This window comes from Lonsdalea iberica (assembly GCF_002111585.1).
In the GTDB taxonomy this organism is placed as follows: domain Bacteria; phylum Pseudomonadota; class Gammaproteobacteria; order Enterobacterales; family Enterobacteriaceae; genus Lonsdalea; species Lonsdalea iberica.
In genome coordinates this window covers 1-57,671 of sequence record NZ_LUTP01000024.1, presented here as the reverse complement: position 1 = coordinate 57,671, position 57,671 = coordinate 1, and the positions used below count along the sequence as shown (strand labels likewise).

The following is a 57,671-nucleotide window of genomic DNA, read 5'->3' as shown; positions in this document are numbered from 1 at the left end:
ATGCCAAGTTCGGCAGCACGTTGTATGGCGCTGCCGATATAGCCCACATTTTGACGTGGCATAGGCAGCGCGTGCCCGATATCGTCAGCCTCTCGAAACACCTGGATGTCGAACTCTTTCGTCCAGAAGCTGTCCGGCAACGGAGAGACGCTGTGCCAAAAATCTACGGGAGAATGGAACCATAACCGCGGCTTGTTCACTCCGTCGACCCATAGCCAGCAATTCGGCACCTGCGTCACCGGCAGCCACGCTTTGAAATGCGGATTCACTTTGAACGGATAGTCATGGTCATCCAGGAACAGCGTCATCAGCTCCCCGGCGTGGATCAGCAGTGCGTCCAGGTTGCCGCGTTCAAGCGCAGCTTTCGTGCGTTCTTGCAGCGTCACGACATGTTGATGATACAAAGGGGCCAGCGATTCCATCAATATCTCCACCTACCACAGCGTATTTTTATGTTAACACAGCGCCGGGAAGCCGGCAGTGTCACTCCCTGACGCCAGCAGAACAACGTCCAGTCTTTCCTCACTCTCGCAACACTTTTAATGGCGCCAAGAGCAAAACAAACCGCGGGATGCGCCGGAGAACAGACAATCAGTACCGCACACACCCCAGCAAGCGATAAATAGCAAACCGGCCCCGTCATATACGGAGCCGGATATCGCGAAAGGAATGGCTTAAATGAAAGAGAATGCGTCGCCGAACAGATGTTCTTGCTGCGCGCCACGCTCATTACAGAAGCGTTCCCGCGCGACTTTCGCCATTTCGAAACGACCGGCGATGTAGATGTCGTGGTCCGCCAGCGAGCCGAAGTCTTGCAGCACCGCGCTCAGCACCGTACCGGTACGACCTCGCCAACCGTCTTCCGCCTGTTCAACCACTGGCACAACCTGCAGATTGGGGTGTTGTTCCGTCAACGATTCCAACGCACCTAAATCGTAGAGATGTTGAGGTTCCCGCCCCCCCCAATAGATAGAGACCGGACGCTGCGGCTGATGAGCCAGCACGGTCAGCAAAATCGAACGGACATAGGAAAAACCGGTGCCGCCCGCGACCAAAATCAACGGACGATCGCTGTCGTCTCGCAGCCAGGCCTCGCCGTGTGGCACATCCACTTCCAGAGTGTCTTCTTTCAGGATGCGATCCATGACGGCCATCGCGTAAAGATTCATGTCCGACGCCCCGATATGCAGCTCGATAAAATCGGTATCCATCGGCGTCGATGCGATAGAGAACGGGCGTTTGTCCCGCTCATCCATCACTACCATCAGATACTGGCCGGCACGGAAGGAAAACGGGGCTGAAGGTAATAAACGAACCCGATAAACCGTATCGGTGATCGTTTCTACTGATGTTACTTTACAGCTCAATGTTGTCATGCGTTCCCTCTGTAGGGTCATCAAAGCGAAATGGGGAATGACGGTAACGGTCGATTAGCGCCGTTTTCCGCTGTCATCGAAAATGGCTAACTCGTCCCAGATGGCATCGATACGAGCCACGACCTGCGGATCTTTGGTTATCGGTTGGCCCCACTCTCGTTGGGTCTCGCCCGGCCATTTATTAGTTGCATCCAGCCCCATTTTGGAGCCAAGCCCGGAAACTGGTGAAGCAAAGTCGAGATAGTCGATGGGCGTATTTTCCACTAACAGTGTATCTCGCGCCGGGTCCATCCGCGTCGTGATCGCCCAAATGACATCTTTCCAGTCACGGGCGTTGATATCATCGTCGCAGACAATAACAAATTTGGTGTACATAAATTGGCGCAGAAACGACCACACGCCCATCATCACTCTTTTGGCATGCCCGGCGTACTGCTTCTTCATAGTAACGACCGCCAGACGGTAAGAACACCCCTCAGGCGGTAGATAAAAGTCGACGATCTCCGGAAATTGCTTTTGCAGCAGCGGCACGAAAACTTCGTTCAACGCCACGCCCAATACCGCCGGCTCATCCGGCGGACGGCCGGTGTAAGTTGAATGGTAGATGGCGTTCTGCCGCTGGGTCACGTGCGTCACCGTGAAGACCGGGAACTTATCGACCTCATTATAGTAGCCGGTGTGATCGCCGTAGGGACCTTCCTCCGCCTGCTCTCCCGGTTCGATATACCCTTCCAGCACAATCTCCGCGCTGGCCGGCACTTCCAAATCGCAGGATAGACATTTCACCACCTCGGTTTTGTGGCCGCGCAGCAGTCCGGCAAACGCATATTCGGATAACGAGTCCGGTACCGGCGTCACCGCGCCGAGGATGGTTGCCGGGTCGGCTCCCAGCGCCACTGCGACGGGAAAACGTTCACCAGGATGCTCCTGACACCACTCCTGGAAGTCAAGCGCACCGCCCCGGTGAGACAGCCAGCGCATGATCAGCTTGTTTTTACCCAGTACCTGCTGGCGATAGATCCCCAGATTCTGCCGCTCCTTAAACGGACCCCGGGTGACCGTCAGTCCCCAGGTGATCAACGGCGCTGCATCGCCAGGCCAGCAGTGCATCACGGGAATGCGCGTCAGGTCCACGTCATCGCCCTGCCATACATTTTCCTGACAGGCGGCGGACGACACGCGCTTAGTCGGCATATTCAGTACCTGACGGAAACGGGGAAGTTTGTCCATCAAATCGCGGAATCCGCGCGGCGGTTCGGGTTCTTTCAAAAATGCCAGCAGTCGGCCGACATCACGCAGTGCGCTGACGTCGTCCTGCCCCATCCCTAATGCGACACGTTTCGGCGTACCGAATAAGTTACACAGCACCGGCATGTCGTAGCCGATCGGGTTTTCGAACAGCAGCGCCGGACCTTCGGCTCGCAGAGTGCGATCCGCAATCTCGGTCATTTCAAGATGGGGATCGATGGGCTGGGTAATGCGTTTCAACTCACCCTTATCTTCGAGAAGGGAAAGGAATTCACGTAAATCACGGTATTTCATGCTGTTCATCAGGACGGTCGGTGGTGCAGTTATTATAAAGTTTCTTCTACAAACTGTCGCTTCCTGCAGGCGCTATTTATCCCGAGCGGCTTTTGTTATTCTTGCCGAAAATTGCAATAGATTAGTGAAATTATGGAATCCTGGTATCTACTTTACTGTAAACGCGGGCAGCTATTGCGGGCAAAAGAGCATCTGGAACGTCAGACGGTCAACTGCCTGAGCCCGATGATTACCGTTGAAAAGGTTGTGCGCGGAAAGCGTACCGAGGTCAGCGAACCCCTGTTCCCCAATTATCTGTTCGTCGCTTTCGATCCCGAACACATTCACACCACCACAATTAGCGCGACGCGCGGCGTTAGCCACTTCGTGCGCTTTGGTACGCTACCCGCGACGGTGCCTCAGGGCGTGATTGACGAACTAGCCCTGAACCCGACGCTAGTGGCGACGGACCCGGAGACGCCGCAGCCGGGCGACACCGTGACGATCACGGAAGGGACATTCAACGGGTTGGAAGCCATCTATGCGGAGCCCGATGGCGAGGCGCGTTCCATGCTGCTGCTTAACCTGCTGAATAAACAGGTTAAGCAGAGTATTGATAACCGCCAGTTCAAAAAATGCTGACGGCAATTGCCGTTAGCGCTGCAGAGATTCCTCACGCAACCACTGCGCCACGCGTTTCGCAAAGTACGTCAACACCCCATCCGCTCCGGCGCGTTTGAAGCACATCAGAGACTCCATCACCGCCGGTTGTTCCTGCAGCCAGCCATTCTGAATCGCCGCCATTTGCATCGCATATTCACCGGAGACCTGATAAGCGAACGTCGGCACCCCGAAGGTGTCTTTCACCTGACGGACCACATCGAGATACGGCATCCCCGGCTTCACCATCACCATATCTGCGCCTTCCTGAAGATCCTGGGCGATCTCCTGCAACGCTTCCGCGCCGTTTGCCGGGTCCATCTGATAGGTTTTCTTGTTACCGCCTTTCAGGTTGCCGGAGGAGCCCAACGCATCGCGGAAAGGTCCGTAAAAACAGGAGGCATACTTGGCGGAATACGCTATGATCTGGGTATTAACCAGCCCCTGAGTTTCCAGTTGGTGACGAATCGCGCCGATACGACCGTCCATCATGTCGCTAGGGGCAACGATTTCCGCGCCCGCGTCCGCATGAGACAGCGCCTGGCGAACCAGGATGCTTTTCGTGATGTCGTTCACGACATAGCCGTCGTCGTCGATGATCCCATCCTGGCCATGGGTGGTATAAGGATCCAGCGCCACGTCAGTCAGCAGTCCCAGCTCAGGCACCGCGGCTTTCAACGCTCGCACCGCCCGCTGTACCAACCCGTCCGGATTGTAGGACTCTTCCGCGTGGAGCGACTTCTTATCCGCTTCGATCACGGGAAAGAGCGACAATACTGGAATACCCAGTTTGGCGACAATTTCCGCCTCTTTCACCAGTTCGTCTATCGTCAGACGATACACGCCCGGCATAGATGGCACTTCCTGACGCGTCGCTTTGCCTTCCATGACAAACACAGGGTAGATGAGGTCGTTAACGGTCACCTGATTTTCGGCCACCAGACGGCGGCTGAAGTCGTGACGACGCAGTCGGCGCAGACGTCGTCCAGGGAATGCGCCGGGAAAAGCAGTGCTCATAAAATTATTCTCCAGTCGAAGCCAGCCGGAAAATCCGGCGGGCATTGTCATCCGTCATCGCACCCAGCCAAACGGCGTCTTGCCCGCGCCAGGCGGCTACCTGCCGGACAATATGGGGAAGATGACAGGGCTCATTACGTCGGGAAGCGGGTTTGGGTTCTAAATCCCGCGGTAGCAAGTAAGGCGCATCCGTTTCCAGTAGTAGCCGCTCGTCCGGAATGTGCGGCAATAGTTCGCGCAGCGCCAGACCTCTGCGTTCATCGCAGACCCAGCCGGTGATGCCAACCATCAGTCCGGCATTCAAGCAGTCGCTTAACGCCTGACGATCGCCCGTAAAGCAGTGAACGACGGCGGCGGGGACTTTATCCAGCCACGGTTTAAGCAACGCCATAAAGCGTTCGTGCGCATCACGGCAGTGCAGAAACACCGGCAGAGACAGTTCGGCAGCCAGCGCCAATTGGGCACTAAATGCGTGCTCCTGCTGCTTGGGCGAAGAGAAGTTGCGGTTAAAGTCCAGACCACATTCGCCAATAGCGACGACTTTATCGCGCTGTCCCAATCGGTGAATTTGCTCGGCCACTGTTTCTGTCCAGGTGCTGGCGTCGTGTGGATGAACGCCTGCGGTCGACCAACAGTAATCGGGGATGGCTTCGCTCATAGCCAGCGCCTGTTCGCTTTCCTCGGCGCTGGTACCGGTAATCAGCAGGCCGGTGACGCCAGCCTCGCGGGCGCGTCGCACCACCTGCTCGCGATCTTTATCGAACTGTGAGCTGGTGAGGTTAACTCCAATATCAAACATCGACGTCAGTCCTGCGTTTCACACCTGTTGTCCCGTCTGTCACGAGACGCTCAAAAAACAACACCTCTCGGCGAGAGGTGTCCAATATGACGTTTTGTCCGCGCTGCGGCGGCGCCGTGCTTTCCAGCGATCGCCGCCGTTACGGCGCAGGGTCTTCCTGATTTTCCTCTTCATTCCGACGTCCTTTGCCGACGTAGAAGCGGGCGAAAAACACCCCTATCTCGAATAACAGATACATCGGTATCGCGAGCAGAGTTTGGGAAAACACGTCTGGCGGCGTCAGCAGCATGCCGACAACAAATGCGCCAACCAGTACATAAGGGCGTTTCTGCTTTAGCTCTTGCGGCGTCACCACACCGCTCCAGCACAGCAGCACAATAGCCACCGGCACTTCGAACGACACGCCGAAAGCCATAAACAGCGCCATCACGAAATCCAGATAATTGTTGATATCGGTCGCAATCATCACGCCGGCGGGCGCCGTCTGGGCGAAGAAACTGAACGCCAGCGGAAAGACGATAAAGTAAGCGAACGCCATGCCGAGATAAAATAACAGGCTGCTGGAGAACAAGAGCGGCATCATCAGGCGGCGTTCATGCTTGTATAACGCCGGCGCGACAAAGGCCCAGACCTGATACAGCACCAGCGGCGCAGAAGCGAACACCGAGACAATCAGGGTCAGTTTGATTGGGGTGAAGAACGGCGAGGCGACATCGGTCGCAATCATGCTGGCGCCAGCGGGAAGCTGCTTGATCAACGGTGCGGAGACGATCTGATAGATATCGTTCGCGAAGTAGACCAATACGACAAAGACTGCCAGAACACAAAGAATACTATTCAACAACCGCTTACGCAGCTCGATCAAATGGCTGATCAGCGGCTGGGTTTCATCAACGGCCATAGATTAATGATCATCACGTGGTTGAGAGGGAGACGAGGATGTCGCGGCGGGCGAAGAGGTCTTCACCTTGCCGAACTCGCCGGCGGTGTTATCAACATTCTGGCTTTGGTCCACGGCGGTTTTTTCCATCGCAGTGGGCACCGTCGTCGTTTCGTGCTCGATAACCCCATCGTGGGCGGCTTCGGGGTCGTTCAACGGCTGGCTCGGCATGTCGCCTTTCTTTTCTTCGCCTAGCTGATCCACCGTGTACGTCCGCTTCATGGAGTCCGCCGCTTCCTTTAACTCATCCATGGAGGCTTTTAGCTCGGGCGAAAGATTCTGCAGGTTGCTGGCCTGTTCCACTTTCTTCAGGCTGTCCTGTAACTCTTGCAGCTTCATTTCCTGAACCAGTTCGTTTTGCACCGATGACGCCAGAGAGCGTAAAGCGCGAATCCAGCCCACCACCGTTCTTACCGCCACGGGAAGACGCTCCGGACCTAATACCACCAATCCGATAACCATCACCAACAATAGTTCGCTAAAGCCAATATCAAACACCGATTACACCCGCTCTTTTGACTGACTCTTTTCTTCCTGCTTCGTTTCCGGCTGCTGTTCAGCAACGGTTTTCGTGTTGAAATCCGCATCCTGCTGTTGCGCCTTTTCATCCGAGGCAGACGTTTGATCGTCGCTCATCGCTTTCTTGAAGCCTTTGATGGAAGCGCCCAGATCCGAACCCAGCGTTCTTAATTTGTTGGTCCCGAATAGCAACACCACGATGACTGCGATGATCAATAAATTCCAGAGACTAATACCGCCCATGTCACTACCTCTTATGCAAGGGGATTATCAAACTGCCGTGTTTTATAACGGCAATCATGCTACTGATTACGATCTTATTCAACGCGTACAACGCCATCCTACGATCCAGGCGACAATCCCGGCGGCGATCATACCGGAGGGCACAATGTTCGCTTCGATATGGCTGGCCAGCAACACGGTACCGCTCACCAACAGCGCTGCGCCAACGCCTAACAGATAACGCGACTGGCCTTGCCGAACCCGCTGAACACGCAGCTCATCCGCTAAGTGCTCCATACTTTCTCGCAGCTTTTTGTGCTGGCGCAGTCCGTCGTAGAGCAGTTCAGGAATTTCAGGCAGTTTTTCCGCCCAAAACGGGGCTTTTTGTTTGAAAGCCCGCACCATGGCGGGTATGCCCACCTGGTCTTTCAACCAGGTTTCGAGAAACGGCTTGGCCGTTTTCCATAAATCCAACTGCGGATACAGCTGACGCCCAATGCCTTCGACGTACAGCAGCGTTTTCTGCAGCAAGACCAGCTGCGGCTGAACTTCCATGTTGAAGCGTCGCGCCGTGTTGAAGAGGTTCAATAATACATGACCGAAAGAAATTTCCGCTAACGGCTTTTCAAATATGGGCTCACAGACGGTACGAATCGCGAATTCGAACTCTTCGACATTAGTGTCCGCAGGCACCCAACCGGAATCGACATGCAGTTCGGCCACGCGGCGGTAGTCGCGGTTGAAAAAGGCAATAAAGTTTTCCGCCAAATAGCGTTTATCTTCCTTGTTCAAGGAGCCGACAATGCCGCAATCGATGCCGATATACAGGGGATCTTCAGGGTGTTCGTAGCTGATAAAAATGTTGCCGGGGTGCATGTCGGCATGGAAGAAACTGTCGCGGAAAACCTGAGTGAAGAAGACCTGAACCCCGCGTTCCGCGAGCAGCGGCAGGTTCACGCCGTGCGATTTCAACGCGTCCATATCCGACACCGGGATCCCGTAAATCCGCTCCATCACCAGCACCCGCTCGGTGCAATAGTCCGAGTAAACTTCCGGCACGTAAAGCAATCCGCTGTTTTCAAAGTTACGTCGTAGCTGAATGCCGTTGGCGGCTTCCCGCAGGAGATTCAACTCATCCAGCAGCGTTTTTTCATATTCACGCACCACTTCGCGAGGCCGCAGACGACGACCATCCGGCATCAGTAGCGGCAGCCAACTGGCCAACCGTTTCATCAACTTGATGTCGGCCTGAATGACGGGAAGGATATCCGGGCGAATCACCTTGATGACGATATCTTTGCCCGTCGATTTCAGCTTCGCCGTATGCACTTGGGCGATGGAAGCCGAGGCCAGCGGTTTGGCGTCAAAATCGTCGAACCAGTTGTCCAACTTACCGCCCATCGACTTTTCAATTTGCTGGCGCGCCAGTTCTCCGTCGAAAGGCTCGACCTGATCCTGCAGTTTCGCCAGTTGATCGGCGATCGCGGGAGAAAAAAGATCGCGTCGGGTAGACATCATCTGCCCGAGTTTTATCCAGACCGGTCCGAGGTCTTGCAGAGCCAGCCGCAGACGTTCACCCAGCGGCTGATTCTGGTGCCGGTTAGGTAACCAGAATAACAGGCGGCGCATGAAACGGACGGGAAGGGTTAGCGGCACGCGTGGGATCAGTTCGTCAAGTCCGTAGCTCAGCAATACCCAGACAATACGATAAAGGCGAATTATTTCCCCCGGCGTCATCGCGTTTCCTCCAGTTTTGACAATCTTTCAGACAGTGCGTCCACCGCGTGATCCAAGGCCTCGACTTCGTCCCCGAACCACATCGCCTCCAGTTTTCCCGGAAGCAGCCGCCACTCTTCGGTCAGCGTTTCCGACAGATAGTGCCGTTGACGACACAGGATCCCGCTGACAGCACCGAGCGTTTTGCGTGCCGTCTGGCTCAACCCTTCCGCAGCAATATCGCCCACGTAAGGCGATAGCCATTCAGCCGGGTCGATTTCTGCAAGATCGAGAAGAGCGATAAATTGCTGCGCTACCTGTATATCGCCTTCCAATGTTAGTTCGCCGCTGCGCATGAGCGCGGACAACTGCTGGCGATCGCGCAATTGGATCAGTGCGGACAGTTGAGTCACCAGACGACAGTCCGGCGTTGACGCCCACTGACTGACGACGTCCAGCCGCTGTTCGCTGAAAATCAGCACCAGCGGCGCACGCAGCTCGGCGATATCGATACGCAGCGTTTTTCCGTGCAGGCGCTGACGGGCCGCCTTCATGCTTCGATCACGAAACAGTAGCTGATTGAGCGCCGTTTCCAGCGCAGCCGTCAGTACAGGCATTATCCGCATTGGCATGTCCAGACTCAGAATTTAAACCCGCGATGCAGGGCAACCACCCCGCCGGTCAGATTATAATAATTGACGTTGTCGAAACCCGCGTCGGACATCATGGACTTCAGCGTGTCCTGGTCCGGATGCATGCGGATGGATTCGGCCAGATAGCGGTAGCTGCCCGCGTCGCGCGCCACCATGTCACCAATGCGCGGCAGTACGTGGAAGGAGTAGAGGTCGTAGACTTTGCTCAACGCTTTCGTCGTCGGTTTGGAGAACTCCAGCACCAACAGACGACCGCCCGGCTTCAGTACACGGAACATGGAGCGCAGGGCCTGCTCTTTTTCGGTGACGTTGCGCAGGCCGAAAGAGATGGTGATGCAATCAAATGTGTTGTCAGGGAACGGCAAGGCTTCCGCATTCGCCTGCACGTAGCTGACGTTGCCGATGACGCCTTTGTTGCGCAGTTTCTCGCGGCCGACCTGCAGCATGGAGGCGTTAATATCCGCCAGTACCACTTCCCCTTCTTCGCCGACAAGACGCGAGAATTTCGCCGTCAGGTCGCCGGTGCCGCCGGCCAAATCCAGTACGCGTTGACCGCGATGTACGCCGCTGCATTCGATGGTGAAGCGCTTCCAGATACGATGGATGCCGAAAGACATCAGGTCATTCATCAAGTCGTACTTTGCCGCCACAGAATGAAAAACGTCAGCCACCATGGTCTCTTTATCGTCTTTCGCCACGGTGCGATAACCAAAGTGCGTTGTTTTCTCCGAATCGTCTGCCATGTTATCCGCCTGCTATTGTCAAAATCCGGGTTTCCCCACTTACGAAGAGTGTAACAGACCCAGGTTAAAAGCCACTGACCTTCTTTGCCGCCGCGGGCCGATGCGCGCGGGCGTGGTGCCGCCGAACGCCGAAAGTTTACACCGCATGAATAGGCTCGCTAACCGGATTTTTCGTCATGAAACGTTTCATTCGGCACGTCCTCGTCGGTATGACACGCCACGCTCATCACGTCCGTATCCGACATCAGCGACGTTTTAATGGGCCGTTTGACTTCCACGCCCAGCGACCGAAATCCTTCGGCCTGCCCGATCAAGTTTCCGCGGCCGGACGCGACTTTTTTCATGGCCTGATGATAGCTGCTCTGAGCCCGGTCCAGATTCTGTCCTAACGTGGTCATATCGTCGACGAACAACCGTAGTTTGTCGTATAGACGGGAGGCCCGCTCTGCGATTTGCTGCGCATTACGGCTCTGCTGCTCATAGCGCCACAGATTATTGATGGTGCGGAGGGCCACCAGCAGTGTGGTCGGGCTGACCAGCATGATGTTGTTTTTGAGCGCCTCGGTGATCAGCTCCGGCTGCCGGTCAATGGCTAGCAAGAATGCGGGCTCCACCGGAATAAACATCAGCACATAGTCAAGCGAACGCAAGCCCGGAAGCTGCTGGTAATCTTTGCTGCCCAGCAACCGTATGTGGCTGCGAATAGAAACCAGATGTTCATTGAGCGCGGCGCCGCGATCGCGCTCATCTTCGCTATTGAAATAGCGTTCGTACGCCACCAGCGACATCTTGGCGTCGATCACTACGTCTTTCCCATGCGGTAAACGGACGATAACATCCGGCTGCATCCTGCCGTTGCTCCCCGTCTGTATGCTGACCTGCGTTTGATACTCGTGCCCTTCCCGTAGCCCAGAGCTTTCCAGCACCCGACTCAGAACGACTTCGCCCCAGTTTCCCTGCGTTTTGTTGTCGCCTTTCAGTGCCTGAGTCAGATTGACGGCTTCCTGCGCCATGCGGGCATTGAGCTGCTGGAGATTACGGATTTCATGCGCCAGCGTGTGGCGCTCGCGCGCTTCCTCGCCAAAACTATCCTGTACCTGACGACGAAAACCATCAAGCTGTTCCCGCAACGGCGTCAGCAGCCGGTCCAGACTTAACTGGTTTTGCTGGTCGACCTTGCGACCGCTCTGCTCGAAAATACGATTGGCCAGATTTTCGAACTGCGCCGACAGGCGTTGCTCGCTGTTGATCAGCAGGCGCTGTTTCTCTTCCGCCGCCAGCCGCGTCTCTTCCAGCCGGATTGTCACCTCACGCAGTTCCGCTTCCTGAGCGCCATTGGCCTCTCGCAGCGCGCGCAGCTCCTGATTAAGCTGTTCGCACTCGGCGCGCAGCGCCGTCATCTGCAACAGTTTTTCCTGACCTGCCGCAAGCTGACCATGTAACAGCCGTAGCTCGCGTTCTTGATCGTTTAGCCGAATCTGATCCTGCTGGCGCGCCTCGCGGCTCTCGTCCAAGGCCTGATTCGCCTGCTGCAAAGATTGCTCCTGCAACTGACGTTCGGTTTCATAGCGCGCATGACGCTGCTGTTGTAACAAACTCGCCACCAGCCAGCCGATCATCAGACCGACCACGCCTCCGCCAATGCCGTAAAAAGGGTGATTGCCACACCGCCTCCGGGTTCACTTGCCGCTGCCCGTCAAGGTAAAAGCATGCTGTATGGATGTCCAGAAAGGATTCTGTCATTGCTGTAATTTGAAAGAAAAAAAGGGGGAAATGCGATACGGATTCAGGCGTGGAGTGAAACGGAGGCGGAAAGAATCCACCTCCTTGGTGCATCAGGACAAGCTTTGTTTAGCAACCGCGATAGCCGCAGCTACCTGCTGCGGAGACACGCCGCCTTGCGCCGCGCGTTTATCCAGACAGGACTGCAGTGACAATATGGGATATACGTCGTCTTCAATAACTCCACTGAACGTTTTGAGTTCGTCCAATGACAACGCTTCCAGCGCTTTTCCCTGGCGGATGGCTTCCACCACCGCTTCGCCCACGATATGGTGCGCTTCACGGAATGGGACGCCTTTAGCAACCAGATAGTCCGCCAGTTCAGTGGCGTTGGCATAGCCTTGCTCTGCCGCTTCCTGGCAACGAGGACGCTTAACCTGAATACCTTCCAGCACCAGCGCGGCCATCATCAGGCTGTCATGCCAGGTATCCAACGCATCGAACAGGCCCTCTTTGTCTTCCTGCATGTCTTTGTTGTAAGCCAGCGGCAGCCCTTTCAGCGTGACCATCATGCCCGCCAGCGCGCCCTGTACGCGTCCGCATTTACCGCGGATCAGCTCCAACGCATCCGGGTTTTTCTTCTGCGGCATCAGGGAGGAACCGGACGTCACACGGTCAGACAGCTCCACGAATGCGGCTTCCCCGCTGTTGAAGAAAATCAGGTCTTCGGCGAAACGAGACAGGTGCACCATGCCGATCGACGCGTTGGACAACAGCTCCAGCACATGGTCGCGGTCTGATACGGTGTCCAGACTGTTACGTGTCGCGGAGGCGAAGCCAAGCCAGCCGGCCAACTGTTCGCGGTCGATAGGATAGGCCGTACCCGCCAATGCGCCGCAGCCCAGCGGACTGACGTCCAGACGAGCCAACGTATCGGCTAAACGGCTTTCGTCACGCGCCAACATTTCGTGATAGGCCAGACACCAGTGAGCGAACGTCACCGGCTGAGCGCGCTGGAGATGGGTGTAACCCGGCATGACCGCATCCTGATTCGCCTCCGCCGTCGCCACCAACGCCTCACGCAGATGCCGAATGGTTTCCATCAGTTCATTGATTTGCGCTTTGCACCATAGCTTAAGGTCAGTCGCGACCTGATCGTTACGGCTACGGCCGGTATGCAGTTTTTTACCCAGGTCGCCCACCTTTTCAATCAGGCGTTGCTCCACCCAACTGTGAATATCTTCGGCATCGCTTTGCAAAATGGCATGAGGATCGGCCTGAACTTCCTTTAACAGGACCGTCAGTGCCTGTTCCAACTGCTGCTGTTCCTGTTCGCTCAGTACATCGACCGTCACCAGCGCTTTAGACCACCCAATGGAGCCCGTGATGTCCTGTTCCGCCAAACGGTAATCGAACCGCAGTGAATCGTTGAACTGTTTGAAACGTTGATCTGCTGCCTGACTAAACCGTCCGCCCCACAAAGCCATAACTTTAACTCCCGGTATTCAAATGATTGCGAGCGGATGGCACTCCATCGCCCGCCAGAATTTCTGTCTTACGCCGACTCGCCCGGCACGGCCGAGTCAGGTAGCGATAACCTCAGTACTACGCCAAAATACGCGTGCCGATAGAGACGCCGTTAAACAACGCAGGCAGTTGCTCGGCATGACGCCAACTGGCGATATCGACAGGGCGACCCAGCGCGCGCGCGGCATCTAGCGCGGCGTTGACCTTGACCACCATGCCGTCGGTGATGATGCCTTGGGCAATCAACGTCTCAGCTTTCTTCGCCGTCATCTCTTCGATGCGCTGCCCTTTACCGTCCAGAATGCCGCTGACGTCGGAGAGCAAAATCAGGTCCGCGCCCAGCGTCTGAGCCAACGCCGTTGCCGCCTGGTCGGCGTTGACGTTCATGAGTTCACCTTCCGCGGTAATGCCGATGGAGCTGATGACGGGCAGATAACCGGCCCCCAGTAACGTTGTGAGTAAAGCAGGAGATCCCGCTTCCGCTTTGCCGACATGACCCAGCGCTTCGTCCAGCCGCGTCACCACCGTACTGCCGCCGTCAGCCAGACACAACCCGACGGCCTGAATGCCGTGCTTTACCGCCCACGACAGCAGTGTTTTGTTGGCGGACCCCGCCAGCGCCCCGGTGATGATGTCGATCTGATCCGCAGGCGTGACGCGCAAACCCTGCTTTTTCTCGACGGGCAGCGACAGCTTTTTCATCAGGTCGTCAACCAGGCAACCGCCGCCGTGCACGATGACCAGAGGGCGTTGATGCTGCTGACGATACTCAACCAGCGCGCCGAACAAACGCTCCAGCGCCTCTTCACTATCCAACAGTACGCCACCTAGCTTAATAATTAACGGATTCATGGGTCTTTGCGCCTCAGAAATAATCAGAGTAAGGACTGGGTTTCAGGGAAACCGAAACGAATATTCATGCACTGTACCGCCTGTGCCGCCGCGCCTTTCAGCAGGTTGTCTTCGGTGGATACGACGATCAAATGTTCATCCTGCACCGAGAAACCGATATCGCAAAACGGCAGACCGACCACGGACTTCAACGCCGGAACACCGTTAGCGTAGAGCCGGACCAGCGGCTTATCGTGGTAGGCGTTATAGTAGGCTTCAGCCACGTCCTGTGCGGTCACGCCGGGGCGCAGACGGCAGGTAATCGTTGCCAGAATACCGCGCGGGAAATTGCCCAGATGCGGGGTAAAAATCACCGGAATCCCCAGGTGCGCGGCAATTTCGGGCTGATGTCGATGGGTGAAGAGGCCGTAAGGCTGCAGGCTGACCTCGCAGAAGCTGTTGGTCATGGTGGCCTTGCGTCCGGCCCCGCTAACGCCGCTGGTGGCATCGATCACGGGCCACTGGTCGGTATTCAACAAACGGCTTTCCACCAGCGGCTTCAGCGCCAGTTGAGAGGCCGTGGGATAGCAACCCGGCACGGCGATGAGCTGCGCCTGTTTGATCGCTTCAGCCTGCCACTCGGCCAGCCCGTACACAGCCTGCGCCAGCCAGTCGGCATGCTGATGGTCGAAGCCGTAATAACGGCTGTAAAAATCAGCGTCCTGCACGCGGAAAGCGCCGGACAGGTCAAATACAGTGCAGCCCGCGGCTAAAAATTGCGGCGCCAGATCGTGGCTCACCTTGTGGTCGGTGGCGAGAAACACCACATCGACGCCTTTGGCCGCGTCAGCGACGTCAGTGAGCGGCTGGACAGGCAGGTCGATAACGCCTTTCAATTGAGGATGCAGATCGGAGAGTAATTTTCCCGCATCTACACTTTGCGCTGAAACCGCCAAAGCGGTTATGTTCATCTGAGGGTGACGGTTCAGGTACAGTGCCAGCTCCGCGCCGGTATAACCACTTGCACCCACTATCAACGTATTCAACATGAGATCCGTATACCTTTGTTATATCGCGATCGGTGAGACGAGAGCCGGGGACTGATGCGGATAAGCCGCTCCCCTCACGATGCCAGAAAAAAGCATAAGCGCGGTCCGCGCCGCAGTTTGTGATTTTCTTTCACCTGGCAATACTGTATTTTTATTCACAAAAAGTGCATGAATATTGATACTATTCAAACCAGAGGCTGTCAACAGTGAAGATGAATTTACCCCCTTTTATTGAGCTGTACCGGGCATTAATCGCTACGCCATCCATTAGCGCCACCGATAGCGACCTGGACCAAAGTAATGAAACCTTAATCAACCTGTTGGCAGGCTGGTTTACCGATCTGGGCTTTCACGTTGAAGTGCAGCCCGTCCCAGGAACACGCCATAAATTCAACATGCTGGCGCGCCGGGGAGAAGGCAGCGGCGGTCTGCTGCTGGCGGGACACACCGATACCGTACCGTTCGACGACGGGCGCTGGACGCGCGATCCCTTCACCCTGACCGAACACGACAACCGGCTGTACGGTCTGGGCACCGCCGACATGAAAGGGTTCTTTGCTTTCATTCTGGATACGCTGCGCGACATCGATCCGACCACGCTAACCAAACCGCTTTATATTCTGGCGACGGCCGACGAAGAGACCACGATGGCAGGCGCCAAATATTTCTCCGAATCCACGCGCATCAGACCGGATTGCGCCATCATCGGCGAGCCCACCTCATTGCAACCGGTGCGCGCGCACAAAGGCCATATGTCCAAAGCGATACGCATTCAAGGCCAGTCTGGTCACTCCAGCGATCCGGCGCGCGGGGTCAACGCCATTGAATTGATGCACGAGTCCATCACTCACCTGATGAAATTGCGTAATACCCTGCAAGAGCGCTATCACAATCCCGCATTCCACATCCCCTACCCGACAATGAACTTCGGGCATATTCACGGCGGCGACGCGGCCAACCGCATCTGCGGCTGCTGCGAACTGCATATGGATATCCGCCCGCTGCCCGGCATGGCGTTGAACGATATCAACGGCCTCGTGACCGAGGCATTGGAGCCAGTCAGTTCCCGCTGGCCGGGACGCTTGACCATCAACGAACTGCACCCGCCCATTCCCGGCTATGAGTGTCAGGCCGATAGTCCTCTGGCGCAGGTGGTGGAAAAGTTGTTGGGACAACCGACGGAAGTGGTGAACTACTGTACCGAAGCGCCGTTTATCCAGCAGCTTTGCCCAACGCTGGTGCTCGGCCCCGGCTCCATCAATCAGGCACATCAGCCGGATGAGTACATCGATACGTCGTTCATCAAGCCGACACGTACGCTGATCGCACAGCTTATTCATCGTTTCTGCCAGCACTAACCTCTCCGTCTTGCCTGTCATCGATGGGCAAGGCGCGTTCCCATCAACATCGGTCAATCCTTCCCGCTCTGCGTCTGCACCTCACCGCTCGCGACCAGGAAGCGCAACTTTAGCGGCTTCCAACGGAGCCCTATGTAAAAATTTATTCTGAAAAATCACGAAATAAGCAGTGATGGACGCTATCAGATCGGCCCGTGTGCGAAATAAAAAACCACAAAATACGCCCAAGGCGGCACGATTAATTACGTGAAAACACAAAAACCCTGCTGTTTAACGGGTTTTTATCTCTATGAGACATCCCGTCAGCCCTTGTCCTAATTGGGTTTGTTTGGCCTTGATAAGCTAGTCTTATCTTAAAGATCAGGTGATTAAATTTCGCAAATTGCCTTTTCCCTACAGAAACGGGTACAACTGTAAAGATAGTGCTCACCCCAGACGGGCGCGATCCTCTATTGCCAGACAAAAACATCACTCCACTTTTGAAGCGTAATTTTTTTTAGGACAACGAGAGACGGGTCAGGACAAATATGAATGAACAATATTCCGCAATGCGCGGCAACGTCAGTATGCTCGGCAAACTGCTTGGGGACACCATCAAAGACGCATTGGGAGAAAACATACTAGAGCGTGTTGAAACCATTCGAAAACTTTCCAAAGCCTCCCGCGCAGGCAGCAATGAACATCGACAACAGCTGCTGAATACGCTGCAAAACCTTTCTAACGAAGAACTTCTGCCCGTTGCGCGCGCTTTTAGCCAGTTTCTCAACCTGACCAATACCGCCGAGCAATATCACACCATTTCCCCGCACGGAGAGGCGGCCAGTAACCCGGAAACATTGGCGCTGGCCATTCGCCGTCTGAAAGACAACGACAAACTGGACGAGAGCCAGATCCGCGAGGCCGTGGAATCGCTCTCCATTGAACTGGTCCTGACCGCGCATCCCACGGAAATTACCCGTCGTAGCCTGATCCACAAGCTGGGTGAGGTCAATCACTGCCTGAAACAGCTCGATCATGACGATCTGGCGGATTATGAGCACCATCAGATCATGCGCCGCCTGCGTCAGCTCATCGCACAGTACTGGCACACGGACGAGATTCGTAAAGAGCGTCCAACACCGGTCGATGAAGCCAAATGGGGCTTTGCCGTGGTTGAAAACAGCCTGTGGGAAGGCGTCCCCGCCTTTCTGCGCGAGCTGGACGAACAGCTGGAGCGAGAACTCGGCTATCGTCTGCCGGTGGAGGCGACGCCTGTCCGATTCACCTCATGGATGGGGGGAGACCGCGATGGCAACCCAAACGTCACGGCGAAGATCACCCGCCGCGTGCTGCTGCTGGGTCGCCGAAAAGCGGCGGCGCTGTTTTTGAACGACGTGCAGGCGCTGGTTTCCGAGCTGTCGATGTCCACATGTACGCCCGACTTGCAGCAGCTGGCCGGCGGCGACAGCATCCAGGAACCGTATCGCCAGTTGATGAAGACAATGCGCGCGCAGCTTATCGCGACGCTGAACTATCTCGATGCCCAACTCGAAGGAACATCCTCCCCCGAGCCGCAGAACCTGCTGGTCTGTAACGAGCAGCTGTGGGATCCGCTATACGCCTGTTACCGTTCTTTGCACGCCTGCGGCATGGGCATTATCGCCGATGGGCAACTGCTGGATACCATGCGCCGCGTGCACTGTTTCGGGGTGCCGCTGGTCCGCATCGACGTCCGTCAGGAGAGCACCAATCACACCGAAGCGATCGCCGAAATCACCCGCTATCTAGGGCTGGGCGACTACGAGAGCTGGTCGGAAGCCGACAAACAGGCTTTCCTGATCCGCGAACTGAACTCTAAACGTCCGCTATTGCCGCGCCAGTGGCGGCCCAGCCCTGAAACGCAGGAAGTGCTGGATACCTGCCAGGTCATCGCGCAAACCCCGCAGAACGCCATCGCGTCATACGTCATTTCGATGGCGCGCACGCCGTCAGACGTTCTGGCCGTCCACCTGCTGCTCAAGGAAGCGGGTTGCCCCTACACGCTGCCGGTGGCTCCCCTGTTCGAGACGCTGGACGACTTGAATAACGCCGACAGCGTGATGACGCAGTTGCTGAATATCGACTGGTATCGCGGCGTGATCCAGGGCAAACAGATGGTCATGATCGGTTATTCCGACTCCGCCAAAGATGCAGGCGTGATGGCGGCCTCTTGGGCTCAATATCGCGCGCAGGATGCGCTGATCAAAACCTTCGAGAAATATGGCGTAGCGCTGACGTTGTTCCACGGTCGCGGCGGTTCTATCGGCCGAGGCGGCGCCCCGGCGCATGCCGCATTGCTGTCGCAGCCGCCGGGTAGCCTGAAGGGCGGTCTGCGCGTCACCGAACAGGGCGAGATGATCCGCTTCAAATTCGGCCTGCCGGAAGTCACCGTCAGCAGCCTGTCGCTGTATACCTCCGCCATTCTGGAAGCCAACCTGCTGCCGCCGCCGGAGCCCAAGAATGAGTGGCACCACATTATGGACGAGCTTTCACAGACCTCCTGCGATATGTACCGCTACTACGTCCGCGAAAATCCAGAGTTCGTCCCCTACTTCCGCGCGGCAACGCCGGAACAGGAATTGGGCAAACTGCCGCTGGGATCCCGCCCGGCCAAACGTCGGCCGAGCGGCGGAGTGGAAAGCCTGCGCGCCATCCCGTGGATTTTCGCCTGGACGCAAAACCGCCTGATGCTGCCGGCCTGGCTAGGCGCGGGCGCGGCTTTGCAGAAGGTGATGGAGGACGGCAAACAGGATCAGCTGGAAGCGATGTGCCGCGACTGGCCATTCTTCTCCACCCGTATCGGCATGCTGGAAATGGTGTTCTCTAAAACCGACCTGTGGTTGGCGGAATACTACGATCAGCGACTGGTGCAGGAGAATTTGTGGCCGCTGGGCCATCAGCTGCGCGCGCAGTTGGAACAGGACATTAAAGCCGTACTGACCATCTCCAACGACGACCACCTGATGGCGGACCTGCCTTGGATCGCGGAGTCCATCTCGCTACGCAACGTCTATACCGATCCGCTCAATGTCCTCCAGGCCGAACTGCTGCACCGCTGTCGCCAGCAGGAGACGCCGGACCCCGATGTTGAGCAGGCGTTGATGATCACCGTCGCCGGTGTCGCCGCGGGGATGCGCAATACCGGTTGATTCCGGTGAGTCAAAAGACGGCGGAGCCCTCCGTCCGTCTGACCGAGATAACGCGTTTTTCGCCGCCGTCTCGGTCCAGCCCATATCGCCACCTGCGGGCCGACCCTGCCATTATCGTGCGGCATGATCGGCCCGTCGTTTTGCTCGCGCGCTTAATCTAAATAGCGTTCGCGCAAGCGTTCCCGCGCTGACGCATCCAATCCGTAATCCCGCATCAACCAGTTGTCTATCGAGCCGTGCCGCTCACGTATCGTCCGCAGCGCCGTCTGCAGAAACTCCTCTCTAGCCGATAAAATAAAAGCGAACGGCCGCATTGCCGCCTCGCCGAGCACGGGCGTCAGCTCCTCGACCAGACGCTGGCGGAACGGCTCCAGCGTGGTTTCCGTGAGAAGGTAATCCTCCATCACCGTCTGTTCATCCGCACCCAGCGCGAATAACACCAGCGCAACCCCGACGCCGGTCCGATCCTTGCCGACCGCACAATGCTGTACCAACGCGCCCTCGTCCGGTGATTGCAGCAACTGGACCAGGTGGTGATAGGCGCTGTTATCGAACGGCAGCCTTTCATACACGGTAAGCATGAAAGCGCGCGCATCCAGCTCGGCCAGCTTCTCCGACCCCAGCGATTCAAGATTCGCCGTCACTTCATGACTCGGCGGGTTAGCCGGCACGGCATGATAGCGGACACCCGCCCACAGCCGGTCCGGACGCAGAGCGGCCTCCGAGATATCGCGATAATCGACCACGTGCGCGACCGGCACATCGGCCAGATACGTGCGATCCTGATCGCTCAGTTCATCCAGCGCGCCAGCGCGCAGCAGCTTGCCGGGGCGCACTCGACGACCGTCGGCCGCGGCTAACCCGCCCAGATCGCGAAAATTGATCCCGCCGTTCAGCGGCAGGACGGAAGGATGCAGCGTCTTGGCTAACGTCATAGCGTTCCTTTAATGAGTGGAAATGAATGGATTCAAGAAAGCAGCGTGCGCGCCGCCGCCAGCACCACGTTCACCGACGCGGTTTCGGCCAGTTTCATCGTGGCGGCATCGGGGGTTTCCTGCTGAGTCCGATTCACGATAACGCCCGCCACCATCCCTGCGCGCAGCCCTTGGCTGGCGCACATCGTCAGCAGCGTCGCGGACTCCATTTCGTAGTTCAGCACTCCCATGCTCTGCCACTCTTCCATCGACCCACGGAAACGACGCACGACCCGATTCGAGAAGGTATCGTAACGCTCCTGTCCCGGATAAAAAGTGTCGGAAGAGGCGGTGACGCCGACATGCAGCGTATGACCGGCGGCGCGAGTGGCCTCCACCAACGCCGCCGTGCAGGCGAAGTCCGCGACGGCGGGAAACTCCATCGGCGCGAAATGCAGGCTGGCGCCGTCGAGACGCACCGCCGCCGTCGTCACCAGCACATCGCCAACGGAGATATGGGGCTGGATAGCCCCGGTCGTGCCGACGCGCAGAAATGTGCGAATGCCCAGCTGCGCCAGTTCTTCCACCGCAATCGACGTAGACGGCCCGCCGATGCCGGTCGAACAAATGATCACCGGCTTGCCCGCCAGCTCGGCGCGCCAGGAGGTGAATTCGCGGTGAGACGCCAGGAATACCGGTTTTTCCATCAAACGGGCGATTTTCTCTACCCGCGCCGGATCGCCCGGCACAATCGCCAGTTCGGCACCATGAACATCTTCCTGGGTTAATCCCAGATGAAATACATCAGACATATCGCTCTCCATCGATGTAGTGAATCAGAGGGCATCGCCCCAACCCAGAGCGCCATATACCCGGTAACTCCGTGAACTCGGTCGCTCACGAAGAAGGTAATCATTGGTTGATACCACACTCTGTGTGCATAGATTTTTTGTACTGCGAAAAGGGCGACGATGTCGCTCAGTCCGCGAGACACGTCATTTCGGCATGAGTTCCGCGCCGACGCCGCATTCGGCAGGCGCTTGTCAGCAATCAGGCATGGACAAAGTCTTGCCAGCGCCGCACGAGATAGTTGTGTTCATCCATCACCGAATTCCAAACAGCAATGTGCCCCATGCGTTGCTCGTAACTCCCTCCGTCGCGCAGCTCGCCCGGCATGATCAGAGGGTTACCGTGCGCATCCGGCAGCGTTTCGACCGCGGGTTTGCCACCGTACCAGAAATCCCATTCGGCGTCAGAGAGATAGGCCCGCGTACGCTGCGGGTTGGAAATATAGTAGCCCTGCCGCGCCATGACCGCCCCCGGCCAGCCGGACTGCCACCAGTTCAGATAATCGTAGGCGGCCTCTTTTACACGCCCGCTGACGCAGCGCGACATCGACAAACCGCCGTACCAGGCGCGATAACCCTCTCGCGGCACCGCCAGCTTGAACCCTTTTTGGCGGAAGTGATGACGAAAATACGTTGGCGCCCACAGGCTCTGTATGCACACCAGCTGGTTGCCGATAAGTTTGCTGGCCTCATCATGCGTCGAACCCAGCGCGGCAAAATGTCCTTGCCGACGTAAGCCAGACAATACGTCGGCCAGCCTATCTATCTCTTCCAGCGTCAGGTTACCCACGTTGCCGAACTTGAGCAGTCCACGCGCTTGCACCGCCAGCACGGCGTCCAACACGCCCATCGAAGCTTCATCCTGTAACGCGACCTGACCAAAGAATGCGGGATCCACCAGCCATCCCCAGCTCTCCTCCTTACCGACGAGTGAGGCCGGCAGCCGCTCGACCTGATAGGCGAAGCTGTCCGTGTTGTGCGTCAACGGAAGCATACTGATTTTATCGGTAGGGTGGGCGCCCAGTTCGCCATTATCCTGCACATACAGGCGATGTGAAGGTTCGCTGCCGCGGCTCGGCGCCTGACCGGGCAACAGCCTGCCCCGCTTCGGGAGGTCGTTGACCTCATCCCAATACTGCAGTTTAGCGATCTCAAGCGGCTGGATTGCCTGTGCAGGCCAGACAAAGTCGATATTGTGAAACCATTGGTCATAGAGATCGTAACTTTCAGGGTGCATCACGGCGATGCGCTGCGCTTCTTTCACGCTGCATATCCGATAGTCGATGCACATGCCTAGATCCTGCTCGGCCTGCTTCTGCAGCAGCTCCAGCAACGTCACTGAAGTGCCCAGTACTCGTAAGGTCACACCGTTGCTCTTCATCATTGACCGCCGCTTTTCATGATCGCCGGAGTCTGAAGGCGCTCCACGCCGCTTTCGCGTTTTGAAAGCCAGTTTCCCCGCCTCATCATGTTCCCTCGCCGCAAGGGCGTAGGGAGATCACAGGCTGTTCGCCGAGGTGCTGACGGGGAGAAACGAGAAGAGATCCCCGGGAAATGACGGGGATGTGCTTTTTTTTCACAATAATAATACCTCTAAAACTCAATTGAGACGGGCCATACCGACGTCACCATCAACAGGCACACCGTTAAACAGCCCTGAAGATCTTTCGTGAAACCACGGGTTGGCGCGCGTGAGCCGGTGAGAGCGCTATTGTGGCACCATTGTCCACAATCGACGACACCGCAGTCATCAACCGACGGTCAGTGGCCTATCGGGAGCAGGCCCGAAAGCGACGTCGGCATATTTTCGGATTACGGCATAACGTCGCCGGAATTTGGCCCCAGCGTTTGACCGACAAAGAGGTTGCCGCCAGGATCGCTGGCCAGCAACAGCGCGGCTGGCGCTACCTCGTCAGCGTTGCCGAACCGCCCTAACGGTAGCTCGGCGGCTTTGGCTGTTTTCCAGTCGCTGCTGATGCCGTCAACCATCGGCGTCGCTATCGGGCCGGGAGCGATGGCGTTGACCAGCACATTGTGCGGAGCCATCTCCAGCGCCAGCGATTTGGTGAAACCAATGACGCCAGCTTTCGCCGCCACATAATGGCACAGCTCGGCCCCGCCTTTGATACCGAGCTGGGAGGCGATATTGATGATGCGGCCCCAACGCTGACGCCGCATCCATGGCAGCGCCCGCTGAGAAGAGAGAAATACGCTGCGCAGGTCTACCGCCATCATATCCTCCCACATCTCCAGCGTGATCGCTTCACAGGGCGCCTGCGTCAACAGTCCCGCATTATTAATCAGTACATCGATACCGTCGTAGTATCGAACGCAGTCATCAACGCTTTGCTGCGCTCCCAACGGCGTCCCGACATCCACGACACTCCCATAGCATTCAACACCGCGTTGGCGACAGCGCTCGACGACGTGTTCCAATCCTTCCGCATCGCGATCGGACAACAGCAGGCGCGGGCCATGATGTGAGAAAAGTTCGGCGATAGCGAACCCAATACCGCTGGCCGCGCCGCTGATAACAACGCGTTTATCCTGTAATGACATTCTATCCTTCCTAATTCGGCCTCTGTAGATGACCGTCGTCGATAATCAAAGCGCGGGCTACGGCGCACAAAGCGCGCCACAGCCCACCGCGTAAAATAGAGATAGCAGATAATCAGATGAAGAAAGCGATCCCGTCGGCGGATTCAGGATTTTATCCCATGATTTCTAACAAGAACCGCGGGCAAAACTGCGGGGTCATCACGCGAGGGGGCTGTGAATACGCTTCGCCGGGCCACGTTTTGTGGATTAAAAGGTCTTTTTCCCTATCCCGCCAACGCCAACTGCCGCAGAGCTCTCCAGCCCTCTGTTTTTTCCAAACAAAACGCGTTTAATCCGCCGAAAATGCCTCAAATAGATAGCTATCTATTTAGTTGGCGCATCACTATTCGCCCGTTAAATGGGCGCTTAAGATCACGAAAAAATAAAAGATCATCGTAAAATGCAAAAATATTAGATAAATATATCGTCTAAGCTTTAAAAGTGACCAAGTATCAATATTTACGCCTAAAAACTCACTGTCTCGATGAGTATTATCCATAAACGTATCTTATATTGAAACATCCATTATTGAACGTGCATTATCCAAACAGGCTGTTTTTTAGCCGCCATCAGTCACGCACATCGCCGCAGAGGTGTGCGATAATGACGTCATGCGCATGGCAGGAGACGATGTCATAAAGGATGTTAACTACACACGATAATAAAAAGCCGGACATTCGTGGCACAGCACGTTACGAAATGATCCATCAGGTATTGCAGCAGGCCATTAAGGCGAACACGTTGCCTGTTGGATTGGTCATGCTGGAAGGACCGCTAGCTGAATTGTTTGGTACCAGTCGCGTTCCCGTCCGCCGGGCTCTCGGACTTTTGCATGAAGAAGGGTTGATCAGCCGTTTCGAAGGCCGCGGGTTCATCGTGGCGGCGGAAGATCAGGAAATTGAGCCTGTGCGTATGCCGCTCAACCGCACCATGCTGGGGTTCGATCAGCAGCAAGAACTGGTGGACACACGCAGCACCGGTGAAAAAGTGCTCAGCGACCTGCATGAAGCGCTGTCGACCTGTATGGTGTTCGGTCATTACCAGCTCAACGAGGCCAGTGCCGCCGAGTTTTACCACGTCAGCCGCAACGTTATTCGCGAAAGCCTGATGCGACTGCGCGATCGCGGTCTGGTAGAAAAAGAGCCCTACTCCCAATGGCTGGCTGGGCCGCTAACCGCCCGTGAAATCCGCGAGCATTATGAAGTTCGAGCCAGTCTTGAACCCGCCGCGCTGCGTCGGGCTGGCCCTCTTATCCCTCAGAAACACATCGATGCCAGTCTGACGCATATAGAGCGCATTCGAACCAGTAAAATCAGCACGGGAGCCGAACTCGAGCAGGTCGAAGACGATCTTCATCTGCTCAGCCTGGAGTTTGCGGGTAACCGCACGTTGGTTGATATTCTTCGGCAGAGTCACTCTACCCTGACGATCGCGCGCATCTTCCATGAAACGCTCTCGCTGCCCGTCGATGAGGCCATGGTAAACGAGCATCAGGTGATCTACGAACAACTGCTGGAAGGTTGCTGGGAGCTCGCAGCGCAGACCCTGGATGAGCATCTGGCGAATGCTCAGAATCGCACGCTGAAAAAATTGAAAGTCCTGTCCGTACTGCCGGAACCCACGCTCCCCCCCTATCTGCAGCGCCTCAGCTGACCTTCGGCACATTCAGTCAGCAAAAAAATTCTTTTATTACAGCGATATGAAGAAAATTACCGAACAAACCCCGTTCTAACGATAGTGACTCAAAAGCCCCGTCGCCGTCTTCGACAACGGGGGATTAACACCTGTTGACGGACTGTCGGAACGCTGCCGCGTCAGGCGCTATACATGAGGAAGGGAGGGAGAAAACCGGGTGGATGGGCAATAAAAAACGGGGGAAACTCTCGTTTCCCCCGTTGAGACATTAATGAGCCTGCGGGTGACTCATACCTGTGGGCTGATTCGTCCCGGCGAAGCACCGGGACACTGACAGGACGGCTCTCTCGTCAGCAATCAGGCCTGCGTTTCGCGCAGACGTTTGGCCGCCTGCACCATATTGGCCAATGATTGACGCGTTTCCGGCCAACCGCGGGTTTTCAGACCGCAGTCCGGGTTCACCCACAGGCGGTCGGCAGGGACATATTCCGCCGCCTTGCGCAGCAGCGCTTCAATCCATTCCACGCTTGGGACATTCGGCGAGTGAATATCGTAAACACCGGGACCGATTTCGTTCGGATATTCGAACTCCTCGAACGATTCCAAAAGCTCCATGTCGGAACGCGAGGTTTCGATGGTAATAACATCAGCATCCAGCGCAGCGATGGAATCCATGATGTCGTTGAACTCGCAGTAACACATATGGGTGTGGATCTGCGTGTCGTCCTGAGCAATCGCGGCATTCAAACGGAACGCTTCCACCGCCCATTCCAGATAGGCTTTCCAGTCAGAGCGATGCAGCGGCAGGCCTTCACGCAGCGCCGGTTCGTCGATTTGGATAATACCGATGCCGGCTTTTTCCAAATCTTCCACTTCGTCGCGCAACGCCAGCGCAATCTGCTTGGCGATGGTTTCACGGCTGACGTCTTCACGCGGGAACGACCAGCACAGGATGGTCACAGGACCGGTCAGCATGCCTTTCACCGGCTTGCTGGTTAAGGACTGCGCGTACTTCGCCCACTCGACAGTGATTGGCTCTGGGCGGCTGATGTCGCCGATGATGACCGGCGGTTTCACGCAGCGGGAGCCGTAGCTCTGAACCCAGCCGTTCTGCGTAAAGACGAAACCGTCCAAATGTTCGCCGAAATACTCGACCATGTCGTTACGCTCGGCTTCGCCGTGCACCAGCACATCCAGATCCAGACGCTCCTGCTCGGTGATCGCCTGTTTGATGTGTTCGGCAATCCCCGTCCGATAGTGCTGACCATCCAGACGACCCTGTTTGAAGTCCAGACGCAAACTGCGGATTTCGGTGGTTTGCGGGAATGAACCGATGGTCGTCGTCGGCCATGACGGCAGTTGGAAGCGAGTGCGTTGGGCTTCAGCTCGCTGCGGATAAGGATGCTGGCGCTGGCTGTCTTTCGCCACAATGGCGGCCAGACGTTTTTCCACCGCCGCATTGTGTACGCGGGTGGAGGTGCGACGAGCGCGGATCGGCGCACTATAGACTTCCAGCGGTTTACCGTCGCCGCTGTTCAGCGCAGTGGTCAGCAGTGACAGCTCGCTACATTTCTGCAGCGCGAACGCGAACCAGCTTTTTACTTCGTCGTCGAGACGCGTTTCTACGCTCAGGTCGATGGGGCTGTGCAGCAGCGAGCAAGAGCTACCGATCCACAACGCACGTTTGCCGACCAGCGGCTGGAGGCGTTCGTACCAGGTGCTGAGGTCTGCACGCCAGACGTTACGGCCGTTGATCACGCCCAGAGACAGCACCCAGTCCGCCGGCAGTTGAGCGTTCAGCGTCGCGGCGTCGTCTTTGCCGTGCACCAGGTCAACGTGCAGCCCCTGAACCGGCAGCCCTTTGATGGTATCCAGATTTTGGCCGATGCTATCGAAATAGGTGGTCAGCAGCAGTTTCACCTGTCCCTGTAGCGCGTCATAAGCCGGTTTAAACGCCGTCAACCATTTGTCTTCAAGTTCCAGCGCCAACACGGGCTCGTCGATTTGCACCCATTCGATGCCGCGTTTGGCCAGTTCGCCCAGAACCTGCTTATACACCGGCAGGATATCGTTCAGCAGGGACAGACGATCAAACGCCGCGCCTTTCACTTTACCCAGCCACAGATAGGAGACCGGTCCCAGCAGGACGGGTTTGACTTTATGACCCAACGCTAGCGCTTCATCGACTTCGTCCAGCAGTTGCGTCCAGGTCAGTTTGAAATTCTGACCTTGGGTAAATTCAGGCACCATGTAGTGGTAGTTGGTATTGAACCACTTGGTCATTTCCGCGGCAGCAGCTGGTTCGCCGGTTGGCGCTCGGCCACGACCGATGCGGAACAGCGTATCCAGATCGACCGAGCCATCCGCATTCTGGTGACGCGCCGGCACGTTGCCGAGCAGCAGACTGGTGGTTAATACATGATCGTACCAGGCAAAATCGCCCACCGGCAGCAGGTCCACGCCAGCATCCTTTTGCTGCTGCCAGTGACGGGCGCGCAGATCGCGTCCGACGGCCAGCAATTCTTCCTGGGTGGTGTTCCCTGCCCAATAGCTTTCCTGTGCTTTTTTCAACTCACGACGTAAGCCGACGCGAGGAAAACCGAGAGTATGATTTACAATTGCCATGCTTGAATTCCCATTTAGCCGTCCGGATGTTTACACATCCATAATCCGCAGGTAGTGTAGTAAGCACAAGCGCAATTTATTCACTGTCACTGTGAAGGACTCTCATGATCGAACTCAAACACTTACGGACGCTGCTGGCGCTGCGCAATACAGGATCGTTAGCCGCCGCCGCCGCACAGCTCCATCAAACGCAATCCGCGCTGTCGCATCAATTTAGCGATCTGGAACAACGTTTAGGATTTCGGCTATTCGTCCGTAAGAGCCAACCGCTGCGATTCACGCCGCAAGGCGATATTTTGCTGCACTTGGCGGAGCAGGTGCTGCCGCAGATCCAGCAGGCGCTACAGGCCTGCCACGAACCTCACCAGGCCACGCTGCGTCTGGCTATTGAATGCCACAGCTGCATTCAGTGGCTAACGCCGGCGTTGGAGAATTTCCATCAGAGCTGGCCGCAGGTCGCCATGGACTTCAAGTCCGGCGTTACGTTCGACCCGCAGCCTGCTTTGCAGCAAGGAACGCTGGATCTGGTGATGACTTCAGATATTTTACCGCGTAGCGGTCTGCACTATTCGCCAATGTTCGACTTCGAAGTCCGATTGGTGCTGTCCCCCGACCATCCTCTGGCGGCGAAAGAGCAGATCGACCCGGAAGATCTCAGTGAGGAAACGCTGATGATCTACCCCGTGCAGCGCCAGCGCCTGGATATCTGGCGTCACTTCCTGCAACCCGCGGGCGTCAGCCCGGCGCTGAAGAATGTAGACAATACGCTGCTGCTTATCCAAATGGTGGCGGCCCACATGGGGATCGCCGCGCTGCCGCACTGGGTGGTGGAAAGTTTCGAACGTCAGGGACTGGTCGTCACCAAAACGCTGGGGAAAGGATTGTGGAGCCGGCTGTACGCCGCAGTGCGCGATGGCGAACAGCGTCAACCGGTGATAGACGCCTTTATTCGTTCGGCGCGTCAGCACGCCTGTTCGCATCTGCCGTTCGTACGGGACGCTTCGCAACCCAACGCTGATGTACCCACAGCGACGATAGAATAACGGCCGAGCCGACAATAAAACTCGGCCAATGCGGTCGTTCCTGCCAGATCGCGAAATTGACCAGCAGGCCTGCCGGAACGTGAAAATTGTTCATAATTCCCAACGTTCCGGCATCCACCTGCGTCGCGCCATAGTTCCACATGAAATAACCGATGCCGGATGCCCCAATTCCCAGCCATATCAGTACGCCCCACTGCACCGAGGTGGTCGGCAACTTATGCGCGTCGCCGAAGAGCAGCCAAGCCGCCACTGAAACGCTCAGCGCCCCCAGATAAAACCATGAGAATGCGCTGTGCTGCGGCATGGGGTAGACCTCCATCAGCCGCTTATAGCCAACCTGTCCGATGGCAAAGAAGATATTGGCCGCCTGCACCAACAATAGGCCCCACCAGAATTGTCCGCTGATGCCGTCGTACCGAATCACCGCCGCGCCCGCCACAGCCAGTAACGCGCTGAGCGCGTAGCCCCATCGCAGCGGCTCACGCTTTAGCAGATCGTAAATGAGCGTCACATACAGCGGTGTCATGACGGTAAACAGCAGGAATTCCGGCACGGTGAGATAGAGATAGGCCTGGAAAGCGAACAGGTACATGATGCCCAGCTGGCAGGCGCCCACCAGCAGATAAAGCAGCAGCGCGCGCGGCGCGTAGCCCCGCCAGCGCAGGAAAGGCAGAAAGATTAAGGCGGCGAGCCCGACGCGCATCAGCACCGAGAACCAGCTGTCGACGTGACCCGCCAGGTATTCGCCAATCAGGCTGAAGGAAAAGGCCCACAGAATAGTCGTAACGATCAGTAATGGCACGGGGTGACTCACTTAAATAGCACTCAACGGGAACCGCTATTGTAAATGAGTTCTACGCGCGATCTTTCACCAATGCGGTTGACAACCGAACAAATAAAGCGCAATTGTCAGCCGCATTTCACGTTAAGAACTTAGAACTGCCAGCGCAGCCAGGCGAAGAATACGTTGCCGTTGTTGTAGGTACCGGGAATGTAGGTCGCCTGGAACGACAAACGCTGATAGTTGATGGAGGCCAATGGCAGAAGCACCGGAATCGGGATGTAGTTCCAGTTATCCCGCATGGTCACGCCCGCCGTGAAGCCCAGCCCCAGATGGAAATCGCCATTGGTCGTCGGCTGCCAGCGTTTTTCGTAGCCGTAGCCTCCAATCGGTTCCCACTTGTTGAATGAGTCCTTGAACGCCATCAGATACAGGCCGTGCCAGTCGCCGTCCTGATCAAACCGCGTCACGCCGAAGCCCGCGCCCCACGGACGTTCATTGTAGCGATCGGTCTTTTCTTTATCGTACGTCCAGCGGTTATGCCAGGTGATCGTGGGTACGTAGAGATCGTATGACTGCGGCGCGTTCCAGGTTGTGGACAGATTAGTTTTGGCCCGTTGCCAAAACCCCGCTTCCGACGTCGTCGTTTCCTGATCTTCCGCATTTATGGAAGCGTTTTTGGAAGCCATATCTTCAGCCATCACCGGGGCCGAGAGTACGGTCAATAGGGGTAAACACCGAGAAGGTACAGCTAATTTCAACAACATATCCAGTTCTCAATCACTCATAAAAATCCGTGCAGCCGCTGTCAAGGTGGTGTCTTTTCAGAGGGCGCGGCGATGGGAAAAAATAGAAATAACATGTGTGGTCTCAGACAGAAAAAATCGCGTCGCTATTCAGGATAGCTCACACTACGAGGACAGGCGACGCAGAGCCGAGTGCGGAGCCTCATTCCAAGAGCGCTTGAGCGCATCAAGACCGACAGCGCTCAAATGCCGTCTCCGTACTCAAAACCGTGAGCGCCGTTGAAATATTGATCCATATCCATGGAAGGTTTATCTGTTTCAGGCCGGCCCACAATACGCGCCGGCACACCGGCGGCGGTGGTATGAGGAGGAACCGGTTGCAGCACCACGGAACCCGCGCCGATTTTGGCTCCACGTCCCACCTCAATATTTCCTAAAATTTTGGCGCCAGCGCCGATCATCACCCCTTCACGGATTTTGGGATGGCGGTCGCCGGACGTTTTACCGGTTCCGCCCAGCGTAACCGACTGAAGAATCGACACATCGTTTTCCACGATAGCGGTCTCGCCGATGACGATCCCGGTCGCGTGGTCCAGCATGATGCCGCAGCCGATGCTCGCCGCAGGATGGATATCTACCCCGAAGGATACGGAGATTTGATTTTGAAAGTAGGCCGCCAGCGCACGGCGATCCTGCAACCAGAGCCAATGACCGATGCGGTAGGCCTGCAGCGCGTGAAACCCTTTTAGGTAGAGCAATGGCGTTGAGTATTTATCCACCGCGGGATCGCGCAGACAGACAGCTTGAATATCGCGCGCCGCGGAGACAATCATCTGAGGATCGGCCCCGTAGGCCTCTTCCAGCACTTCACGAATGGCAATGGCAGGCATAGTGGAACTGGCCAGCTTGTTTGCCAGCATATAGCTCATGGCGCTGCTCAGATTCTCATGTTTCAGCAATGTCGCATGAAAAAAACTGGCCAGCATGGGTTCGCAGTCAGCCAGACTTCGTGCCTCATCTTTGATGTTATTCCAGACCAGCTCTAATTCATCATTCGACATTGCAACCGTCCTCCGAAGTCCTCGCGTACTAAAGTCATGTCTTCTCTCTGCAGGGCAAAACGAGATAGGCGCCATCAGGCGGCGAATGCCCGTTGTCCTAGAAAAGGGATTAGCGGGCGCTCTCGTCCTTACGCGACCGGCCCAGCAGGCTCAGCGCGGCTTCTCGTGCATCTTTGCCGCAGTAAAGCACCTGCCACAACTGTTCGGTAATCGGCATCTCAACGTTAAGACGCTTGGAAAGGGCCATGACTTCTTTGGTATTGCGGTAACCTTCCACAACCTGACCAATCTGGTCACGGGCCGCATCTACGCTCATCCCCTGCCCCAGCATCATGCCGAAACGTCGGTTACGCGACTGATCGTCGGTACAGGTCAGGACCAAATCGCCCAGTCCGGCCATCCCCATAAACGTCGAAGGATCCGCCCCCAGCGCCACGCCAAGGCGAGTCATTTCCGTCAGACCTCGGGTAATTAATGCCGTACGGGCATTCGCGCCGAAACCCATCCCATCCGACATACCCGCGCCAATAGCGATCACGTTTTTAACCGCGCCGCCCAGTTGCACGCCGATAAAATCCGGATTGCGATAAACTCGGAAACTCTTGCCGCAGTGCAAGAGTTCCTGCAGGTCATCGGCAAACTGGCTGTCCGTCGACGCCAGCGCGATAGCGGTAGGCAAGCCGGCAGCCAGTTCTTTGGCGAACGTCGGCCCCGACAGCACCGCTAAAGGTATTGCGTCGCCCAACGCTTCCCGAGCCACGTCCTGCAATAAACGCCCGGTTTCGGCTTCCAGCCCTTTGGTCGCCCAAACGATGCGCGCATCCGCACGCAGATACGGCTTGATCTGACGTAGAACGTCGCCGAACACATGACTCGGCACCACCACCAGAATATTTGGGCTGGCGGCCACCGCACGCGCCAGATCGCTCTCCGGCCGCAACGTGTCAGGAAAAGGCACGTCCGGCAGAAACGCCTGGTTGCAACGGGCATCTTGCAACGCTTGCACATGGACAGGATCATGTCCCCAGAGCACCACGTTATGGCCGTTGCGCGCCAGCGTGATCGCCAGTGCGGTGCCGTATGAGCCGGCGCCGATAACGGTCATGGAAGCATCAGGCATGTTCATCAGGCATCCAGCTGCGGCGCGGCGGCGCCTTCTTCCGAGGCTTGCTGTTCCAGGTAGTTCATGAACAGAGCATCAAAGTTGACCGGCGCCAGGTTCAGCTGCGGGAAAGTACCACGGGAAACCAGGCTGGTGATGCACTCGCGCGCATACGGGAACAGTACGTTCGGGCAGTAAGCGCCCAGGCAATGAGCCAGCTGCGGACCTTCCAGACCGGCAACGGTGAAAATACCCGCTTGCTGAACTTCACACAGGAACGCCGTTTCTTCACCCAGCAGCGCCGTCACCGTGACACGCAGTACCACTTCGTAAACGTCATCGGCCAGCTGGCTTGACGCCGTATCCAGATCCAGTTTGACCTCAGGGCTCCACTCCTGCTGAAACACCTGCGGTGCCTTCGGTGCTTCGAAAGAGATATCTTTGGTGTAAATACGCTGGATTTGGAATGAAGTTTCGACGTTGTTGTGTTCGGACATAGTTAAAAATACCTTTTATTAGATTTCCTTGACGCGCTTCCCTGTCTGCGGAAAGTCAACGCCATCGCTAAGGGCTCGCGCCCGGTCAATCATTGCCGCGGGCGCGACGGACAGCCGTCCGGGTTACTTGCCGCGCACCAGTGGAAGGTTTTCGCCGCTCCAACCCGTGAGCCCCTCTTTCAGGATCACGACACGGGTAAAGCCCGCGTTGAAGAGCTGCTCCGCCGGCTGACGAGAAGCCATCCCGTTGGCGCAGACCACGATGACGGGCTGAGCCTTGTGTTTTTCCAGCTCACCCAGGCTACCGTTTTTAATATCGTTCGGTAACAGGTTGATAGAACTCGCGATGTGTCCACGGCGATACTCTTCGCGCGTACGCAAATCCACAACGACCGCATCTTCTTTATTGATGAGTCGGATTGCTTCTGTACGAGCAACCTCTTTTACCTTCGAAAACTTACTTTTAAACGTAAGCACGATGACCAAAACAAGCAACACAACCCAGGCCAGGCTGAGGATCGGGTGTCTGCTAACGAATGGCATAATCTCTTGCATAATGTCTTGCATGAGGTGTAACGACTCCGGAATCAGTTAAGCAATCAATATTGAGGTGTTTGAGTATACCTGCGCGATAGGGCAATTACAGCCTGAAAGCCAATATCGCGGAGCGAATCTAGACGCAGCGACATAAAATCCCGCCATAAAACGCCGCGAACGATCATTTTATGCGGAGCGCCTTCCCCTTATCTATTATTGATGTCATTGCAGCCTGCGCCGGCATCTCTCGCACACAGTTAGTAATAGAAACCCTGAGCGACACAACTGGTCAGCGGCTGTGCATCGTGGAATAATCCATCATCATGAATAAAAGCGCGTTTTCTGTACCGTTATGCACAACAGGCCGCCAACGTCGGCGACTTCGCTGCGCCAGTGCATTATGCATTGGCGCTTTGCTGTCGCCATTTTGCAGCTCGGCCGACGACAGCCAACAACAGCTCAAATCTTTGCAGCAGAATATCGCGGCTAAAGAGAAGAGCGTGAGAGAACAACAGCAACGGCGCAGCGCGCTGCTGGAGCAGTTGAAACGGCAGGAACAGTCGATTTCACAATCCAGCCGCCAGTTGCGGGAAACGCGCGCCACGTTGGAGAGTCTCGCGCAGGAAATCAAGGCGCTCAACGCCTCTATCGCCAAACTGCTGTCGCGTCAGAAAGCGCAGGAACAACTGCTCTCACAACAACTGGACGCGGCCTTCCGTCAGGGTCAACACAGCGGTATTCAACTCATTCTGAGCGGCGAGGAAAGCCAGCGTCGCGAACGCATTTTGGCTTACTTCGGATATCTGAATCAGGCCCGTCAGGAATCCATCGCCCATTTGCAGCAAACGCGCACCGACCTTGCGCAGCAAAAACAGGCGCTGGGAGACCGGCTGGCGCGTCAGCAAAGTTTGCTCAGCGAACAACAGCAGCAACAGAAAACCCTCGAACAGGCCCAAGGCGAACGCCAGAAGACGCTCAGCACGCTGGAAAGCACGCTGGAAAAAGATCAACAGCAGCTGACTGAACTGCGCCAAAACGAAGCGCGCCTGCGCGACAAAATCGCCCGCGCCGAACGGGAAGCGCGCGCGCGCGCCGAGCGAGAAGCCCGGGAGGCCGCGCGCGTCAGAGAGAAAGAAGATAAGGCGAAACGCAGCGGCACCCGCTACACCCCTACCGATAGCGAACGTTCTTTGATGGCGCGCACCGGCGGTCTGGGAAGACCGGACGGACAGGCTTTCTGGCCGATTCGCGGTCAAACCCTGCACCGGTATGGCGAGCCATTGCAAGGCGAACTCCGCTGGAAAGGTCTCGTGCTCGGCGCGCCGGAAGGCACCGAGGTCAAAGCCATCGCGGACGGCAGCGTGCTGATGGCCGACTGGCTGCAAGGCTACGGCCTGATGGTGGTGGTTGAGCACGGTAAAGGCGACATGAGCCTATATGGATACAACCAGAGCGCATTGGTATCCGTCGGCGACAAGGTCAAGGCAGGACAACCTATCGCGCTCGTCGGCACCAGCGGCGGACAAAGCCAGCCGGCGCTCTATTTCGAAATTCGACGTCAAGGTCAGGCCGTTAACCCACTCCCCTGGTTAGGAAGGTAGTTTTGCGTCCATTTATTTCTCGCGTTATCTCGGCTATCGCCCTGTGCAGCCTGGTTGTTCCGGCCTGGGCCGGCAAACTGTCTATCGTTATCGACGACTTCGGCTACCGCCTCCACAATGAACGCCAGGTGCTGGCTATGCCGACGGCGATTTCCGTCGCTGTGCTGCCGAACGCGCCAAACGCGCGAGAAATGGCGACGGAGGCCCACCAGCAGGGCCACGAAGTCTTGATCCATCTGCCCATGGCCCCGATGAGTAAACAGCCGCTAGAGCGCGACACTTTGCGTCCGGACATGAGCAGCGAAGAGATTCAGCGCATTCTGCGCGATGCGGTCAGCAAAGTCCCCTATGCCGTCGGGCTGAATAATCACATGGGCAGCGCTATGACCGCCAGCCTGCCGGGAATGCAGAAAGTCATGCAAGCCATGACCGCTTACCCGCTCTACTTTCTGGACAGCATGACAATCGGCAGCAGTCAGGCCAGCCGCGCTGCGGAAGGCACTGGCGTCAAAGTCGTCAAACGCAGGGTTTTTCTGGACGATAGCCAGAACGAAGCCGACATTCGCAAACAATTCAGACGGGCTGTCGAGCTGGCCCGCCGCAACGGTTCCGCTATCGCCATCGGCCACCCGCATCCCACCACCCTGCGCGTACTGCAACAGATGCTGCCCACACTGCCCTCCGATATCATACTGGTGCGACCTAGCCAGTTGTTGAACGAACCTCAGGAACCGCAGCATTACCGGCCGTTGCCGGTCTACACCGCATCGAAAAACGCGTTCCGCGCGCCGCAACAGTGCCGCGCTAAACGCCAGTTGCCGTCGATGCCCCAGTCGCAGGTGCTTAGCCAGCTTAGTGAGAACATGGGGAACAGCGCTCCGGTCGTCTATCTCAAGCAACGTTGGCAAACCTGGATGGGCGCTCCCCTCATCGGGACGCCACCAGTAGAAAGATAATGCCAGGCTGTCCGCTGGAAAATGAAATGCTATGATAGCGCCCAATAGATAGCGTGAGGCGCGGTGCCTCACCTAACAGCTTAGCAAGGGTAATTCCCATGATTATCGTGACTGGCGGCGCCGGCTTTATCGGCAGCAATATCGTGAAAGCGTTGAATGACCAGGGTTACCGGGACATTCTGGTAGTTGATAACCTGAAAGACGGCACTAAGTTCGCTAACCTGGCGGATCTGGATATTGCCGACTACATCGATAAAGAAGATTTCATCGCTAATATCGTCGCCGGCGAGATTTAGGTGATATCGAAGCGATTTTCCACGAGGGCGCCTGCTCTTCCACCACCGAGTGGGACGGCAAATACATGATGGATAACAACTATCAGTACTCCAAAGAGGTGCTGCATTACTGCCTGGAACGCAGCATCCCCTTCCTGTACGCCTCTTCCGCCGCCACCTATGGCGGACGTAGCAAGGATTTCGTGGAAGAGCGTCAGTTCGAACAGCCGCTGAATGTCTACGGCTACTCCAAATTCCTGTTCGATCAGTATGTGCGTGAAATTCTGCCGCATGCAGGTTCGCAGGTCTGCGGCTTCCGCTATTTCAACGTCTACGGGCCGCGTGAAGGCCACAAAGGCAGCATGGCCAGCGTGGCGTTCCACCTGAATCAGCAAATTCATCAGGGCGAAAATCCGAAGCTGTTTTCCGGCAGCGAAAACTTTAAGCGCGACTTCGTCTATGTCGCCGACGTCGCCGCCGTGAACCTGTGGTTTTGGAAGCAGGGCGTCTCCGGTATTTTCAACTGCGGGACCGGCCGGGCTGAGTCGTTCCAGGCCGTCGCCGACGCCGTGCTGGCGTACCACAAGACCGGCAGCGTTGAGTATATTCCCTTTCCGGAAAAACTGCAGGGCCGCTATCAGTCCTACACTCAGGCGGATCTGACCAAACTGCGTGCGGCCGGTTATGACAAACCGTTCCACACCGTCGCTGAAGGCGTGGCCGACTACATGGCCTGGCTTAACCGCGACGCATAATCCTGCGTTACCGTAGGGGATCTCGAACGGTATGAAAATTCTGGTAATCGGCCCGTCCTGGGTTGGCGACATGATGATGTCGCACAGTCTTTATCGCACGCTCAAGGCCGAACATCCGGATGCCATCATCGACGTGATGGCGCCGGCCTGGTGCCGTCCGCTGCTGGCTCGCATGCCGGAAGTGAATCAAGCGCTCGCTATGCCGCTGGGTCACGGCGCGCTCCAACTGGGTGAGCGTCGCCGTCTGGGCGTGGCACTCCGGCCTCAGCGCTACGATCGTGCGTACGTCCTGCCCAACTCATTCAAATCCGCATTGGTGCCGTTTTTCGCGCAGATACCCCAGCGCACCGGCTGGCGCGGCGAAATGCGCTATGGATTGCTGAATGACGTTCGCGTGCTGGATAAGGCGGCCTTTCCGCTGATGGTGCAACGATACGTCGCGCTCGGCTATGACGCGAAGGCGATAAACAGCGCGGATGATCTGCCCGCGTCGCTGCCGTGGCCGCAGTTAAAAGTCTCCGAAGCCGAAATCTCAGCGGCATTCGCCGAGTTTAGTCTGCCGGGCGACCGGCCGCTGATCGGATTCTGTCCCGGCGCGGAATTCGGCCCGGCCAAACGCTGGCCGCATTACCACTACGGCGCACTGGCTCAAGCGCTGATCGAACGTGGCTATCAGGTCGCGCTGTTCGGTTCAGCCAACGACCGCCAGGCGGGCGAAGACATTCGCAACGCCCTGACGACACAGGCTCAGGCTGAGTGTTTCAACCTGGCAGGCAGCACCACGCTGGATCAGGCAGTCGTGCTACTCGCCGCCTGCCGAGCCGTGGTCAGCAACGACTCCGGACTCATGCACGTCGCCGCCGCGCTGAATCGGCCGCTCGTCGCTCTCTACGGTCCCAGCAGTCCCGACTTTACGCCACCACTATCCAAAGACGCAGAAGTGATCCGCTTGATCAGCGGCTATCATCGCGTGCGCAAAGGCGATGCGGAACAGGGTTATCATCAGAGCCTAATCGACATTCATCCACAACAGGTGCTGGACGCGTTGGAAAAGCATTTGAATGCGCGAGGGGCACAGGCATGAGAGTGCTAATCGTGAAAACCTCCTCGATGGGCGATGTCCTGCACACCCTCCCCGCATTGACCGACGCGATGCACGCCGTACCGGGCATCCAATTCGACTGGGTGGTTGAAGAGGGATTTTCCCAGATCCCCGGCTGGCATCCGGCCGTTGACCGGGTCATTCCGGTGGCGATTCGCCGCTGGCGCAAAAGCTGGTTCAGCGCCGCCGTTCGCCAGGAGCGTGCGACGTTCAAGCAGCGCCTGCGTTCCCGTCGTTACGATGCGGTCATCGACGCGCAGGGACTGATCAAAAGCGCGCTGCTGGTCACGCGTCTGGCGCGTGGTAATAAGCACGGGCTGGATTGGAAGAGCGTCCGCGAGCCGCTGGCCAGCTGGTTTTATCAATACCGTCATCGAGTGGCGCGCCAGCAGCATGCCGTCGAGCGCATTCGTGAACTGTTTTCCATCAGCCTGAACTATCGGCGTCCTACTGAAACCGGGGATTATTCGATCGCGGCCAAATTCCTGGCCTCTCCGCCGGAAGACGCCGGGCGTTATCTGGTCTTTCTGCACGCCACCACGCGCGACGAAAAGCACTGGCCGGAAGATCACTGGCGCGATCTGATCGCGCTGACGCAACCGAGTGGTCTTCGCATCAAACTGCCGTGGGGAGCGGAACATGAGCATCAGCGCGCGCGGCGGCTCGCGGAGGGTTTCCCGCACGTCGACGTTCTACCGCGACTCAATTTGGAACAGGTATCCACGGTATTGGCCGGAGCCAGAGCCGTCGTCTCGGTCGACACCGGGCTTAGTCATCTAACGGCGGCGCTCGATCGGCCAAATATTACGCTGTATGGCCCAACGGATCCGGGATTAATTGGGGGATATGGGAAAAATCAAATCGCCGTTGTCTCCCATGATAAAACGATGCGTTCAATAACCAGCGCCGATATTTTTTCCCGTTTGTCGGTCGATCAAGAAACATGATTTCTGAGTATAAAAAACGACAAATAAGAATATTCCATCTCATCAATGGGATACTTTGATGTCATGTTTAACCTTGTTTATACGAAAATACAGAATGTAAAAAGGGAGCGGGTGATTTTTCCCAGAAGGTAAATATGTCGATATCGAGCCATAAACCCATTGCGCTATTTTTATTGGTAATAACATTATTGCTGTGCTCTTTTTGGGCTATCCCCAGCAATCTTTTACCTTTCCACCGGAATTTGCTTATTTACAGTGCCTTTGTCTTTTCGTTGTTACTTTTTTTTAAAGATCGACGTTTTTTGCAAAGTTTAGACACAGATAAATTAAAGCACGTGCTGATGGTATTAGGGGTAATGACCGTCGTGACTTTGTCATGCGCGTTCTTATTCTCATCCCATCTTCACGACACATTGAGGGCCTGGCATAGTCAATGGATGAGGCCGCTCATGCTATTTATTTACGGCCTGGTCTTTTATTCTATCATGGCGTTCAATTTCCCCAACCTGAGCTACAAAAAACTGATTACCGCCATCATTTTGAGCTTTTGGGCACCCATCTTCCTCCATATTCTGACGATCGCGTATATTTACTTTAAGTCCGGGGTTATCATGTGGGGAGAAACCTATATCTTCCCATCCCGACTGGAACTCAGCTTTCAAATCAATCTGATAAGCATCATCATCTTCTCGGATTTACTACTGCGCATATTGGAAAATCGCCGACTGCTGACGTTGAATACCGGCGTTGCCGTCGCGTTGATTATTTCCAACGTCATCGCTACTGGTCTGGCGAATACCCGCTGGGGCACGGTCGGCATGATTTTCGGCATATTGTCCATCAGTCTGGTATTCATTATTAGAAAATTCCACGCGATTAATCTGTGGAAATTAAGCCTCTACGCATTGCTTATTATTTGCACGGTGGTCAGCGTCGGCCTGTTTTCTTATGAAAAAGATCCTCGCTGGAAAAGTATCAGAGAAGATGTCGAGGTGGGCTGGAATGCCCCCAGTAACAGCTTTTGTTTTATTTTTAATAGCCCGGAACGAGTCGTTCCCATGCATGCGGACGGTACGCCGGTCAGCCACTCAAATGCGTGTCGGATGGCCTATGTCCATCAGGCGACAGATTTCATTGCTGAGTATCCGTTAGGCATTGGCACCAGCAAAACAGCATTCTTACAGCGGTTGCATGAGAAATATCACAATCCGCTGATTGATATTAGCCACAGCCATAGCGGCCTTCTAGAATATGGTTTGCAATACGGCGTTCTTGGTATTTTACTGTGGATTATTTACAACCTGATGATATTGAAAATATCTATTCAGGCGTTCTTTAAAGAAAACAAAACTGTTGGCGTAGTGCTATTACTCCTTTCGAGTGGCTTTTTCTTCCGGTCAATGGTAGACAGAATATTATTAGATCACTATATGGAAGAATATATGTTCCTGAGCGGACTACTATTGGGAATTATTGCTTATAAACCGGTGCCGCCCACAAAAACCGTGAACGGCTGAAGGTATACGGAATATCATCAACGTCATGATGGTATTCCGTTTTTTATTGCATACAGTGCATTCAACCATATAATAACTTTAGATTAGTTATTATTTACTCACAGGCCGTCATGGAAAATATTCTAGAAATTAACAGGGTTGATAAGTCCCATATCAAACTAAGCTATGTCACTCACTTTTATTGCAACCAAAGCGATATCGAGTCCGTTATCTCGCTGTTGCGCGAGTACGAGCAATACTCCCCCGATCTGCTGGACGTCATCCAGTTTGTCATCGTCGACGACGGCTCCCCGGTCAGCTACGACATTCCCGAATTCAACCTGAACCTCATCTGGATTAAGATTAACGAAAACATTCCGTGGAACCAGGCTGGCGCACGCAACCTCGGCGTGCTGTACGCCAAGTCCGACAAGATCGCCATGACCGATCTCGACCATATCATCCATGAGAATACGCTGCGCTACATGACGGAAAGGCGTAATCCGGGGCGCACCTTCTTCAAGCTCTATCGTAACTCACCGGAAAACCCGCAGAAAATCTACAAGGGCCACTCCAACCTGTTCTTTATGTCCCGCGCCCGCTTTATGCGCTTCTTCGGCTACGATGAGGAGTTTGCGGGCAACTACGGCGCGGAAGATTATCGCTTTGTGAAATACCAGAAGTATCATGGCTCCATTCAGCGTTATTTATCCAAGAAATACCTTTGCTCAGAAAGGAATGTGAACCGCAATAAGTCGTATCACACGCTGGACCGCGATCTCTCGGCCAATACGCCCGTCGATGATAAAAAGAAACATGAGATCGAAACCTACGGCGAGGAGTTCGGCCACAGCAGAATGTTCCTGAACTTCAGCTGGAAAATCGTGAAAAACGTTCACCGTACGCCGCCGGCGCGTAAGAAAAATACCCTTTGGAAACCCATGTGGTGGTTCAGATACCTGTTCGGTTTTCTGGCTCGCTAAATATAACGCCCCTCGACTTTCGTCAGGGGCGTTTTATCTGACCCGAAGGCACCATCAACGACCGTCGTTGCAGCCAAGCCGCCTTAACGGGTTACATTGCCCGCCGTCGCCTTAAGTCGCTCAATGCGACGCCCGACCTTATCGATCACCTGCTGTGGCTTAATTGCCTGCATCACATGACCTTGCTGAATCGCGAGATTATTGGTGGCGCCATAAATCACATCGTGCAGGTCCGGGTCCTGATAAGGGCCAGTGCTGTGCGGCTCCGCGGTCACAAACAGGCTCACCGTCGGTACTCTAAGCGCAACGGCAATATGCAGAGGCCCGGTATCTCCGGTCACCAGCACATCCATACCGTTGATCAACCCCACCAGCTCTTTCAAACTCGACGAACCGATGTGGTTGACGATGCGTGAATGCAGTGCCGGATCGATCTGCCGCAGCAGCGACTCGGCCAACGGGCTGTCCCCAGACCACCCCGTCAGCGCGATCCGGCAGGTCGGGTCCGTAGCAAGAAAATGCTCGGCCACCGCGGCAAAATACTCCACCGGCCAGCAGCGCTCAGGCGTCGAGGCTCCCATCTGAAAACCAATCACCGTGCCGCGCCCAGCGTTGTCGACAGGCGGTACCGCAAAAGGGATGCGCATGCTGATATCGCTAACGTCCGCCCCCAACATGGAAACCAGCGCCAGCTTGCGCTGAATAACATGCCCGCGAAACCCGATGACGTATCCCGCCAGCCAGCGATCCATCGGCGTGATGCCGTCGACATAGTTATCGCGCAGAACGTATTTCGCCCCTGACATCACCGCGCTCAGATAATCATAAGGGTCGTGTGAATGCAGAATGATGGCCAGGTCGGGCATGCCGAACTGTTGAATGTCTCGCACCAGCTGAGGAACCGTTTTGATTTTGGTATTCCAGCACACGACGTGCTGCCAATCTGCCCCACCTTCCACGAAGGCTTCCAGTTTCTTATGCACGACCAGCGTAATCTTCGCCTGGGGGAAGCGTTGGCGCACCGCATGGATCGCCGGCGTATTGAACATCAAATCGCCCAGCGCGGTCGTGGAATAAATGACGATATGGGAGAACGCGCTCTCCGTAACGAGCTGCTGCGGAGACTGAAGCCGCCCTTTGCCGCGGGTGTACAGACGCAAGAACAGATCAACGAGCTTAAATTTCCAGCCTTTCTTCATCTAAACAGCCTTAATTCCCTGATAATATTCCGACAACGTTTTGCCCTCTGTTTTCTCTGCCAGCGAGGCGAATAACGCGTCTAAGTCGCGATAAAGCATTTCGATATGTTGCTCGGTGGTGAACGTCGGGCTGCCTCCCGGCATAAATTCCGACGAGTGGAGCATAAACTCTACGTAGTCGCTGCCGTCGGCCAACACCTTTTCCACCACTGATTCCATCTGACGCAGATTACCGCCTTTGGGCCGCACCCAATTCACGGAAGCGCTGCGCTGTTTTCCACGCAGACGATCATATATCCGGGTCATCGCGTTGAGGAAGCCGCTGTGCTTATACTGAATGCTCATCGGCACTTCCAGTAAAGATGAGCTCCCCGGCTGCGCGATGTTAGTCGGGTCCATGAAATAAGCATGGTGTGGGAAGCGGGTGTAGTCTGTACCGCCTTGCCCATCCGGGTCGCCCAGGGAATACCGCCAGTTCACCAACGGCGTGACGGAACAGTCAATCTCATAGCCATACTCTATCAATAGCTGAACGTACTCTTCGTTCAACGCCCAGCGGCCAGAGCGATGGCTTCGAATTTTGCTTTGGAACGTATCTTCGAGTAACGACGTCATGTACTCGATTTTCTGCCGCATCACCGCTTTGGGGTACTCGATCAGATAAGGCTTATAGCGCCAATCGTTCCCGGTCAGATCAAACTCAGGCGGATTGTTCCAGGCATGCAGATGCATTCCGACCTCTCCCTGGTCTCGGGCGATGACATCCCTGGCGAACTCTATATAGGCGGGATCCATCGCCATCTCGTAATTCGTTAACCAAGTGGGCTTGAAACCGTATTTTTCACAGAGCTGCTGAAACCGTGGCAAATAATGAGCATTATTTGTGGAAATCCTGTCATTATTTTGCCAAAGATTGTCTCCTTCCGTGTCGATCGTGATGATAAATGCTGGTTTACACATGGAAATCGCGCCTGATAATCTTAGGACCTAAATTTACGTAAGTCGGTGACGTGGGCAGCCTAAACCGCTACTCTCGCCCTGAAAAGTCATTATTGTAACTGAAGATGTTGATACACGGGTAAACGGAGAACCCAGTTCGCCGGGGATCAATAGTAGCCACTCCTGGCGATGTCATCTAAAATCGCCCTCTGCTTGCAATGAGAAACGCCGCTGATGAATCACACCACAGCCCCTGCCGTCAGGCATATCCTGCTGATAAAATTTCGCCATCATGGCGACATGCTGTTAACCACTCCGGTCATCAACACCCTGAGTCAGACTTACCCGGATGCCCAAATTGATGTGCTGCTGTACCTCGAAACGCAGGACATGCTGGTCGCCCACCCCCGCATCCATCGCATTTTCGCCATCGATCGCCAATGGAAAAAACAGGGGCTGCGGACCCAGCTCAGTAAAGAGTGGCAGTTGATCAGCCTGTTGCGTCATCAGCGTTACGATCTCGTCATCAACCTGGCCGATCAGTGGCGGAGCGCCTTGATCGCGAAACTGACCGGTGCGCCGGTTCGTCTGGGTTTTGACTTCGATAAGCGTCAGCATCCGCTCTGGCGTTACTGCCACAGCGATGTGGTCAGCACCGCGCAGCACGGGCATCAGCACACCGTGGAACAAAATCTGTCCATCCTATCTCCGCTGGGCATTCCTTCCGTCAGCACGCAGGTCACAATGGGGTATACCGCCGAAGACTGGGCGCTGTGTCAGGAAAAGCTGCGACAGCAGCAGGTCGACGGCCCCTACATTGTCGTCCAGCCGACCTCCCGCTGGCTATTCAAGTGCTGGAGCGAAGAGAATATGGCGGCGACGATCTCCGCACTTCAGCAGGACGGACACACGATCGTCGTGACATCCGGACCGGATACCAAAGAGCAAAAGATGGTGTCTGACATTCTCGAGCGCTGCCCATCCCACGGCGTGGTCTCACTCTCCGGCCAGCTAACGTTGCGCCAGCTGGCGGCACTTATCGACCATGCCCGCCTGTTTTTGGGCGTCGATTCCGTCCCTATGCATATGGCCGCCGCCCTGCAAACGCCCAGCATCGCCCTCTTCGGGCCTTCCAAACTTCACTTCTGGCGTCCCTGGCAGGCACCGGGAGAGGTCATCTGGGCCGGTGACTACGGCACGCTACCCGATCCGGATGATATAGATACCGGCACACAACAACGCTATCTCGACCTGATCCCCGTCGAGGCGGTCACGGCCGCAGTACGGAGACAACTATCATGAGTCATTTTCGCCTCGCCATCGTGCGGCAGAAATATCGGCCGGACGGCGGCGCCGAACGCTTTGTGAGCCGCGCGCTGGAAGCGCTGGAAGATGAAGATTTACAGCTGAATGTGATTACGCGTCAGTGGCAGGGTGAAAAGAAGCCGGACTGGCATTTGCACCTGTGTCATCCCCGCTACTGGACCCGTGTCGGGCGTGAGCGCGGTTTCGCCGATGCCGCCCGCGCGCTGTGGCAGCAAGAGCAGTTCGATTTGGTGCAGAGCCACGAACGTATCGCAGGATGCGACATTTATCGCGCGGGCGACGGCGTTCATCGTCGCTGGCTCATGCAGCGCGCGCGTCTGCTGCCCGCCTGGCGCAAACCGTTACTGTTCTCCAACCGATTCCATCGCTACGTTATGCAGGCCGAAGGCGATATGTATCGGGCGCCGCAGTTGAAAGCGGTCATCTGCAATGCAGAATTGATCAAACAGGAAATTATCGAAGAGTTCGGTCTCAGCGCGGACAAGATCCATGTGATTTATAACGCTATCGACAGCACGCGATTTTTACCTGCGGAAGAGTCGCAGCGCCGGGCAATGCGCACCGCGCTGACGCTGCCGCAGGACGCGTGCGTCATGGTTTACGTCGGCTCCGGCTTCGAACGCAAAGGGCTAGCGGCCGCCATCCGGGCCGTCGCCGGAACGGACCGCTATCTGATCGTCGTCGGGCAGGATAAAGCGGAACGTCAATACCGGGCTCTTGCGGCCTCACTCGGGTGCGAATCACGTATACGCTTTACCGGTATGCAAAAAGATCCGCAGCCTTACTATCATGCGGCCGACGGCCTGCTGCTGCCAACGCTCTACGATCCCTTCCCCAATGTGATTCTGGAAGCGATGGCCTGCGGACTCCCGGTCATCACGACCACGACCTGCGGCGGATCGGAATTCATCCGAGCCGGTGAAAATGGTTACGTCTGCGATGCGCTGGATATCCCGGCGCTGACTGATGCCGTGATGGCGCTGCCCGCCGCCGCACCCGGTAGTCGCATGAGCGACGCGGCGCGGGCGCGTATTATCGATGCGTCGCCGCAAAAGCTCTCTCAGCAGCTTATCTCGCTCTATCGAACTTTATTGGACGAATAACACATGCGTATCTTGATGATCATCGACGGCCTGCCCGGCGGCGGCGCAGAAAAAGTGGTGTTGACGCTGGCCGCGGGCTTGGTGGCTCAGCGCCATCAAGTTTCGCTATTCTCGCTGCGCGACGTCTGCGAATACCCTGTGCCGGAAGGCGTCGATTATCAGACGATCGCCGATCACAGCCGAACGCCTTGGCGCAAACTTACCGAACTTCGCCGACGCGCCGCGATGCTGGATGCGGCGATCCAACGTGCGCAAGCGCAGCAGGGACCGTTTGACCTGGTGTTGTCAAACCTGCATAAAACCGACCGCATTGTGGCCCGCAGCCGGGCGCTCAATCCCGACAACGTCTGGTTTTGCCTACACGGCATGTTTTCACCGTCGTATCTCGGCCATCGAACCGGCCTCTCCCGTTGGTTGAAACGCATCAAAATTCAGCGGGTCTACCAGCAGCGCAACATTGTTGCGGTGTCTCAAGCGGTGCTGTCGGATTTACAAAGCGCCTTTCAGGTACGGCCTTCCAATACCGCGGTCATCAACAACCCATTTGATTTTGCGGCGATTACCGCACTGGCAGGCCAGCCCTGCGAACGCGCCGGGACGGATTATCTGGTGCATGTCGGTCGTTTCCACCCCAACAAACGTCACGACCGTTTGATTCGTGCCTATGCGCTGAGCGGCATCGAGATGCCGTTGGTCTTGTTGGGTAAAGGCCGGGACGAGGAAGTCCAGCGCATACGGCAACTAGCCGTCGAGTTAGGCGTGGCCGATCGCGTTATTTTTCAAGGATTCTGCGACAACCCCTACCCTTATATCCGCCATGCCCGCCTGCTGGTGTTGAGTTCCGACAGCGAAGGTTTTGGCAACGTGCTGGTTGAAGCGTTGAGCTGTGGAACGCCGGTTGTCAGCACTCGCTGCCCCGGAGGACCTGAAGAGATACTGACCGGCCCACTGGCGCGGGGTCTGGCGGCATTGACCGACGACTCGCTGGCAGCGACGCTGAAGTCGGTTCTGGCGTCTCCGCCTGAAATCGATAAGTCCCAGCTGGAGCGCTACCGCATCGAGTCTATATGCGCGGCCTATCTCGCGCTTGCAGAGCGTAAACCCGCTCACTGACCGCCCCGATTTACAGCAAAACGCCCCTGAAGGCCGCCCGGACCGCGGCGGCCTTCAGTCCCATCGCTGACGCGGGAGACAAAATGCCTCTCCCATGTTTATTAACATTCCGGCTTTACCCCTCCTACACGGCGTAGATGTCGGGATTTATCTGAAAGAACGAGATATAACGCTAGCTCGGACTGCAACAACGAACCGGCATCCTCCAATGTTCACAGAAAAATAGGCGAATGCGCACAATTCTGTTTCGTTTTTATCATAGGAAGCGAATGGGGTATCAAAGAAAATAACGCCGGGGAGATAATCCTGACGCCGTTCTTTGCACCGAGCTTCTTTCCCGAATAAACGCAGCGTCGAAAAAATAGGAAAACACAGCTAAAAATCAAGGCCCTTTCGCCGGTATTACCACGCAATATTATCGCGACACGCCCATGAATGATTGAAACGCCATGTGCTCTATACAATAGGGGGATCGCTGAATATTATCGTTAAAATTCAGTTGGTTGTTAGATATTTCCGTCACGACATTTCTCTTTGACCCATCGAAAAATGAGCGGTGTTGTCATGGGATTCTCTGGCTACCGCGATACGGTAACGACCAGAAAATAATTACCCAAAAAGTTTTAATGCATTATTTGGAATAATAAATTAACGCAGAGAATATTTACTGAAATAGTGAATAGCGATGCGTTAAGACAATAATCAAAAAACAGAGAACTCATTCACCGGCTACTTGGCCTTTTTTAATAGTGACGAGGCTTGATTACGCTTATGTGACGTTATTAATTAAGGATGTCATTTATCTCTCTTTTTTCGAATTTTGTTTATATAAATTATATAAATTTTGCATGACGTCATTATGGGGGGACTCATGACGCCGATCACCACAAAGCCTAATTATTACAGTGAGTTAAGAGCAGATGGCGACAATGCGTAATAGTTGCAACATATTGATTAAACGCGTATTACACATAGGTGCAAAAAAAGGGATATCGCGGCCTCCGTTATCGTAAGTGATAGATTTAGCGGCTATAAATATATAGAATTCGCTATCTCTGACTTAAATATAGATACTTATGTTACAGCTGCTGTATACCGTTCTGCTTTACCTCATCCAGCCTTTGATCTGGATTCGTCTTTGGCTACGCGGCCGTAAAATCCCTGCCTATCGCAAGCGCTGGGGCGAACGTTATGGCTTCTACAAAGACACCGTAAAACCGGAAGGTATCTTGCTGCACTCCGTCTCCGTGGGAGAAACATTGGCCGCCGTGCCGCTGGTGAGAGCGTTACGCTACCGCTATCCGTCCCTGCCCATCACCGTCACCACGATGACGCCGACCGGCTCGGAACGCGCGCAATCCGCCTTCGGCAAAGACGTGTATCACGTCTATCTCCCCTATGATTTACCGGGCGCGATGAAGCGCTTTTTAAATCACGTTCAGCCACGGCTGGTCATTGTGATGGAAACCGAACTTTGGCCCAATATGATTGATGCTCTGCATCAGCGTCATATTCCATTGGTCATCGCTAACGCACGTCTTTCCGAACGATCCGCCACCGGCTACAAAAAGCTGGGCAAACTGATGCGCACCCTGCTGCGACGTATCACCCTGATCGCCGTTCAGAATGCAGAGGACGGCGAACGATTTATTTCGCTGGGCTTGAAACGCAAACAGCTGAACGTGACCGGCAGCCTGAAATTTGATATTTCCGTAACACCGGAGCTCGCGGCGAAGGCGGTAACGCTGCGGCGTCAATGGGCCTCCCAGCGCCCGGTGTGGATTGCCGCCAGCACCCATGACGGCGAAGAGAAGATCGTTGTCGACGCACATTGCGAGCTGCTGAAGACCTTCCCTAACCTGCTGTTGATTCTGGTGCCGCGCCACCCAGAGCGTTTCAACGACGCCAAAAACATCGTCAGCAAAGCCGGTCTTGAATATACCCTGCGCAGCGAGGGCGCTATCCCCTCGTCCTCATCGCAGGTGGTCATCGGCGATACAATGGGCGAACTGATGCTGCTCTACGGCATCGCCGACCTGGCCTTTGTCGGCGGCAGCCTGATTGGACGCGGCGGCCATAACCCGCTGGAGCCCGCAGCGCATGCCATCCCGGTACTGATGGGACCGCATACCTTCAATTTCAAAGATATTTGCGCTCGACTGCAGCAGTCTGATGGCCTGATCACGGTGACGGATACCGCCTCCTTGGTCGAACAGGTCAGCAATCTGCTCTCCGACGACGACTATCGCCAGTATTACGGCCGTCACGCGGTACAGGTGCTGCATAAAAATCAGGGCGCGCTGCAAAGTCTGCTAAAACTACTGGAACCCTACCTACCGCCGCGGAGACAATAATGAGCCATCCTCGCCTGTCTGTTGTGCTCATCAGCCGTAATGAGGCAGAACTACTGCCGGACTGTCTGGCTTCTGTTTCCTGGGCGGATGAGATCATTGTTCTGGATTCAGGCAGCAGCGACGATACGCAGGCGATCGCCCGTCAGTACGGCGCACAGGTGTTCCAGCATCACGACTGGCCGGGTTTCGGCCGACAACGACAACGGGCGCAAAGCTACGCCAGCGGCGACTATATCTTCATGATTGACTGCGATGAGCGCATGACGCCTGAGCTGAAACTCGCGATTGAGCAAGTACTTGCGGCGCCCGATGGAAAAACCGTCTACCGCTGCGCGCGCCGCAATCTGTTTTTAGGCCGGTTTATGCGCCACAGCGGCTGGTATCCCGATGAGGTGATCCGCCTCTACCCGCGCCACTATCGCTACAACGATAACGCAGTGCATGAGTCGCTGGATTATGGCGATGCGCACGTCGTTTCGCTGGCAGGCGATCTAGAACATCTCACCTGCCGGGACTTTTTCACATTTCAGCAAAAGCAGTTCGATTACGCTACCAGCTGGGCGCAGTCCCGTTTTGAGGCGGGTAAACGCTGTAGCTACCTGTCCATCCTCACCCATACGCTCGGCGCTTTCGCCAAGACCTGGCTGCTGCGCGCCGGCTTTCTGGACGGCAAGCGCGGCCTGCTGCTGGCGATAGTCAATGCGCAGTATACGTTTAATAAATATACTGGCTTATGGGCACTGAATAACCAGCGTAAACATCATGACGACTAGAGCGATTTATCCCGGCACCTTCGACCCGTTGACCAATGGCCATCTCGACCTGCTGACCCGCGCCGCCCGCATGTTCGACCATCTCATCCTGGCGATTGCCGCCAGTCCCAGCAAAAACACGCTGTTCACGCTGGAAGAACGCGTTGCGCTAGCGCGCGAAGTAACACGTCATCTGAGCAACGTGGAAGTGATGGGATTCAGCGAGCTGATGGCACATTTTGCCCAGAAGCATCAGGCGAATATTTTGGTGCGCGGTCTGCGGGCGGTATCGGACTTCGAATATGAGTGGCAGTTGGCGAAGATGAACACGCACCTGATGCCCGAACTGGAGAGCGTCTTTCTAATGCCTGCGGAGCAGTGGTCCTTTATTTCGTCCACGCTGGTGAAAGAAGTCGCCCGCCACGGCGGCGACATCGATCCGTTCCTTCCCCCGCCAATCTCCGCAGCCCTTCGGAAAAAGCTGGCCTGACGCGCCGTCAGCGCTGGCAGGTGCGGCAAAAGAACGTGCTGCGCTGCCCTTGTTTCAGACTTTCAATCAACGTCCCACAGTGACGGCAAGGTTCGCCGCTGCGACCGTAGACCTGCAGTTCTTGCGCGAAATAGCCCGGTTTCCCGTCCGACTGCAGGAAATCCCGCAGCGTGGTTCCGCCTTGCTCGATGGAGCGTAGCAGCACTTTCTTAATCGTGACCGCCAGCAGTTGGAATTCGGCTTCGCTCAAGGTGCCTGCGGCTCTTTCAGGCAGAATGCCCGCGCTGAACAGGGATTCGCTGGCGTAGATGTTACCCACGCCGACCACCAGCTTGTTATCCATGATCCAAAGCTTTATCGGCGTCTTGCGGCCTCGCGATTTCTCGAACAGGTAGTCGCCGCTGAACGCATCGCTGAGCGGTTCCGGCCCCAAATGAGCCAGCACGGAACTCGTCGCCGGGTCCGTGCTCCACAGCCAGGCACCGAAGCGGCGTGGGTCGGTGTAGCGGAGCACTTTGCCGCTATCCAAAACCAGATCGACATGGTCATGCTTACCGGGCTCCACGTATTCAGGCAGCACGCGCAAACTGCCCGACATGCCGAGATGGACAATCATCCAACCGCGAGTCAGTTCGATCAGCAGGTATTTCGCGCGACGCTGAACGCTGAGCACCGCTTCGTCGCTCAATGACATAATTTCAGGGGATACCGGCCATCGCAGGCGCGCGTTGCGCACTTCCGCATGCAAAATGGTATGTCCGACCAGATAGGGTTCAATTCCCCGGCGGCTGGTTTCCACCTCTGGTAATTCAGGCATGTTTACTCCCGTGAAAAGTCATGGCCAACACTCTACCACAGCCGTATTCGCCAATTGCAGACACAAAAAAACCCGGCCGAAGCCGGGTTTTTGATAATCCACTAAAATTATTTGATTTTAGCTTCTTTATAGATCACATGCTGACGGACAACGGGATCGAATTTCTTCAGTTCCAGTTTTTCCGGCTTAGTGCGCTTGTTCTTCGTAGTGGTATAGTAGTGACCAGTACCAGCAGAAGAAACCAGCTTGATCTTCTCGCGAACACCTTTAGCCATGATTCAGTTCCTTAATACTTCTCACCACGGGCACGTAAGTCGGCCAGAACCGTCTCAATACCCTTCTTATCGATAATACGCATACCTTTAGCAGATACGCGCAGCGTAACAAAACGCTTCTCACCTTCCACCCAGAAACGGTGTGAGTGCAGGTTCGGCAGAAAACGGCGTTTGGTCGCATTCAGTGCGTGGGAACGGTTGTTACCCGTCACCGGACGCTTGCCAGTAACTTGGCAGACTCGGGACATGTCTATTCTCCAAAAATCAAATCAGCTCGAGCTTCGTATAGGGTGTTGGCCGCCTCGTCAGGCTCTAGAGCCCATCTCAGCAACTTCACTGAAAAGACTCTGTCATCAGGGGAAACCTGCTGAGATAGGCTCTTAACGCCACACCCAAGATTCTCAAAGGTGGCGTAGTATACGCTCTGAAGCGTATGCGCTCAAGTCCCGAACAGCTAAAGATCCCTCAGGATCGTCGAAATATGCCTTAAATCCACCCGCGCTCGGCAAAAGAGGCATACTCACCGTGCCCGATAACCAAGTGATCGAGCACGCGGATGTCCAACAATTGGCATACTTTGACGATATGTTCCGTAATGGCGCGGTCAGCCTGACTGGGCTCTGCCTTTCCCGACGGATGGTTGTGCGCCAAAATCAACGCTGCCGCATTCGCCTTCAGCGCCTCACGAGCAATTTCTCGCGGGTGCACCTCTACGCAGTTAATCGTACCAGCAAACATCTCCTGATGGCGAATGACACGATGCTGATTGTCTAGAAAAAGGACTAAAAAAACTTCGCGTTCGCGATGCGCCAGCAGTAATTGGAGGTATTGCAACGTCACTTCCGAGCTGATCATGGCGTCTTCGCGCGCCAGTCGGGAGGAAAACAACCGCCGCGACAGCTCCCCCACCGCCTGCAGCTGCGTATATTTGGACAGCCCGATACCGCGAGCCGTACGAAACTCAGTCTGCTCCGCCGTCATCAACTGATGCAATGACCCGAACTGATTCAGCAGATTTTCCGCCAGTTGCATGACATGCGTTCCCGGTAACCCGGTACGCAGAAAAATGGCGAGCAGTTCTGTATCCGTCAATGCGCAGGCCCCATTCCGTATCAGTTTTTCCCTCGGTGCCTGCCCGTTTAGCCACATCATGGTAGTGTCCCCCTCCCTGAGTCTTGAAGGCATTCTGGCATGTGGACAAGGGACGAACGAGGGGACGGAGGAGAAGATGCGAGGAGGTGCGCAATCTGTCGTTGCAACACGCGTCACCATGACAAGATTCCGTTTCCTTCGGACGCTTATGGTAAAATGCCCGACACTTTCTTTAGCTCACACTCGGACAAAACGATGACGGAACTCTCCAGTCTGCTTGCACTCGCCGGCAAACATATCGTACTGGGTATCAGCGGAGGTATCGCCGCCTACAAATGCCCTGAGCTGGTCCGCCGCCTGCGGGACGAAGGCGCGGAGGTTCGCGTGGTCATGACGCCTGCCGCCAAAGCGTTCATCACGCCGCTCACCCTTCAGGCCGTCTCCGGCTACCCGGTGGCGGACGATTTGCTGGATCCAGCCGCAGAGGCCGCGATGGGGCATATCGCGCTTGGAAAATGGGCGGATTTAATCATCATCGCCCCTGCGTCCGCTGACGTTATCGCCCGACTGGCCGTCGGCATGGCCAACGACCTGCTGACGACGGCCTGTCTGGCCAGCGCCGCGCCTCTGGCCGTCGCGCCGGCCATGAATCAACAGATGTATCGCGCCCTGCCGACGCAGGACAACCTCAAACGTCTGACCGAACGCGGCGTGCATATTTGGGGACCGGACAGCGGCAGTCAGGCCTGCGGCGACGTCGGCCCCGGTAGAATGCTCGACCCGATGGAGATCGTGGAACAGGCGAAGCAATTTTTTGCGCAAACCGCCGATCTCCAGCATCTGAACGTCTTGATCACCGCAGGGCCGACGCGAGAGGCGCTGGACCCGGTGCGCTTCGTCAGCAATCACAGTTCAGGCCAGATGGGATTCGCGATTGCAGAAGCGGCGGCGATGCGCGGCGCGAATGTCACGCTGGTCGCCGGTCCGGTCGTTCTGCCGACGCCCAACGGCGTACGACGTATCAATGTCGCCAGCGCGTTGGAAATGCATGAAGCGGTCATGTCCGCCTCCCCCGAACAGCACATCGTGATCGGCTGCGCCGCCGTGGCGGATTACCGTGCAAAAAGCGTGGAGAGCGAAAAAATTAAAAAGCAGGGTGATGAAATGACTGTCACCCTGGTAAAAAATCCGGATATCATCGCCGACGTGGCGGCGATGAAGGAACACCGGCCTTATGTTGTCGGGTTTGCTGCCGAAACCACTAATGTGGAAGAATACGCGCGGCAGAAACTGGCCAGCAAAAAACTGGATTTAATCTGCGCAAACGACGTGTCCCAAGCCGACCGCGGCTTCAATGCGAAAACCAATGCGTTGCACCTTTTCTGGCTCGGAGGAGACAAACAGTTGCCGCTCGGCAGCAAACGTCTCCTGGGCCAACAGCTAATTGACGAGATTGTCAGCCGATATGACGAAAAAAATTGACGTAAAAATTATCGATCCCCGCATCGGACAGGAATTCCCGTTGCCGACGTATGCCACGCCGGGTTCCGCCGGCCTGGACCTGCGCGCCTGTCTGGACAGCTCCGTGGTGCTAGGCGCAGGCGAAACGACGCTGCTGCCGACCGGTCTGGCCATTCACATCGGCGACCCGTCGCTGGCAGCGGTGATCCTGCCTCGCTCCGGTCTGGGCCATAAGCACGGCGTCGTGCTGGGCAATCTGGTCGGACTGATCGACTCCGACTATCAGGGACAGTTGATGGTCTCTGTATGGAACCGGGGGTCGACGTCGTTTACGATCGAACCTGGCGAACGCATCGCGCAAATGGTCTTTGTGCCGGTCGTTCAGGCCGAATTCAATCTGGTTAACGAGTTCACCGACAGTGAGCGGGGAGAAGGTGGTTTCGGTCACTCTGGCCGCCACTGATCCACATCTATTCTTTCTAAAAAAAACCTATAAGCCACAGCGTATTACGCGACTGTGGCGCTATCTGGTGTGGGCAGTTGAATCTTTATCAAGGGTCTTTTCAGACATGGCAGAGAAAGAAAATACGAAAAGGAACCGTCGCGAGGAAATCTTGCAGGCATTGGCGCAGATGCTGCAATCCAGCGACGGCAGTCAACGGATCACCACAGCGAAGCTGGCAGCCAACGTCGGCGTATCTGAAGCGGCGCTTTACCGGCATTTTCCCAGTAAAACCCGGATGTTCGACAGCCTGATCGAATTTATCGAAGACAGCCTGACAACCCGTATCAACCTGATTTTGCAGGATGAAAAAGAGACGTTTAATCGTCTTCGTCTGATTTTGCTGCTGATTTTGGGATTTGCCGAAAAAAACCCGGGATTGACCCGTATTCTGACCGGCCATGCCTTGATGTTTGAACAGGATCGCCTGCAGGGAAGGATTAACCAGCTGTTCGACCGCATCGAATCTCAGATCAAGCAGGTACTGCGGGAACATAAAATGCGCGGCGGAGCGCCGTTCAAGCATGACGAAACACTGCTTGCCAGCCAACTCCTGGCCTTCTGCGAAGGCATGCTGTCCCGCTATACCCGTTCGGAGTTTCGCTTTCTCCCCACTCAGGAATTCGACGCTCGCTGGCCGCTGCTGGCCGCCCAGATAGCATAGGGATGATGGCAGCGCCGCTCACCTGCGGCGCTGCCACACGGTTAAACGCCGTAACGATCGCGATAGGTCTGTACGGCAGTCAGATGCTCCGCCATCTCCGGCTTCTCCTGCAGATAGGTAATGAGATCCTCTAGGGTGATGATGGAAATCACCTTGCACGCGTAATCCCGCTCCACTTCCTGAATGGCGGAAAGCTCGCCGCGTCCGCGCTCCTGACGGTCCAAGGCAATTAATACGCCCGCCAGCGACGCGCCCTGTGCGGAAATGATATCCATCGACTCGCGAATTGCGGTGCCCGCCGTGATGACATCATCCACCAGCATGATGCGCCCGACCAGCGGACTGCCGACCAAGCTGCCGCCTTCGCCATGATCTTTGGCTTCCTTCCGATTGAAACAGTAGGGAACATCGCGATCGTGATGTTCCGCCAGCGCCACCGCCGTGGTCGTCGCGATAGGAATGCCCTTATAGGCCGGCCCAAACAGCACATCGAATTCGATAGCCGCATCCATCAGCGCCGCGGCATAAAAGCGCCCCAGCAAGGCCAGGTCGCGCCCCGTATTAAACAGCCCGGCATTGAAGAAATAGGGGCTGGTACGCCCGGATTTCAGCGTGAACTCGCCGAACTTTAATACCTGCTTGCTGAGTGCGAATTCAATAAACTGGCGTTGATAGGCTTTCATGGCAACTTCTCCTGTGATGATGGATGAATACCCGGCGACAAACCGAAAACAGCGTCCTCTGGGCCAACCGGTCTTTGGACGACGACTGAGAATGTCCTTGAGGTAAAAACATTCAGCGCTTGCTCCCCTTGGCGGACAGCGCGTTGCGCGCCTGACATAGCGCGCAACGCGCTGCCGCAGGGAGGCTTTTCCTCTCTGAAGCACGACCAGCCGACATTAAATATTCCAGGGATGCGCCCACAATGTCGCATAGCAAGTGACCATGCTAAACCCCGGATCGCCGTGACACACCTCGCCGGCCGTTTCGTACAGACGAAAAAAAAGCGACCCTCCGGGCCGCTTCTTCAAGACTCTTTATTCCACCAGCGCCGCTTTCTGCGCCTGGACAATCGTTTCAATGCCCCCTCGCGCCAGCGCCAATAGCGCCAACAGCTCGTCATGGCTAAACGGTTCGCCCTCTGCGGTGCCCTGCACCTCAATCATGCGGCCGTCTTCGGTCATGACCACGTTCATGTCGGTTTCTGCGGCGGAGTCTTCGACATACTCCAGATCGCACAGCGCTTCACCGTTGACGATACC

52 protein-coding genes and 3 pseudogenes (1 of these 55 running past the window's edge) are annotated in these 57,671 nt (G+C 55.9%); 21 read left to right on the top strand and 34 right to left on the bottom strand.

Annotated elements, in window-relative coordinates; all coding sequences use genetic code 11:
- The 3 genes and pseudogenes from pepQ to ubiD form a co-directional block, all read right to left on the bottom strand.
- A pseudogene (gene pepQ, locus AU511_RS10875) lies at window positions 1-422 on the bottom strand (Xaa-Pro dipeptidase); it reaches 909 nt to the left of the window's first position.
- Between the two features lie 252 nt (window positions 423-674).
- Window positions 675-1,376: an NAD(P)H-flavin reductase gene (gene fre / locus AU511_RS10870; RefSeq protein WP_094109656.1), complete on the bottom strand. Its 702-nt coding sequence runs from the start codon at window positions 1,374-1,376 to the stop codon at window positions 675-677.
- Between the two features lie 54 nt (window positions 1,377-1,430).
- On the bottom strand, window positions 1,431-2,927 hold the full coding sequence (ubiD, locus tag AU511_RS10865; protein WP_094109655.1) for a 4-hydroxy-3-polyprenylbenzoate decarboxylase: 1,497 nt from the start codon (window positions 2,925-2,927) through the stop codon (window positions 1,431-1,433).
- A 123-nt stretch (window positions 2,928-3,050) separates the two neighbouring features.
- Between ubiD and rfaH the strand changes: the two genes are divergently transcribed.
- Entirely contained in the window at window positions 3,051-3,539 is a 489-nt protein-coding gene (gene rfaH / locus AU511_RS10860; protein WP_094100108.1) for a transcription/translation regulatory transformer protein RfaH, read from the top strand.
- A gap of 12 nt (window positions 3,540-3,551) precedes the next feature.
- On the opposite strand, the gene hemB is transcribed toward rfaH, so the two are convergent.
- The 12 genes from hemB to argC form a co-directional block, all read right to left on the bottom strand.
- Window positions 3,552-4,574, bottom strand: a complete 1,023-nt coding sequence (gene hemB, locus AU511_RS10855) for a porphobilinogen synthase (RefSeq protein WP_094109654.1) — start codon at window positions 4,572-4,574, stop codon at window positions 3,552-3,554.
- 4 nt (window positions 4,575-4,578) lie between these two features.
- Window positions 4,579-5,373 (bottom strand): 3'-5' ssDNA/RNA exonuclease TatD, encoded by a 795-nt coding sequence (tatD, locus tag AU511_RS10850; RefSeq protein WP_094109653.1) that lies wholly within the window; start codon window positions 5,371-5,373, stop codon window positions 4,579-4,581.
- A 139-nt stretch (window positions 5,374-5,512) separates the two neighbouring features.
- On the bottom strand, window positions 5,513-6,274 hold the full coding sequence (tatC, locus tag AU511_RS10845) for a Sec-independent protein translocase subunit TatC (RefSeq protein WP_094100105.1): 762 nt from the start codon (window positions 6,272-6,274) through the stop codon (window positions 5,513-5,515).
- Window positions 6,275-6,277: 3 nt separating this feature from the next.
- The gene (gene tatB / locus AU511_RS10840) at window positions 6,278-6,811 is read right to left on the bottom strand and encodes a Sec-independent protein translocase protein TatB (protein WP_094109652.1); all 534 of its coding nucleotides are present in this window, start codon (window positions 6,809-6,811) and stop codon (window positions 6,278-6,280) included.
- 3 nt (window positions 6,812-6,814) lie between these two features.
- Entirely contained in the window at window positions 6,815-7,075 is a 261-nt protein-coding gene (gene tatA / locus AU511_RS10835; RefSeq protein WP_026738417.1) for a Sec-independent protein translocase subunit TatA, read from the bottom strand.
- A 78-nt stretch (window positions 7,076-7,153) separates the two neighbouring features.
- The gene (gene ubiB / locus AU511_RS10830; RefSeq protein ID WP_094109651.1) at window positions 7,154-8,791 is read right to left on the bottom strand and encodes a ubiquinone biosynthesis regulatory protein kinase UbiB; all 1,638 of its coding nucleotides are present in this window, start codon (window positions 8,789-8,791) and stop codon (window positions 7,154-7,156) included.
- The gene (gene ubiJ, locus AU511_RS10825; RefSeq protein ID WP_094109650.1) at window positions 8,788-9,396 is read right to left on the bottom strand and encodes a ubiquinone biosynthesis protein UbiJ; all 609 of its coding nucleotides are present in this window, start codon (window positions 9,394-9,396) and stop codon (window positions 8,788-8,790) included. The genes ubiB and ubiJ overlap by 4 nt, the downstream gene beginning before the upstream one ends.
- A 14-nt stretch (window positions 9,397-9,410) precedes the next feature.
- A complete protein-coding gene (gene ubiE, locus AU511_RS10820; RefSeq protein ID WP_094109649.1) occupies window positions 9,411-10,166 on the bottom strand; it encodes a bifunctional demethylmenaquinone methyltransferase/2-methoxy-6-polyprenyl-1,4-benzoquinol methylase UbiE in 756 nt (251 codons plus the stop codon).
- A gap of 158 nt (window positions 10,167-10,324) precedes the next feature.
- The gene (rmuC, locus tag AU511_RS10815) at window positions 10,325-11,785 is read right to left on the bottom strand and encodes a DNA recombination protein RmuC (RefSeq protein ID WP_094109658.1); all 1,461 of its coding nucleotides are present in this window, start codon (window positions 11,783-11,785) and stop codon (window positions 10,325-10,327) included.
- Window positions 11,786-12,001: 216 nt separating this feature from the next.
- A complete protein-coding gene (argH, locus tag AU511_RS10810; protein ID WP_094100099.1) occupies window positions 12,002-13,375 on the bottom strand; it encodes an argininosuccinate lyase in 1,374 nt (457 codons plus the stop codon).
- Between the two features lie 118 nt (window positions 13,376-13,493).
- Window positions 13,494-14,267 (bottom strand): acetylglutamate kinase, encoded by a 774-nt coding sequence (gene argB / locus AU511_RS10805; RefSeq protein ID WP_094109648.1) that lies wholly within the window; start codon window positions 14,265-14,267, stop codon window positions 13,494-13,496.
- 23 nt (window positions 14,268-14,290) lie between these two features.
- Window positions 14,291-15,295, bottom strand: coding sequence for an N-acetyl-gamma-glutamyl-phosphate reductase (argC, locus tag AU511_RS10800; RefSeq protein WP_094100097.1), 1,005 nt, complete (start codon window positions 15,293-15,295; stop codon window positions 14,291-14,293).
- A 206-nt stretch (window positions 15,296-15,501) separates the two neighbouring features.
- On the opposite strand from argC, the gene argE reads away from it, so the two are divergent.
- Window positions 15,502-16,653, top strand: a complete 1,152-nt coding sequence (gene argE / locus AU511_RS10795; protein WP_094100096.1) for an acetylornithine deacetylase — start codon at window positions 15,502-15,504, stop codon at window positions 16,651-16,653.
- Between the two features lie 527 nt (window positions 16,654-17,180).
- Window positions 17,181-19,820, top strand: coding sequence for a phosphoenolpyruvate carboxylase (gene ppc, locus AU511_RS10790; RefSeq protein WP_094109647.1), 2,640 nt, complete (start codon window positions 17,181-17,183; stop codon window positions 19,818-19,820).
- A 152-nt stretch (window positions 19,821-19,972) separates the two neighbouring features.
- Here ppc and AU511_RS10785 read toward each other — a convergent pair whose 3' ends face one another.
- From AU511_RS10785 to AU511_RS10770, 4 genes are all read right to left on the bottom strand, one after another.
- Complete coding sequence (locus tag AU511_RS10785; RefSeq protein ID WP_094109646.1) at window positions 19,973-20,755, bottom strand: tyrosine-protein phosphatase; 783 nt, start codon at window positions 20,753-20,755, stop codon at window positions 19,973-19,975.
- A 32-nt stretch (window positions 20,756-20,787) separates the two neighbouring features.
- Window positions 20,788-21,546 (bottom strand): uridine phosphorylase, encoded by a 759-nt coding sequence (udp, locus tag AU511_RS10780; protein WP_094109645.1) that lies wholly within the window; start codon window positions 21,544-21,546, stop codon window positions 20,788-20,790.
- A 238-nt stretch (window positions 21,547-21,784) separates the two neighbouring features.
- A complete protein-coding gene (locus AU511_RS10775) occupies window positions 21,785-22,966 on the bottom strand; it encodes an ABC transporter substrate-binding protein (RefSeq protein ID WP_094109644.1) in 1,182 nt (393 codons plus the stop codon).
- A gap of 428 nt (window positions 22,967-23,394) precedes the next feature.
- The gene (locus AU511_RS10770; RefSeq protein WP_094109643.1) at window positions 23,395-24,141 is read right to left on the bottom strand and encodes an SDR family NAD(P)-dependent oxidoreductase; all 747 of its coding nucleotides are present in this window, start codon (window positions 24,139-24,141) and stop codon (window positions 23,395-23,397) included.
- Window positions 24,142-24,822: 681 nt separating this feature from the next.
- Here AU511_RS10770 and AU511_RS10765 point away from each other — a divergent pair.
- On the top strand, window positions 24,823-25,833 hold the full coding sequence (locus tag AU511_RS10765; protein ID WP_094109642.1) for a GntR family transcriptional regulator: 1,011 nt from the start codon (window positions 24,823-24,825) through the stop codon (window positions 25,831-25,833).
- A 339-nt stretch (window positions 25,834-26,172) separates the two neighbouring features.
- Here the strand turns inward: AU511_RS10765 and metE are convergent, their stop codons facing one another.
- Window positions 26,173-28,440, bottom strand: coding sequence for a 5-methyltetrahydropteroyltriglutamate--homocysteine S-methyltransferase (metE, locus tag AU511_RS10760; protein ID WP_094100089.1), 2,268 nt, complete (start codon window positions 28,438-28,440; stop codon window positions 26,173-26,175).
- A 104-nt stretch (window positions 28,441-28,544) separates the two neighbouring features.
- Here metE and metR point away from each other — a divergent pair, with 104 nt between their 5' ends.
- Entirely contained in the window at window positions 28,545-29,483 is a 939-nt protein-coding gene (metR, locus tag AU511_RS10755) for an HTH-type transcriptional regulator MetR (RefSeq protein WP_094109641.1), read from the top strand.
- On the opposite strand, the gene AU511_RS10750 is transcribed toward metR, so the two are convergent.
- From AU511_RS10750 to AU511_RS10725, 6 genes are all read right to left on the bottom strand, one after another.
- Window positions 29,386-30,285 (bottom strand): carboxylate/amino acid/amine transporter, encoded by a 900-nt coding sequence (locus AU511_RS10750; RefSeq protein ID WP_094100087.1) that lies wholly within the window; start codon window positions 30,283-30,285, stop codon window positions 29,386-29,388. The genes metR and AU511_RS10750 overlap by 98 nt on opposite strands.
- Before the next feature lie 131 nt (window positions 30,286-30,416).
- Entirely contained in the window at window positions 30,417-30,953 is a 537-nt protein-coding gene (gene pagP / locus AU511_RS10745; protein ID WP_420843449.1) for a lipid IV(A) palmitoyltransferase PagP, read from the bottom strand.
- Window positions 30,954-31,252: 299 nt separating this feature from the next.
- A complete protein-coding gene (cysE, locus tag AU511_RS10740) occupies window positions 31,253-32,071 on the bottom strand; it encodes a serine O-acetyltransferase (RefSeq protein ID WP_026738434.1) in 819 nt (272 codons plus the stop codon).
- Between the two features lie 109 nt (window positions 32,072-32,180).
- Window positions 32,181-33,197, bottom strand: coding sequence for an NAD(P)H-dependent glycerol-3-phosphate dehydrogenase (gene gpsA / locus AU511_RS10735; protein WP_094109639.1), 1,017 nt, complete (start codon window positions 33,195-33,197; stop codon window positions 32,181-32,183).
- Window positions 33,197-33,670, bottom strand: coding sequence for a protein-export chaperone SecB (gene secB / locus AU511_RS10730; protein ID WP_094100083.1), 474 nt, complete (start codon window positions 33,668-33,670; stop codon window positions 33,197-33,199). Before secB ends, gpsA begins: the two co-directional genes overlap by 1 nt.
- A 123-nt stretch (window positions 33,671-33,793) precedes the next feature.
- Complete coding sequence (locus tag AU511_RS10725) at window positions 33,794-34,228, bottom strand: rhodanese-like domain-containing protein (RefSeq protein WP_176222606.1); 435 nt, start codon at window positions 34,226-34,228, stop codon at window positions 33,794-33,796.
- 302 nt (window positions 34,229-34,530) lie between these two features.
- Between AU511_RS10725 and envC the strand changes: the two genes are divergently transcribed.
- From envC to AU511_RS10690, 7 genes and pseudogenes are all read left to right on the top strand, one after another.
- The gene (gene envC, locus AU511_RS10720; protein WP_094109638.1) at window positions 34,531-35,808 is read left to right on the top strand and encodes a murein hydrolase activator EnvC; all 1,278 of its coding nucleotides are present in this window, start codon (window positions 34,531-34,533) and stop codon (window positions 35,806-35,808) included.
- Window positions 35,809-35,810: 2 nt separating this feature from the next.
- Window positions 35,811-36,764 (top strand): divergent polysaccharide deacetylase family protein, encoded by a 954-nt coding sequence (locus tag AU511_RS10715; protein ID WP_094100082.1) that lies wholly within the window; start codon window positions 35,811-35,813, stop codon window positions 36,762-36,764.
- Window positions 36,765-36,862: 98 nt separating this feature from the next.
- Window positions 36,863-37,794 (top strand): annotated as a pseudogene (rfaD, locus tag AU511_RS10710) (ADP-glyceromanno-heptose 6-epimerase).
- A 31-nt stretch (window positions 37,795-37,825) separates the two neighbouring features.
- On the top strand, window positions 37,826-38,878 hold the full coding sequence (gene rfaF / locus AU511_RS10705) for an ADP-heptose--LPS heptosyltransferase RfaF (RefSeq protein ID WP_094109637.1): 1,053 nt from the start codon (window positions 37,826-37,828) through the stop codon (window positions 38,876-38,878).
- Window positions 38,875-39,843 carry a lipopolysaccharide heptosyltransferase RfaC gene (rfaC, locus tag AU511_RS10700; protein ID WP_094109636.1) on the top strand — a complete coding sequence of 323 codons (969 nt, stop codon included), beginning with the start codon at window positions 38,875-38,877 and terminating at the stop codon, window positions 39,841-39,843. The genes rfaF and rfaC overlap by 4 nt, the downstream gene beginning before the upstream one ends.
- A gap of 449 nt (window positions 39,844-40,292) precedes the next feature.
- A complete protein-coding gene (locus tag AU511_RS10695) occupies window positions 40,293-41,360 on the top strand; it encodes an O-antigen ligase family protein (RefSeq protein WP_167372021.1) in 1,068 nt (355 codons plus the stop codon).
- A 110-nt stretch (window positions 41,361-41,470) separates the two neighbouring features.
- Window positions 41,471-42,322, top strand: a complete 852-nt coding sequence (locus AU511_RS10690; RefSeq protein ID WP_094109634.1) for a glycosyltransferase family A protein — start codon at window positions 41,471-41,473, stop codon at window positions 42,320-42,322.
- Between the two features lie 83 nt (window positions 42,323-42,405).
- Here the strand turns inward: AU511_RS10690 and AU511_RS10685 are convergent, their stop codons facing one another.
- Window positions 42,406-43,521: a glycosyltransferase family 9 protein gene (locus AU511_RS10685; protein WP_094109633.1), complete on the bottom strand. Its 1,116-nt coding sequence runs from the start codon at window positions 43,519-43,521 to the stop codon at window positions 42,406-42,408.
- Complete coding sequence (locus tag AU511_RS10680) at window positions 43,522-44,481, bottom strand: polysaccharide deacetylase family protein (protein WP_094109632.1); 960 nt, start codon at window positions 44,479-44,481, stop codon at window positions 43,522-43,524.
- 210 nt (window positions 44,482-44,691) lie between these two features.
- Here AU511_RS10680 and rfaQ point away from each other — a divergent pair, with 210 nt between their 5' ends.
- From rfaQ to coaD, 6 genes are all read left to right on the top strand, one after another.
- Window positions 44,692-45,762: a putative lipopolysaccharide heptosyltransferase III gene (rfaQ, locus tag AU511_RS10675; RefSeq protein WP_420843448.1), complete on the top strand. Its 1,071-nt coding sequence runs from the start codon at window positions 44,692-44,694 to the stop codon at window positions 45,760-45,762.
- The gene (locus AU511_RS10670; RefSeq protein ID WP_094100073.1) at window positions 45,759-46,889 is read left to right on the top strand and encodes a glycosyltransferase family 4 protein; all 1,131 of its coding nucleotides are present in this window, start codon (window positions 45,759-45,761) and stop codon (window positions 46,887-46,889) included. Before rfaQ ends, AU511_RS10670 begins: the two co-directional genes overlap by 4 nt.
- A gap of 3 nt (window positions 46,890-46,892) precedes the next feature.
- On the top strand, window positions 46,893-48,002 hold the full coding sequence (locus tag AU511_RS10665; protein WP_094109630.1) for a glycosyltransferase: 1,110 nt from the start codon (window positions 46,893-46,895) through the stop codon (window positions 48,000-48,002).
- A gap of 1,076 nt (window positions 48,003-49,078) precedes the next feature.
- Window positions 49,079-50,356: a lipid IV(A) 3-deoxy-D-manno-octulosonic acid transferase gene (gene waaA / locus AU511_RS10660; protein ID WP_094109629.1), complete on the top strand. Its 1,278-nt coding sequence runs from the start codon at window positions 49,079-49,081 to the stop codon at window positions 50,354-50,356.
- On the top strand, window positions 50,356-51,129 hold the full coding sequence (locus AU511_RS10655; RefSeq protein WP_094109628.1) for a glycosyltransferase family 2 protein: 774 nt from the start codon (window positions 50,356-50,358) through the stop codon (window positions 51,127-51,129). The genes waaA and AU511_RS10655 overlap by 1 nt, the downstream gene beginning before the upstream one ends.
- Window positions 51,119-51,598: a pantetheine-phosphate adenylyltransferase gene (gene coaD, locus AU511_RS10650; RefSeq protein ID WP_094109627.1), complete on the top strand. Its 480-nt coding sequence runs from the start codon at window positions 51,119-51,121 to the stop codon at window positions 51,596-51,598. The genes AU511_RS10655 and coaD overlap by 11 nt, the downstream gene beginning before the upstream one ends.
- A gap of 7 nt (window positions 51,599-51,605) precedes the next feature.
- Here coaD and mutM read toward each other — a convergent pair whose 3' ends face one another.
- From mutM to radC, 4 genes are all read right to left on the bottom strand, one after another.
- Window positions 51,606-52,415 carry a bifunctional DNA-formamidopyrimidine glycosylase/DNA-(apurinic or apyrimidinic site) lyase gene (gene mutM / locus AU511_RS10645; RefSeq protein WP_094109626.1) on the bottom strand — a complete coding sequence of 270 codons (810 nt, stop codon included), beginning with the start codon at window positions 52,413-52,415 and terminating at the stop codon, window positions 51,606-51,608.
- 107 nt (window positions 52,416-52,522) lie between these two features.
- Window positions 52,523-52,690 (bottom strand): 50S ribosomal protein L33, encoded by a 168-nt coding sequence (gene rpmG, locus AU511_RS10640; RefSeq protein WP_026738454.1) that lies wholly within the window; start codon window positions 52,688-52,690, stop codon window positions 52,523-52,525.
- Between the two features lie 11 nt (window positions 52,691-52,701).
- Entirely contained in the window at window positions 52,702-52,938 is a 237-nt protein-coding gene (gene rpmB, locus AU511_RS10635) for a 50S ribosomal protein L28 (protein ID WP_026738455.1), read from the bottom strand.
- Between the two features lie 238 nt (window positions 52,939-53,176).
- On the bottom strand, window positions 53,177-53,842 hold the full coding sequence (radC, locus tag AU511_RS10630) for a RadC family protein (protein WP_094100067.1): 666 nt from the start codon (window positions 53,840-53,842) through the stop codon (window positions 53,177-53,179).
- A 195-nt stretch (window positions 53,843-54,037) separates the two neighbouring features.
- Here radC and coaBC point away from each other — a divergent pair, with 195 nt between their 5' ends.
- The 3 genes from coaBC to slmA all read left to right on the top strand — a co-directional run bounded on the left by coaBC (window position 54,038) and on the right by slmA (window position 56,409).
- Window positions 54,038-55,264, top strand: a complete 1,227-nt coding sequence (gene coaBC, locus AU511_RS10625) for a bifunctional phosphopantothenoylcysteine decarboxylase/phosphopantothenate--cysteine ligase CoaBC (RefSeq protein WP_094109625.1) — start codon at window positions 54,038-54,040, stop codon at window positions 55,262-55,264.
- On the top strand, window positions 55,248-55,706 hold the full coding sequence (dut, locus tag AU511_RS10620; protein ID WP_094109624.1) for a dUTP diphosphatase: 459 nt from the start codon (window positions 55,248-55,250) through the stop codon (window positions 55,704-55,706). The genes coaBC and dut overlap by 17 nt, the downstream gene beginning before the upstream one ends.
- A 106-nt stretch (window positions 55,707-55,812) precedes the next feature.
- Window positions 55,813-56,409, top strand: coding sequence for a nucleoid occlusion factor SlmA (slmA, locus tag AU511_RS10615; protein ID WP_094100064.1), 597 nt, complete (start codon window positions 55,813-55,815; stop codon window positions 56,407-56,409).
- A gap of 41 nt (window positions 56,410-56,450) precedes the next feature.
- On the opposite strand, the gene pyrE is transcribed toward slmA, so the two are convergent.
- Both pyrE and rph read right to left on the bottom strand, forming a co-directional pair.
- Window positions 56,451-57,092: an orotate phosphoribosyltransferase gene (gene pyrE, locus AU511_RS10610; protein ID WP_094100063.1), complete on the bottom strand. Its 642-nt coding sequence runs from the start codon at window positions 57,090-57,092 to the stop codon at window positions 56,451-56,453.
- A 354-nt stretch (window positions 57,093-57,446) separates the two neighbouring features.
- Window positions 57,447-57,671, bottom strand: a pseudogene (gene rph, locus AU511_RS10605) (ribonuclease PH); the annotation flags it as partial.

Coding starts and splice junctions, on each gene's coding strand:
- fre (WP_094109656.1), bottom strand. CDS start 1,376: ATGACAACATTGAGCTGTAAAGTAACATCAGTAGAAACGATCACCGAT.
- ubiD (WP_094109655.1), bottom strand. CDS start 2,927: ATGAACAGCATGAAATACCGTGATTTACGTGAATTCCTTTCCCTTCTC.
- rfaH (WP_094100108.1), top strand. CDS start 3,051: ATGGAATCCTGGTATCTACTTTACTGTAAACGCGGGCAGCTATTGCGG.
- hemB (WP_094109654.1), bottom strand. CDS start 4,574: ATGAGCACTGCTTTTCCCGGCGCATTCCCTGGACGACGTCTGCGCCGA.
- tatD (WP_094109653.1), bottom strand. CDS start 5,373: ATGTTTGATATTGGAGTTAACCTCACCAGCTCACAGTTCGATAAAGAT.
- tatC (WP_094100105.1), bottom strand. CDS start 6,274: ATGGCCGTTGATGAAACCCAGCCGCTGATCAGCCATTTGATCGAGCTG.
- tatA (WP_026738417.1), bottom strand. CDS start 7,075: ATGGGCGGTATTAGTCTCTGGAATTTATTGATCATCGCAGTCATCGTG.
- ubiB (WP_094109651.1), bottom strand. CDS start 8,791: ATGACGCCGGGGGAAATAATTCGCCTTTATCGTATTGTCTGGGTATTG.
- ubiJ (WP_094109650.1), bottom strand. CDS start 9,396: ATGCGGATAATGCCTGTACTGACGGCTGCGCTGGAAACGGCGCTCAAT.
- ubiE (WP_094109649.1), bottom strand. CDS start 10,166: ATGGCAGACGATTCGGAGAAAACAACGCACTTTGGTTATCGCACCGTG.
- rmuC (WP_094109658.1), bottom strand. CDS start 11,785: ATGATCGGCTGGCTGGTGGCGAGTTTGTTACAACAGCAGCGTCATGCG.
- argH (WP_094100099.1), bottom strand. CDS start 13,375: ATGGCTTTGTGGGGCGGACGGTTTAGTCAGGCAGCAGATCAACGTTTC.
- argB (WP_094109648.1), bottom strand. CDS start 14,267: ATGAATCCGTTAATTATTAAGCTAGGTGGCGTACTGTTGGATAGTGAA.
- argC (WP_094100097.1), bottom strand. CDS start 15,295: ATGTTGAATACGTTGATAGTGGGTGCAAGTGGTTATACCGGCGCGGAG.
- ppc (WP_094109647.1), top strand. CDS start 17,181: ATGAATGAACAATATTCCGCAATGCGCGGCAACGTCAGTATGCTCGGC.
- AU511_RS10785 (WP_094109646.1), bottom strand. CDS start 20,755: ATGACGTTAGCCAAGACGCTGCATCCTTCCGTCCTGCCGCTGAACGGC.
- udp (WP_094109645.1), bottom strand. CDS start 21,546: ATGTCTGATGTATTTCATCTGGGATTAACCCAGGAAGATGTTCATGGT.
- AU511_RS10775 (WP_094109644.1), bottom strand. CDS start 22,966: ATGATGAAGAGCAACGGTGTGACCTTACGAGTACTGGGCACTTCAGTG.
- AU511_RS10770 (WP_094109643.1), bottom strand. CDS start 24,141: ATGTCATTACAGGATAAACGCGTTGTTATCAGCGGCGCGGCCAGCGGT.
- AU511_RS10765 (WP_094109642.1), top strand. CDS start 24,823: ATGTTAACTACACACGATAATAAAAAGCCGGACATTCGTGGCACAGCA.
- metE (WP_094100089.1), bottom strand. CDS start 28,440: ATGGCAATTGTAAATCATACTCTCGGTTTTCCTCGCGTCGGCTTACGT.
- metR (WP_094109641.1), top strand. CDS start 28,545: ATGATCGAACTCAAACACTTACGGACGCTGCTGGCGCTGCGCAATACA.
- pagP (WP_420843449.1), bottom strand. CDS start 30,953: ATGGCTTCCAAAAACGCTTCCATAAATGCGGAAGATCAGGAAACGACG.
- cysE (WP_026738434.1), bottom strand. CDS start 32,071: ATGTCGAATGATGAATTAGAGCTGGTCTGGAATAACATCAAAGATGAG.
- gpsA (WP_094109639.1), bottom strand. CDS start 33,197: ATGAACATGCCTGATGCTTCCATGACCGTTATCGGCGCCGGCTCATAC.
- secB (WP_094100083.1), bottom strand. CDS start 33,670: ATGTCCGAACACAACAACGTCGAAACTTCATTCCAAATCCAGCGTATT.
- envC (WP_094109638.1), top strand. CDS start 34,531: ATGAATAAAAGCGCGTTTTCTGTACCGTTATGCACAACAGGCCGCCAA.
- rfaF (WP_094109637.1), top strand. CDS start 37,826: ATGAAAATTCTGGTAATCGGCCCGTCCTGGGTTGGCGACATGATGATG.
- rfaC (WP_094109636.1), top strand. CDS start 38,875: ATGAGAGTGCTAATCGTGAAAACCTCCTCGATGGGCGATGTCCTGCAC.
- AU511_RS10695 (WP_167372021.1), top strand. CDS start 40,293: ATGCTATTTATTTACGGCCTGGTCTTTTATTCTATCATGGCGTTCAAT.
- AU511_RS10690 (WP_094109634.1), top strand. CDS start 41,471: ATGGAAAATATTCTAGAAATTAACAGGGTTGATAAGTCCCATATCAAA.
- AU511_RS10685 (WP_094109633.1), bottom strand. CDS start 43,521: ATGAAGAAAGGCTGGAAATTTAAGCTCGTTGATCTGTTCTTGCGTCTG.
- AU511_RS10680 (WP_094109632.1), bottom strand. CDS start 44,481: ATGTGTAAACCAGCATTTATCATCACGATCGACACGGAAGGAGACAAT.
- AU511_RS10670 (WP_094100073.1), top strand. CDS start 45,759: ATGAGTCATTTTCGCCTCGCCATCGTGCGGCAGAAATATCGGCCGGAC.
- AU511_RS10665 (WP_094109630.1), top strand. CDS start 46,893: ATGCGTATCTTGATGATCATCGACGGCCTGCCCGGCGGCGGCGCAGAA.
- waaA (WP_094109629.1), top strand. CDS start 49,079: ATGTTACAGCTGCTGTATACCGTTCTGCTTTACCTCATCCAGCCTTTG.
- AU511_RS10655 (WP_094109628.1), top strand. CDS start 50,356: ATGAGCCATCCTCGCCTGTCTGTTGTGCTCATCAGCCGTAATGAGGCA.
- coaD (WP_094109627.1), top strand. CDS start 51,119: ATGACGACTAGAGCGATTTATCCCGGCACCTTCGACCCGTTGACCAAT.
- mutM (WP_094109626.1), bottom strand. CDS start 52,415: ATGCCTGAATTACCAGAGGTGGAAACCAGCCGCCGGGGAATTGAACCC.
- rpmG (WP_026738454.1), bottom strand. CDS start 52,690: ATGGCTAAAGGTGTTCGCGAGAAGATCAAGCTGGTTTCTTCTGCTGGT.
- rpmB (WP_026738455.1), bottom strand. CDS start 52,938: ATGTCCCGAGTCTGCCAAGTTACTGGCAAGCGTCCGGTGACGGGTAAC.
- radC (WP_094100067.1), bottom strand. CDS start 53,842: ATGATGTGGCTAAACGGGCAGGCACCGAGGGAAAAACTGATACGGAAT.
- coaBC (WP_094109625.1), top strand. CDS start 54,038: ATGACGGAACTCTCCAGTCTGCTTGCACTCGCCGGCAAACATATCGTA.
- dut (WP_094109624.1), top strand. CDS start 55,248: ATGACGAAAAAAATTGACGTAAAAATTATCGATCCCCGCATCGGACAG.
- slmA (WP_094100064.1), top strand. CDS start 55,813: ATGGCAGAGAAAGAAAATACGAAAAGGAACCGTCGCGAGGAAATCTTG.
- pyrE (WP_094100063.1), bottom strand. CDS start 57,092: ATGAAAGCCTATCAACGCCAGTTTATTGAATTCGCACTCAGCAAGCAG.